The following is a 56,189-nucleotide window of genomic DNA, read 5'->3' as shown; positions in this document are numbered from 1 at the left end:
GACAGCTCGTCGGGCACTTCTTCGATATCGGGCTGGCCGTCCGGCTCGGCCTCCGCGACCCGATGCGCCTTATAGGAGGGAACCCGGTCCACCCGGAACTGCGGCCGCCAGTCCAAATCCAGGCACACTACCAACCGGCATGGCCGGTGCTGGGTGATCAGGGTGGCCACCGAGTCCACAAAGCCGCGCACCGCGTTGACCGGTCGCCCGTCCTGGGCGGTGATCGACGACGGGACGCCGAAGTAGGAGCGGAACCACATACTGGCGCCGTCGAGAAGCAGCAGGGGAGCCATGGGTGCAAGCCTATTTCCGGTTGACTCGGCGTCCACCACGCAGTCCACTCGCACTTCCGCGTGGTAGGCGCGGCGTCAACACGGCTAGCCTGGCTGTCGTGACTTCCAGCAGATTCGACACAGATGTCTATGCCCGTCGGCTCACCGCGGCGGCCGCCGCCACGGGGGATGCCGGCCTGGCCGGTCTGGTCATCACCCCCGGCTATGACCTGCGGTATCTGATCGGTTCGCGTGCGCAGACATTCGAGCGGCTCACCGCGTTGGTGTTGCCGGTGTCCGGCGCGCCGACCCTGGTGGTGCCGCGGTTGGAGCTGGCGTCCCTCACCGAATCCGCGGCCGGCGAGCTAGGGCTGACGGTGCGCGACTGGGTGGACGGCCAGGACCCCTACCGGCTGGTGGCCGAGGCGCTGGGCGGTGCGCCGGCGCGGACGGCGGTCACCGACGCGATGCCCGCGCTGCACCTGCTGCCGCTGGCCGAGGTGCTCGGCACGCTGCCGGTGCTCGCCACCGACGTGCTGCGGGAGCTGCGGATGATCAAGGATGCCAGCGAGATCGACGCGCTGCGCAAAGCCGGTGCGGCCATCGATCGCGTGCACGCCCGGGTGCCGGAGTTGTTGAAACCGGGCCGCACCGAAGCCGACGTCGCCGCCGACATCGCCGACGCGATTGTGGCCGAGGGGCATTCGGAGGTGTCGTTCATCATCGTCGGCTCCGGACCGCACGGCGCCGACCCGCATCACGAGCACTCCGATCGGGTGCTTCAGGCCGGGGACATGGTGGTCATCGACATCGGCGGCTCCTACGCGCCCGGATACCACTCGGACTGCACCCGCACCTACAGCCTCGGTGACCCCAGCCCGGAAGTGGCGCAGCAGTATTCGGTGCTGCAGCGGGCCCAGCGCGCGGCGGTCGCCGCGGTGCGGCCGGGTATGGTCGCCGAGGACGTGGACCGGGTCGCGCGCGACATTTTGGCCGAGGCCGGGCTGGCGGATGCGTTTGTGCACCGGACCGGGCACGGCATCGGGTTGTCGGTGCACGAGGAGCCCTACATCGTCGCCGGCAACCAGACGGTGCTGCGGGACGGGATGGCGTTTTCCGTCGAGCCGGGCATCTACTTTCCGGGGCGGTGGGGCGCGCGCATCGAGGACATCGTGGTCCTCACCGCCGACGGGGCGCACCCGGTCAACAGCCGGCCGCACGAGTTGATCGTGGTGCCGGTCGAATAGCCGGCGCAGCACTCACAGGGGTGAATTGCGTTCCTCCGCGGCGCCCGTAGGGTTGGGCAGCAACACGGCGTTCGGGGGAGTCAGTGGCGGAGCAGACATTGGCGGTCGTTCCGGCCGGATTGCTGGCGGCAGCACACGTCATCGCTAGCCAGGCCGCGGCGTTACGGATCCCATGTGGGCGTTCCGGGGAGGCGCCGGAGCGCTCGGCGGCGGCCGCAGCGCGGCTGTCGCGCGCGTTGGGCGGTTGTTGCGACGGTTTATCGCGTCGGCTGACGGCGGTGGCGGATGAGCTGGTAGTGGCGGCCGGTCGCTACACCGGGGCGGACGCCGAGGCCGGCGCGGTGGTGGCCACCGTGGCTCCGGCCGGGCAGCGGTAACCGTGCCGGGCGGGCCGCCGACGCGTTCTCGCATCGAAGCGTGGGAACAGACCGCCGGCGGGCTCGCGGAGTCCGCCCGGGATTGGCGGGCCAACGCCGACCTGCTGGAGCGGGTTGCCGACGTCTACGGCGCCCAGGTCGCCGCCCCGGGCGGCACCGAGTGGCGCGGCCCGGGTGCGGCCGCGGTGCTCGCCGGCGCGGAGGCGGACCGGCGGGCGGTCTACCGCGGGGTTGAGCATGCCCGCCGCCTGGCCGATGTCGCCGACCAAGGCGCCGACGGGTTGCGGTGGGGGCGCCAGCGCGCTTTGGCGGCCATTGCGGACGCCGAAGCCGATGGATTCCGGGTCGCCGAGGATCTTTCGCTGGCCGATCGACTGTGCTCGGATATGCCCGACGCCTACCGTGCCCGGCTGCACGCCGCGCGCGTCTATCGCGACCAAATCCGTTGCTGCGCGGCGCGGCTGCAGAGCGAAGACGAGCGGATCGCCACCCAACTCGATGCCGGGGTCGCTCAGCTGACCGGTGTGGCGCACACCGTTTGGGCGGCCGACGACCTGCCGGCGGCCGAACCCCCGGACATCCCGCCGCCGGACACCAGCCCCGCGGAGGTGCACCGGTGGTGGGGGCGTTCGCAACAGGCACGGTTGATCGCCGAACACCCACCGGAATTGGGCAATCTCAACGGTATTCCGGCGACCGTTCGCGACGAGGTCAACCGCGCGGTGATGAACGACGACATCGCCCGGGTCGAAGACACCATGCAAGCGTGCGGGATTGCACCGGAAGACCTGCAGAATCCGGGCCATGACGTGTTCCGCACCCCCGAGAAGTACGGGCTTTCGCGAATCGACATCACCCGGTACCGCAACGCCACGCAGACCAAGGCGGGTTTGAAATACGATCGCGGGGACGGCGTTACCGCCGACCGGCCGGCGTTGTTGTGGGCGTATGACCCGGTGGCCTTCGGCGGCCAGGGCGTTGCGGCGATCGCGATCGGAAACCCCGACGAGGCGCAGAACACCACGGTCATTGTCCCGGGCACCGGCAGCAGTGTGGCGCAGGGCTGGATGGCCGACCATGTGGACGCGGTCAATGTCTACGAGCAAAGTGTGCACGCCGACCCGACCCGTTCCACGGCGGTGATCGCCTGGATGGGATATGACGCCCCGGACGGCTTCGGCGATCGCCGGGTCACCGAGCCGGGGCTAGCGCGCCGGGGCGGCGAGCTGTTGGCCCGTGACGTCAACGGCCTGTGGGTGACCCACCGCGGTGTCGACCCACAACATGTCACCGTGATCGGGCACTCCTACGGGGCGACGACGGTCGCCGACGCGTGCGCCCGCAGCCGGCTGCACGCCAACGACGTCATCCTGTTGGGTTGCCCCGGCACCGACCTGGCGCGCAGCGCCGCCGACTTTCATCTGGACGGCGGCCAGGTGTACGTCGGCGCCGCGTCCACCGATCCGGTCAGCTGGATCGGGCAGACGGACGGCGTTCCGGGCGAGCTGCTCAAAAACGAACTCCGGCAACACGGCGTCCCGCTGCCGGCGGATGCGGGGTTGGGGCCCGATCCGGCCGGGCAAGGTTTCGGGTCGATCCGGTTCCACGCCGAGGTGCCCGGATCCGAGCAGCTCAACCGCCATGACCACGCGCACTACTACCAGCTGGGCAGCGAGGCGCTGCGCAGCATGACCGACATCGTCACCGGCCATGCCGACCGCTTGACGGCGGACGGGTTGGTCGCCGAGGGCCGGCGTCAGCCGCATGTCGGGACCCCGCCGGAGCTTCGCATTCCGGGGCTGCCGCCGATCCCTCTCCCGCACCTCGATACGCGTATCCCCGGGCTCCCGGCCTACATCGATCCGGAAGGCGACCGTCATGCCGTGCGCGACGATCACGCGTACGAGTGATCGTCGGTATCCGAAAGCCGCGCCGAGCCGCCCGATCGCATGCTTATGCTGATCCGGCAAACTCAGCTGCGCCGAGGGTCGGGAGGGGGTCCTGCGTGGACACGGCGGCGTTCGGGCGCTACCAGTTGCAGCAGCTGCTGGGTGAGGGCGGCATGGGTCAGGTCTACCGGGCCTACGACACCGAGACGCGGCGCACCGTCGCGTTGAAGGTGCTGCCCCCGCAGCTGGCCCAGGACCGCACCTTTCAGGACCGGTTTCGGCGGGAGGCGTATGCGGCGGCATCGCTGAACGATCCGCATGTGGTGCCGCTGCACACCTTCGGCGAGATCGACGGGCGATTGTATTTGGATATGCGGCTGATCGAGGGCACCGACCTGCAGACGCTGCTCAACGACGGGCCGCAGCCGATGTCCCCGGCCCAGGCGGTCAGCTACCTGGAGCAGGTGGCGTCGGCGTTGGACGCCGCCCACGCGGTGGGGCTGGTGCACCGCGACGTCAAACCGTCGAACATCCTGGTCGCCGCGCGGGACTTCGTGTACCTGATCGACTTCGGGATCGCGCGGGCGGCCGACGAAACCGGGCTGACCAGCGCGGGCAGCACCATCGGCACCTTCGCCTATATGGCGCCGGAGCGGTTCGACACCGGTCACGCCGACGCCCGCAGCGACATCTACTCGCTGACTTGCGTGTTCTACCAGTGCCTGACCGGGCAGCGGCCCTTCCCGGGACAGGGGCTCGAACAGCAGGTCGCCGGGCATCTCACCAAGCCGCCGCCGCGGCCGTCGGCGGTGGTGCCTGCGCTGCCGTCGGGCCTGGACGACGTGATCGCCAAGGGCATGGCCAAAGACCCCGCCGAGCGGTATCCGAGCGCCTCGGAGCTGGCCGCCGCCGCGCGGGCCGCGCTCTCGACGGCCACGGCGGGCCCGTTCGCGCCGCCATCCGTCGTTCCGGCATGGACCCCGCCGGTGTCGACTTGGCCTCCCACCCACCAGGCGCCCACGCCACCGCAGTACGCGCCTGTGCCGTACTACCCGATAGCCACCCCGGCAATGCGTCGCCGTGGCGGTGCCGTGGCCGCATTGATCGCGGCGGTCCTGATGCTGTTGGCGGTGGCGAGTTTCGCAGGCTGGCAAGGGATCGGCCTCGTCACCGCCGAGGCGGCCAAACGTGACGACGCCGCGCAACGCGACGACGCGGTGAAAGCCGCCAAGGAGGTCGCGGTGATGTTGACCACGGTCAATTGGCAAACGATCGACCAGGACAGCCAGCGTGTCCTCGATAACACCACCGGCGAATTCCACGATCACTACGCCAATGCGTCCGTGCCGCTCAGGCAGCTGATTGTGGACAACAAGTCAGTCTCAACGGCAACAGTTACGGCCGTGGGTGTCGAATCGATCAGCGCCGACCAGGCCACCGTGCTAGTCGCTGTGACGCAAAAGTCCAGCAGTTCGGTGAGTCCGCAACCGCGCGAGGACAAATCGCGGATGCGCATCACGCTGGAACGCCGCCCCGGCAAGTACCTGGCATCGAAGGTGGACCTGCTGTGATGACGCCGTACCCTCCATCAAGACCACCGATACCGCAGCGGAGCCCGATTCGTTGGGTCATCACGACGATCCTGGCGGTAGCAATCCTGGGCGCCGGTGTGGCCGCGGTGATGCTGACTGTCGCAAAAGACCGCCCGCAGCACCAACTCCCGGACTACGCGGCCATCGCGGGCGCGACCCGCGATGGTGTGGTCGCGATATTGGGCTACACGCCCGAAACGGTGCGCAACGACGTTGCGAAGACAAAAAACCTGCTCACCGGGGAGTTCTTGGACTACTACACCAAATTCACAGACGACACGGTGATTCCCCACGCTGAAAAAACGCGCATGTCAGCTAAGGCTGAAGTGACGGCGGCCGGGGTGACCTCCGCCGACAATTCCGCGGCGACAGTCCTGGTGTTCGTCTAACAGACCACCACAATCGGCAGCGGCAACCCCACGCTCACCAGAAGCAGCGTGCAGGTGCACCTGGTCAAGGTCGATGGTCGCTGGCTCATCGACAAGTTCGACCCGGTGTGATCAGCCCTTGCCGCGGTCCAGCAGATCCGAGGAACCCAACACCCGCTCGATCTGCACCTCGATGACCACCCGGCGCGGGTTGACCCGCGGTGTGCGGTACCGCTGCGCGTAGCGCAGCTCGGCGTCGCGGACGGCGTCGACCTCGCGGTTCACGCTGGCCCGGCCCTCCAGCGACAGCCAGCGGGCGCCGTCGACCTGGCTGAGCACCGCGACCCCGCCGCGGTCGGCGTTGACCGCCTTTTGCGAGCCGCCGGTGGTGATCACCCGGGCGAGATGGGTCTTGGGATCGAAGGTGAACCCGACGGCCACCACATGCGGGGACCCGTCGTTGCGCAGCGTGGTCAACATGGCCAGGTGGCGTTCGGTGAGAAACGCCAGCGCATCGCTGGTCAGCCGGGTAGTGGTGTTCGCCATCACCGCTCACGGTAGCGCAGGTGATAATCGCAGCCGTGAATGACACGAGCGGCAGACCAATCGTGATTTTCGGCGGCCGCAGCGAAATCGGGATCGAGCTGGCGCTGCGGTTGGCTCCGGGCGCACCGGTGGTGCTGGCGGCGCGGCGCGCCGACCAGCTCGGTGACCAGGTGGCGGCGCTGCACGCGGCCGGTGCGGCGGCCGTGCACACCGTCGAGTTCGACGCCGACGACCTGGACGGCCACGGCCCGCTGGTCGCGTCGCTGATCGCCGAGCACGGTCCGATCGGTACCGCGGTGCTGGCGTTCGGGATCCTGGGCGAGCAGGCCCGCGCCGAGGCCGACGCCGCGCACGCGGTGGCCATCGTGCACACCGACTACCTCGCCCAGGTCAGCCTGCTCACCCACCTGGCCGCGGCGATGCGGGCGGCCGGGCAGGGATCGCTGGTGGTGTTCTCCTCGATCGCCGGGGCGCGGGTGCGTCGCGCGAACTACGTCTACGGCTCGGCCAAGGCCGGCCTGGACGGTTTTGCCAGCGGGTTGGCCGACGCGCTGCACGGCACCGGGGTACGGGTGCTGATTGTGCGGCCCGGGTTCGTGATCGGACGGATGACCCTGGGGATGACGCCCGCACCGCTGTCCGTCACCCCGCCGCAGGTCGCCGCCGGCACCGCCCGCGCATTGGCCACGGGCCGGCGCAGCGTGTGGATCCCGTGGGCGTTAGGGCCGGCGTCGGCGGTGATGCGGCTGCTGCCGCAGTTCATCTGGCGCAGGATGCCGCGATGACGATCGTGGTCGTCGGCATCGGCGCCGATGGGATGGCCGGGCTCGCAGAGCTGTCCCGCAACCAATTGCGCAGCGCCACCGTGATTTATGGATCGCGTCGGCAGCTTGACCTGCTCGACGACACCGTCGGTGCGCAGCGCCGCGAATGGCCGTCGCCGCTGCTGCCCGCGTTGCGCGGCCTGCTCGACGACGCGATCGGCGACGTGCACGTGCTGGCCAGCGGCGACCCGCTGCTGCACGGCATCGGCAGCACCCTGATCCGGCTGTACGGCGCCGAGCGAGTCACCGTACTTCCGCACGTCTCCGCGGTGACCCTGGCCTGCGCGCGGCTGGGCTGGACCGTCACCGACACCGAGGTGATCAGCCTGGTCAGCGCCGACCCGCACACCGCTGTGCGGCGCGGCGGCCAGGCGATCGTGCTGTCGAGCGGGCGGTCCACTCCCAAAGAGTTGGCGGTGCTGCTCAACGCGTACGGCCGCGGCGACTCCGAGTTCACCGTGCTCGAGCAACTCGGCGGGCCCGCCGAGCGTCGTCGCAGCGGCATCGCGCGCGAGTGGGCCACCGACGCGCCGCTCGACGTCGACGACCTCAACGTGGTCGCGGTGCGCTACCTGCCTGACCAGCGCACGCTGCTGCTGCCCGATGACGCCTTCGTGCACGACGGTCAGATCACCAAGCAGACCATTCGCGCGGTGACGCTGGCAGCGTTGGCGCCGCGGCCCGGGGAGCGGCTGTGGGATGTGGGCGCCGGCTCCGGCAGCATCGCCGTCGAGTGGTGTCGCAGCGGCCGCGGCTGCAGCGCGGTGGCATTCGAACGCGACGCCGGCCGGCGCCGGATGAACATCGTCGCCAACGCGGCGGCGTTCGGCGTCAACATCGACGTGCGCGGTGCCGCACCCGACGCCTTCGACGGGGCCGCCGAACCGTCGGCGATCTTCATCGGTGGCGGCCTCACCCACCCCGGTTTGCTCGACGCGTGCCTAGCGCACCTGCCCGCCGGCGGCCGGTTAGTCGCCAACGCTGTCACTGTGGAATCCGAAGCACTGTTGGCACAACATCATTCGCGTCTGCGCGGGGAACTGCACCGGTTCCAGCACTATCACAGCGAACCGCTGGGCGGGTTCACCGGCTGGCGGCCGCAACGACCCATCACCCAATGGGTGGTGACACCGTGACCGTGTACTTCATCGGCGCCGGGCCCGGCGCCGCCGACCTGATCACCGTGCGCGGGCAACGGCTGTTGCAGCAATGCCCGGTTTGCCTGTACGCCGGCTCGATCATGCCCGACGACCTGCTGGCCCACTGCCCGCCGGACGCCCGGATCGTCGACACCGGGCCGCTGACCCTGGACCAGATCATCACCGAACTCGCCGACGCCGACGCCGCAGGCCACGACGTGGCCCGGCTGCACTCCGGCGACCCGTCGCTGTATAGCGCGCTGGCCGAGCAATGCCGGCGGCTCGACGCGCTGGGCATCGAGTACGAAATCGTGCCCGGGGTGCCGGCGTTCGCGGCGGCCGCCGCCGAACTGGGCCGGGAACTCACCGTACCCGGGGTGGCGCAGACCGTGACATTGACCCGGGTGGCCACCCTGTCCACGGCGATGCCGCCCGGAGAGGACCTGGCCAGCCTCGCCGGGGCCGGCACGTTGGTGTTGCATCTGGCGGCCGCGCAGATCGACGCGATCGTCCCGCAGCTGCTGGGCGGCGGTTACCGGCCCGAAACACCGTGCGCGGTGGTGGCGTTTGCCAGCTGGCCGCAGCAGCGGGTACTGCGCTGCACGCTGGCCGACGTCGCCGCGCAGATGCAGGCGGCCGCGATCACCAAAACCGCCGTCATCATCGTCGGCGAGGTGCTGGCCGCCGAGGGGTTCACCGACAGCTACCTATACTCGACCGGACGCACGCGGGGGAGTCGGCATTGAAGGTCCTGCTGCTGGGTGGCACCGCGGAGGCCCGGGCACTGGCGGTCGCGCTGCATCCCGATGTCGCGGTGATCAGTTCGCTGGCCGGGCGGGTCCCCGACCCCGCGCTGCCGGTGGGCGCGGTGCGGGTCGGCGGTTTCGGCGGCGTCGACGGGCTGCGCCACTGGCTGCGCGAGGAACGCGTCGACGCCGTCGTCGACGCCACCCACCCGTTCGCGGCCACCATCACCGCTCATGCCGCCGCGGCGTGCGCCGAATTGGGTGTGCCGCATCTGATCCTGGCCCGCCCGGGCTGGGAACCCGGTGACGCGCTGCGGGTGCCCTCGAACACCGAGGCCGCGAAAACCGTTGCCACCCGGGGTTTCGAGCGGGTGTTCTTGACCAGCGGACGATCCAGCGTGGCCGCCTTCGCCGACAGCGCCGCGTGGTTTTTGATCCGGGTGGTCACCGCGCCGGACCCGGACACGCTGCCGGCGCGCCATCAGGTGTTGCTGTCCCGCGGACCGTACCGCTACGACGACGAGCACGCGCTGCTGCACACCCACCGGATCGACGCACTGGTCACCAAGAACAGCGGCGGCGACATGACCCGGGCCAAGCTGGACGCCGCAGCCGCACTGGGCATCCCGGTGGTGATGGTGGAGCGGCCATCGCTGCCGACCGGGGTGGACACGGTGGCTACGGTCGAGGATGCGGTGTCCTGGGTGCACTCGACGATCAGGTCGGGTAGCGGCGCGGGGTGAACACGCGATCGTCGTACCACTGGGTCTGCGACGAGCCGACGATCAGCAGACAGCGCATGTCGACATCGGCCGGATCCAGATCGGCCAGCCGCACCACCCGAACATCCTCACCCGGCCCGGACACGTCGCGCCCGATCACCACCGGGGTGCCCGGATCACGGTGTTCGAGCAGCAGATCGCGCATCGTAGCGACCTGCCAAGTCCGCGTTTTCGACGCCGGGTTGTAGATCGCCAGCACCAGGTCGGCGGCCGCGGCCGCGGTCAACCGGGCCGCGATCACCTCCCACGGTTTGAGCCGGTCGGACAGCGAGATCACCGCGTAGTCATGGCCCAGCGGGGCCCCGACCCGGCTGGCGACGGCCTGGGCGGCGGTCATCGCCGGAACCACCCGGACCGGCACCTCCGGCCACTGCTTGGCCTCCTCCAGCACCGCGGTGGCCATCGCGAACACCCCCGGATCCCCCGAAGAGACCACCGCCACCGACCGGCCCTGCTCGGCCAGCGTGCAGGCCAGCCGGGCCCGCGCCGTCTCGTCGGTGTTGTCGCTGGGGTGGCGGTGCTGACCGTCGCGGCCCGGCACCCGATCCAGGTACGGCCCGTAGCCGATCAGGTCGGTCGCGGCGGCCAGCTCGCGGCGGGCCTGCGGCGTCATCCAGTCCATGCCGCCGGGGCCCAACCCGACCACCGCGACCGAGCCGGTCGGTGTCGGGGCGCGCCGACCGCCCGGCAGCAACGCCAACGAAAAGTACGGCACCCCGGTCTCATCGACGTCCCCGGCCGGCAGCACCCGCTGCGCGGCGGTGCTGGCCCGCTCCACGTAGAACGCGTCGTCGAGCCGCCCGGCGGCCGAAAGGGCTTCGCGCACCGCCGGATAGGAGCGGCCCAGCTTGAGCACCACCGCGGCGTCGGTGTCCGCGAGCCGCCGCGTCAGCTCGGCCACCCCCAGCGTTCCGGGCAGCACCGACAGCACCTCGTCGCCGGCCACCAGCGGTGTTGCGGTGGCGGCCGCGGCGGCGCTGATCGACGTCACCCCCGGCACGATGACCGCGTCGAACCGGCGGGTCAGCCGGGTGTGCAGGTGCATGTAGGAGCTGTAAAACAGCGGGTCGCCCTCGGCCAGCAACGCCACATTGCGCCCGGCGGCCAGGTGCGCGGCGATGCGTTCGGTGGCCTCGGTGTAGAAGTCCTCGATCGCCCCGGCGTAGCCGCCCGGATGATCGGTGGTTTCGGTGGTCACCGGGTAGACCAGATGCTCCTCGAGCTGGCCGGGCCGCAGATACGGTTCGGCGATGCCGCGGGCGATGCTGCGGCCGTGCCGGGCGCTGTGGTAGGCCACCACGTCGGCTTCGCCGATCACCCGGGCCGCCTTGACCGTCACCAACTCCGGGTCCCCGGGTCCGAGGCCCACACCGAATAAGGTGCCGCGCGCGGTCATTCGGCGCTGCTCGCGATCGCGTTGACCGCCGCCGCCGCCATGGCGCTGCCGCCGCGACGGCCCCGGACCACCAGATACGACATGCCGCGGGGGTTGTCGACCAGCTCCTGTTTGGATTGTGCGGAGCCGACGAACCCGACCGGCCCGCCCAGCACCGCGGCCGGCGCCGGGACCCCGCCGTCGACCAGCTCCAGCAGCTGGAACAGCGCGGTGGGCGCGTTGCCGATCGCCACCACCGCACCGGCCAGCCGGTCGGCCCACAGCTGGACCCCGGCCGCCGATCGGGTGGTGTGCTGCCGGGCGGCCAGCTCGGCCGCGCCGGGATCGGCGACCAGCGACACCACCGGGTTGTCGGCCGGCAGCCGGGAGCGGGTGATGCCGGCGGCCACCATCGACGAGTCGCACAGCACGGGTGCCCCAGCGGCCAGCGCCGCGTGCGCCCGGGTGACGACGTCGGCGGTGTAGGCGATGTGCTCGGCGAGGTCGACCTGGCCGCAGGTGTGGATCAGCCGCACCACCACCCGCTCGACGTCGGCGGGAAACCGGGCCAGATCCGCCTCGGCGCGGATGGTCGCAAACGACTGCCGGTAGATCTCGGTGGCGTCGCGCAGGTAGTCGAGCACCCGCTCACCCTAACGATGCGCCGGCAAAATGCGGTATGCCGGCTCGGTCAGGCCGGTCGCGACCAGCACCTGACCGGCCGGCGGGGCACCGCAGGCCCGCTCGCAGCCCACGAAGTGCCGCCGACCGGCGCCCGCGTCACCGGCCCGTGCGGCCGCGGCCGCATCGGCGCGTACGTCGGCGAGCCCATGGCGGCAGCCGGGGCTGCCGACGCACGCGCTGACGGTCAGCCACGGGGAGTCGGCGTCGAACACCAAACCCAGCGGCGCCAACACCCGCAGCGCCGCGTCGGCGACCCCCTCGTCGAGATCACACACCAGCACCGAGCGCCACGGCGTGATCACCAGCGGCGCACCGATCACCGCCAGGTACTCGGCCACGTGGGCGGTCAGCACCCCGAGCGGCACCGCCGCGCCCAACGCCACCCGGCCGTCGTCCTGCTCGATCCACCCGACCGGCGGCTGCCCGACCGGCGCGAACCGCTGGCCGTCCGGGGCGGCCTCGGGCAACAAGTCCTGTGGTCCGCTCAATTCCGTTACTCGCCACGCATTTCCGCGAATCTCCACAAACCGCGAAGCCAGCGTGACCAGCGTATCCACCACGTCGCCGGCCGCCAGGCGGACCCCGGTGTCGCGTCCGCCGATCAGCAGCGCCACCGCGTCGTCGAGAACGTGGACGCCCACGTCGGCGCCCAATCCGGAGACGTCGCCGCGGCCGTCGTCCAGGCTGAACCAGAACCGGCCCGGCAGCGTCGCCAACTGCGGGGCGCCTTGCAGCGCCGCGTCCAGGTCGGCAACCCAGCCGCGGACGTCGGTGCGGCCACCGACGCGACCGGACAGCGGTGAGGCAACGATATTGCGGGCCCGCTCATGCGTGGCCGACGGCAGCAGCCCGGCCGCGGCGACCGCCTCCGCGACGGCGCGGGTGTCGGTGATGCCCCGGATCTGCACATTGCCGCGACCTGTCAGCTCCACCGTGCCGGCCCCGTGCCGGGTCGCTGCCTGGGCCAGCGCGGCCATTTGCGCGGCGCTCAGCAGCCCGCCGGGCAGCCGCACCCGCGCCAGCGCGCCGTCGGCGGCCTGGTGCGTCTGCAGGGCGCCGGGACAGGCGTCGGTGTCGCGCGTTCTGGGCACCGCTTCACGGTAGCCGCGGCGACGCGCAGCCGTCGATCCACCGGTTCGAATCACGGCAGAATTAACCCTGGTCGTCGGTGGGTGGCGATTCCTATCGTGGCAGCGATGACCTCGGCCAGACCGCCTGCGGGCGTTTCGCTGCGCGGCGTCGGCCGAGCATTTGGCCCACGGGCTGTTTTGCAGGACCTGCACATGGAACTCGCCCCGGGCGAGCTTGTCGCCTTGCTCGGGGCTTCCGGCAGCGGCAAATCGACCGTGCTGCGTCTGGTCGCCGGTCTGGATCGCCCGAGCACCGGGCAGATCGACATCAACGGCACCGCGGTGCGGGGCATCGATTCCCGCTGTGCCGTGGTGTTCCAGGAGCCACGCCTGCTGCCCTGGCGGACACTGGCCGCCAACATCGCGTTCGGGCTCCCGGCAGGTACACCAAGATCGGAAGGCCGTGCCGCCGTGCAGCACTGGCTGGAGGTGGTCGGTCTGCGGGGGTTCGCGAACCATCGGCCACGCCAAGTCTCCGGCGGCATGGCACAACGCGCTGGCCTCGCCCGAGCTCTCGTCCGCCGCCCAGCCGTGTTGCTGCTCGACGAGCCATTGGCGGCGCTGGACGCGCTCACGCGGCTGCGCATGCAGGATCTGCTGGATCAGGTGCAGCACCAGGCGGGCACCACCACGCTGTTGGTGACCCACGACGTCGACGAAGCGTTGCTTCTCGCCGACCGCGTGCTGGTGCTGGGCGCCGGTGCAACCGGCGGCGCCACCATCGCCGCGAGCGTGGAGGTTCCGGTCGCCAAGCCGCGTGATCGCGCAGATCCGGTACTGGCCGCACTGCGCGGCCGATTGCTGGGCGAACTCGGCCTTATCGAGGGTGCCGCACCGGCACACGTTGGTCCCGATGAACAGGAGCTCTCCGTATGAAGTACCACCGCCTGACCGCGACCGTGGTGATCGGCATGCTGGCGGCCTCGGCGTGCGGTACCAATGGGGCCTCACCCACCTCCAAGCAGATCCACCTGGACTATGCGTACTACAACCCGCTCAGCCTCGTCGTGCGCGATCGGCATTTGCTGGAAAACGACGGGTACCAAGTGACCTGGGTATTGTCGGCCGGCAGCAACAAGGCCAACGAAGGGCTGCGTTCCAACGCGCTGGACTTCGGGTCCACCGCCGGCGCGGCCGCACTCGCGGCGCGCGCCAACGGCACACCCATCAAGGTCGTCCAGATCTGGGCCAAGCCCGAGTGGGCGGCGCTGGTCGTGGCCAAGGACTCACCGCTCACCTCGGTGGCCGACCTCAGGGGCAAGAAGATCGCGGTGACCAAAGGAACCGATCCCTACTATTTCCTGCTGCAAGCGCTCGCGACGGCGGGTCTTTCGCGAAAAGACGTCGAAATCGTCAACTTGCAGCACGCAGACGGCAAAACCGCGCTTGAGCGCGGCGATGTGGACGCCTGGTCCGGGTTGGACCCGTTCATCGCGCAGACGGTGCAGGAGCAGGGTTCCCGATTCCTGTACCGCAACCCCGATTTCAACACATACGGCGTTTTGAATGCTCGCGAGGAAGTCATCTCGTCGCGTCCCGACGTCGTGCAGTCGGTCACCAATGTCTATCAGGAGGCTCGCACGTGGGCGACAGCGCATCCGGACGAGTTGACGCAGCTTCTCGCGCGGGAAGCGAAGATCTCCTCGAGCGTGGCCAAGGAGGAGTTGCAGCGCACGGCGCTGGACATCGATCTCGTGCCGGGCGATCCCCTGCGCGCGGTGCTCACCAGAATTTTGCCGCTCGCCGTGACCGACAACGACATCAAGTCCGAAGACGCTGGCCGGGGCGCGCTCGCGACGCTGACCGAACCGAAATTCGCCCAGCAGTCGGCGCCGTAGCGGCCCGCGCAGCGCTGCGGCGCGCGCCAGCGCTGCTACTCGGCTCGATCGCTCCGCTGGTATTGCTCGGGGTGTGGCAACTGGTCACGGCCAACGGCGTGTTTTCCGCGAGCCAGCTGCCGCCACCTGCCGATGTCATCAGCGCGTTGACCGAATTAGCGCGCCGCGACGAGCTGTGGACGCATCTGCGGGTCAGCATCTGCCGAGCGGTCCTCGGCTACTTGTGCGGCGCGGTGGCGGCGCTCGTCCTCGGTTCACTGGTGGGTTTGTCGGTCATGGTGCGCCGGCTGTTGGCGCCGACGGTCGAAGCCTTTCGGACGGTGCCGTCCTTGGCGTGGGTTCCGCTGCTGCTCCTGTGGTTCGGCATCGGCGAAGAACCAAAGATTCTGCTGGTCGCGCTCGGAGCTTTCTTCCCCGTGTACACCACGACGGCATCGGCGCTCTCCCACGTCGACCCGCACCTGCTTGAGGTGGGACGGGCCTACGGCCGGCGCGGTGTGTCTTTGTTGCTGACCGTGCAACTGCCTGCTGCCGCGCCTGCCCTGCTGAATGGGCTCCGATTAGGCTTGGCCAATGCGTGGCTGTTCCTAGTTGCCGCCGAACTGATCGCGTCCTCGAAAGGCTTGGGGTTCCTGCTGATCGACAGCCAGAACACCGGCCGCACCGATGTGATGGTGCTCGCCATCGTCCTGTTGGCGGCGCTAGGCAAACTCAGTGACAGTGCGTTCGGTGTCGTCGAGCACCGTGTGGTGCAACGGCGCAGTTGAGCGTGGGTAAGCGCGCCGAAAACCACCTGTCTGCGTTGCGCTACCGGTGATGCCGAAAGAGAGGTAATCCGCTACTCGTGCGGCAAGGGATTCCCGGTCATAGGTTGTTGGTATCAACCCGGATTCACCCCACCCGCAGGAAGACACGACCCGAAATGTCCACCGCCGAGCGACAACCGGCACGGCCCCGCGCCCGATGATGGACGCTTTGCTGCCCGTCTTCACCGGTGTGCTGCTGACGCTCAGTGCGTTCGGCGTCTACAACCTGCAATCGTGGCTTGAGCACTGGGACCACGACCGGCATCTCGAGGACTAACTTCGCACATTTGCCCTGGACACGGGCGTAAACTGCCCCCGACACGCGCCGTCCAGCAGGCTATGGGGGTCAGGTGCACGCAGATGCCGCCTCGAGGCCCGGTTGGCCCATCGTGGCGCGCGACGCCGTGTTCCATCAGGCGTTGACCGCCCTGAACGACGGCGACGGCCGCCGCGGTGTGGCGTTGATCGGCGACAGCGGGGTCGGCAAATCGACACTGGCTCGCGCCCTCGCCCACACCCTCGAGTCGGGCGGGCGCACGGTGCGGTTTGTGCTGGGCACCGAAACGGGGTGCGCGGTGCCGTTGGGGGCTTTCTCGCGCTCGGTGACCGTCGAGGCGGCCCATGAACCTGCCACGATGCTGGCGGCCGCGCACGACAGCCTGGCTCAAGAACCCGACCTGGTTCTGGTCGTGGACGACGCCCAGTTGCTCGACCCGCTGTCGGCAATGCTGGTGCACCGGCTGGCCGCGCGCGGTAGCACCCGGTTGATCGTGGCGATCCGGTCGGCCGAGGCGGTGCCCGACCCGGTGACGGCGCTGCTGAAAGACCGGCTGTTGCTCAACCTGCACATCGCGGCGTTCACCCGGGATCAGACCGGCGAACTCGCCCGCGCCGTGCTCGGCGATGCCGTCGAGCCCCGGCTGGTCACCGAACTCTACGAGCGCACCGCGGGCAATCTGCTGCTGTTGCGGGGACTGTTGAGCGCGGGCCGGGAGAGCGGCATCTTGGTCCACACCGAGGGCGGCTGGCAACTTCGCGGACCGTTGCACGCCGACCGCGAACTCTATGACCTGCTCGAGTTTCGGCTGCGCTCGCTTGCCCCGGAGGAATTGCAGGCGGTCGAGATGCTGGCCGTCGGAGAACTGCTGGATTGGGAGATCCTGCGCGGACTCTGCGATGACCGGGCGCTGGCACGCCTGGCGCGGCGCGGCTTTATCCAGTTGGTCGCCGACGGATCCGACACGGTGGCGCGGCTGAATCACCCCGTCCTGGGCGAAGCCGCCCTCCGGCTGGCCGGCGTGGTACGGACCCGCCAGCTCAACGGCCTGCTGGCACAAGCTCTTCAGACCCACCGGCGCCGCTCCCGGTTACCCGATGTGCGCGGCCAGATCCGGCTGGCCCAGTTGATGATGCACAGCGACCTGACCCCGGACCTCGATGTCCTCATCGGTGCGGCGGCCGCCGCGGTGACCATGTCGAGCGTCGGTTACGGCGAAGAGCTCGCCCGATTCGCGTATGACCGCGGCGGCGGGGTGTCCGCCGCGCTGGTGCTGGCCGATGCCCTGAGTTGGCAGGGCCGCGGTGAGGAGGCCGAGGCGGTGCTCGGCGACGTCGCTCCCGATCCGGGCGACGAGCTGCTGAGCGTGCGATGGGGCTGTCAGCGGGCGGCGAACCTGTTTTGGGTGTGCGGCCGGGTGGACCCGGCGCGGGAGGCGTTAGCCGCCACCCAGGCGTGCGTGGTCGCCGAGCCGGTGCGTGGTCTGGTCACCGCCCTGGAGTTGTCGTTTGCGTTCTTTTCCGGGGACGTTGCCGCGGCGCTCGATGCCGGGCCGACGTTGTGTGCCTCGGATGCCCTGCCGCTGGCCACGGTGTGGGCGGCGGTCGCAACGAGCTGCGCATGCGCCCTCGCCGGGCGGTTTGACGAGGTGCAGCGCACCGCGCAGACCGGGCTGCGGGCGGCCGCGCTCAGCGATTCGGGACCGCAACGCTTCGCCATCGGGGTGGCCGAGATGCTGGCGTTCACCGCCGCGGGTGATCACCCCGCGGCCGAGCGGGTGTGCCAACGCTACGCGGCGATGGCGGCCAGTGTCCCGCAGGCGGATGCCATGGTGAACACCATGCGCGGGCTTTTGCACCTGTCCCGCGGCGCCCTGGCATCCGCGTGCGCGGCCTTTTGCGACTCGATATCGGCGCTGTCGCAAGGCTTTCCGTCGCCCTGGACCATGCTGGTGTCCGCCTGGTGGGCGCAGGCTGAAGGCGCGCGGGGCGATGGGGAGGCCGCCGGCGCGGCGCTGCGCCGTTCCGAACACGCCTCCGGGCCGCAGGTGGCCGCGTTTTTGCCCGAACTTGAGCTGGCCCGCGCCTGGGAGCGGGCGGCGGTCGGCGAGACCACGGCCGCCCGGATGCACGCGGCGCGCGCCGCGCAGATCGCGCAGCAATCGGGGATGTCGGCGGTCGAGATGCGCGCCCTGCACACCGCCGCCAGGTTCGGTGACCGCGTGCACGCGGCCCGGCTGGGGGAGCTGGCGCAGACCCTGACCACGCCGATGGCGACGACGATCGCCACCTACGCCCGTGGCCTGGCCGACCACGACGGCGACACCCTCGACGCCGCCGCCGACCGGTTCGCGGAGATGGGGGCGGGCGCCCTGGCCGCCGACGCCGCCGCGCAGGCGGCGCGCGAACACGCGCGTGCCGGCCACCGCAGCAAGGAATTGGAGTCGTCGAGTCGGGCGCACTGGCTGGCCGGGTCGGGCGAAGTCCGCACCCCGGCCGTCGTCGCCGCGGCGCAGCCGCTCCCGATCACCGACCGGGAACGCGAGATCGCGATGCTGGTCGCGGCCGGGTTATCCAACCGCCAGATCGCCGACCGGCTGACCGTTTCGGTGCGCACGGTGGACGGCCACCTCTACCGCATTTTCGCCAAGCTCGGCATCGAGCGCCGCGACCAGCTGGTGCGCCTGGTCAAGCGGGCCCAAGCCGACGCCTAAGCGGGCGGTCAGGCGCTCATTTCCCGGTCCGGGTCGATCCATCGGCGCTGGTTCGCCATCGAGATGAGCCGTCGCGCGGGCGCCCCGTTGACCGTCTCGCGTTCGCCGAGCACGGCGCGGGTGTGGACCAGCCCAGCGGTGGTCTCGGTCAGCATCACGCCGCCCGGCGGTGCCACTGACTCCACCCGCTGGGCCAGCCCGGCTTCGGCCCCGAGTGTGGTGTAACTCAGTGGGGTGCAACCGCTTCCGCCGACGATCACCCGACCCGAGTGCAGGCCCACCCGCAACTGCAGCAGCACGCCGTCGGCATCCTCCAGCTGTGCGCTCAGGCACTGCGTTTCGGTGTGAATGTCCAGGGCGGCGCAGCAGGCCCGTACGGCATGGTCCGCCAACGCGACCGGGGCGCCGAACACCGCCACGACGCCCGCCTCGGTGCACGTGTCGACGATGCCACCGTAGCGGCGGACCACCATCGCCCAGCAGTCGAATAGCGCGGCCATGACTTCGCCGAAGCGTGGTGCGCCGAGCGCCGCCGCGATGTCCGCCGATTGCACCACACCGACGAACAGCACCGTCATTTGCTTCTGCTCGATGGTGTTGCTTGGCAATGCGATCGGTGCGTCGCAACCGGCTGAGCTGAGGCTGTCGCGGGGCGTGCGCCGACGCATTCCGCGACGCAGCAGGACGGCATTCCTCAGCATGGGACCGGTTAGGCTTGCAGTTTCGCCATTTTCGCGCTGTCGGCGTGGAATTCACCGCGGACAACCTTGCCCTGGCGGTCGAACCTCAACACGTTGACGAACGGGGACTCCGCGCTGCCCTTGTCGTTGGCGAAGCGCTGGGTACCGAGCGCGACGACATAGTCGCCGCCGTCGATGTACTCGCGCGGCTCGATCGTGACGGTGCTCCAGTACTCGGGCAGCCGCGCCATCATGTCGATGATCTCGTCACGTCCGCGCACCTCCCCGCCCGGCTCAATCTCGTCGGAGGAGTACCAGACGGCGTCTGGGGCGTAGAACTCTTTCAAAGCCGCCAGATCCCCGCGGCTAAACGCCTGGTAAGCGGACCGGGCAGTATCGACGTTGGACATTTCGGATCCTCGGTTCGGTCGGGTCAGCACCTATAAGCTGATGGCCACTCGACTATGGCGCCGCCTTGCCGCAGCCGAATAGAGTAGCCGCGTACCTCAGTTTTCGGCGATACGGTACGAATGGTGGGTGCCCGATCCCACCGTGCTGCTGTTGTCGACCTCCGACACCGACCTGATCACCGCCCGCGCCAGCGGCGCGCGCTACCGGTGGGCCAATCCGGCGCGGCTGCTCGTCGAGGACCTGCCCGACCTGCTCGACGGCGCCGCCGTCGTGGTGGTCCGCATCCTGGGCGGCTACCGGGCCTGGCAAGACGGCATCGACGCGGTGCTGGCCAGCGGGGTCCCGGCCGTGATGGTCAGCGGTGAGCAAACCCCGGACGCCGAGCTGATGGACCGCTCCAACGTTCCGGCCGGTATCGCCGTGCAAGCGCACATCTATCTCGCCCAGGGCGGCGTCGCCAACCTGCGCCAACTGCACGCCTTCTTGTCCGACACCGTGCTGATGACCGGGATCGGGTTTTCGCCGCCGGTGGCCACCCCGACCTGGGGCCTGCTGGAGCGGCACGGCGCCGGTGCTGCCGACGGGCCGACCATCGCGGTGTTGTACTACCGGGCCCAGCAACTGGCCGGCAACACCGGCTACATCGAGGCGCTGTGCACCGCGATCGAGGCGGCCGGGGGTCGCGCGCTGCCGCTGTACTGCGCGTCGCTGCGCACCGCCGAACCCGAACTGCTGGACACGCTGCGGCGCGCCGACGCGATGATCGTCACCGTACTGGCCGCCGGCGGCAGCAAGCCGGCGACGGCCGCGGCCGGCGGCGACGATGACGGCTGGAACGTCGAACACCTGGCGGCGCTGGACATCCCGATCCTGCAAGGCCTGTGTTTGACCACCGACCGGGACCAGTGGTGCGCCAACGACGACGGCCTGAGCCCGCTCGACGTCGCCAGCCAGGTCGCGGTCCCCGAGTTCGACGGGCGCATCATCACGGTTCCGTTCTCGTTCAAGGAAATCGACGACGAAGGACTGATCTCGTATGTCGCCGACCCGGAGCGCTGCGCCCGCGTCGCGGGTCTGGCGGTGCGCTATGGGCGGCTGCGCGGCATCCCCGCCGCCGACAAACGGGTGGCGGTGGTGTTTTCGGCGTATCCGACCAAGCACGCCCGCATCGGCAACGCCGTCGGCCTGGACACCCCGGCCAGCGCGGTGGCGCTGCTGGCCGCGCTGCGCGACCACGGATACCGAGTGGGGGAGCTGCCCGGCCTCGACGCCCGGGACGGTGACGCGTTGATCCACGCGTTGATCGAGGCGGGCGGACAGGATCCGGACTGGCTGACCGAAGCGCAGCTGGCCGGCAACCCGACCCGGGTGTCCGCCAAGGACTATCGCGCCTGGTTCGCCACCCTGCCCGCCGAGTTCGCCGCCGCCGTGCAGCAGCACTGGGGGCCACCGCCCGGAGAGTTGTTCGTCGATCGGACCAACGACCCGGACGGTGAAATCGTCATCGCCGCACTGCGGGCCGGCAACGTGGTGCTGCTGGTGCAGCCGCCGCGCGGCTTCGGCGAGAACCCGGTGGCGATCTACCACGACCCGGACCTACCGCCCAGCCACCACTACCTGGCCGCCTACCGCTGGCTCGGTTCGGATTTTCCGAACAGCTTTGACGCCGACGCCGTGGTGCATCTGGGCAAGCACGGCAACCTGGAGTGGCTGCCCGGCAAGACCCTGGGGATGTCGGCGGGCTGCGGGCCAGACGCCGCGCTGGGTGATCTGCCGCTGATCTACCCGTTTCTGGTCAACGACCCGGGGGAGGGCACCCAGGCCAAACGCCGCGCGCACGCGGTGCTGATCGATCACCTCATCCCGCCGATGGCACGCGCCGAAAGCTACGGCGACATCGCCCGTTTGGAGCAGCTGCTCGATGAGCACGCCACCATCGCCGCGCTGGACCCCGGCAAGCTGCCCGCGATCCGCCAGCAGATCTGGACGCTGATCCGCGCCGCCAAGATGGATCACGACCTGGGGCTGGCCGAGCGTCCCGAAGACGAGCAGTTCGACGACATGCTGCTGCACGTCGACGGGTGGCTGTGCGAGATCAAGGATGTGCAGATCCGCGACGGGCTACACATTTTGGGTCAAGCCCCCGCCGGGGAACAGCAACTGGATCTGGTGTTGGCGATCCTGCGGGCGCGTCAACTGTTCGGCGGCGAACACTCGGTGCCCGGCCTGCGTCAGGCGCTCGGGCTGGCCGAGGACGGCACCGACGAGCGGGCCTGTGTCGATGAGACCGAGGCGGCGGCCCGCGGGCTGGTCGCCGCGCTGCAGGATGCCGGCTGGGATCCCGACGCCGTCGCGCGACTCACCGACAACCCCGATGTCGCCGCGGTGCTGCGGTTCGCGGCCACCGAGGTGGTGCCGCGGCTGGCCGGCACCGCCAGCGAGATCGAGCAGGTGCTGCGCGCCTTGGACGGTCGGTTCATCCCGGCCGGACCGTCGGGCTCACCGCTGCGCGGGCTAGTCAACGTGCTGCCCACCGGGCGCAACTTCTACTCGGTGGACCCCAAGGCGGTGCCGTCCCGGCTGGCGTGGGAAACCGGGGTGGCCATGGCGGATTCGCTGCTGGCCCGCTACCGCGACGACTACGGGCGCTGGCCGGCCTCGGTGGGTTTATCGGTGTGGGGCACCTCGGCGATGCGCACCGCCGGCGACGACATCGCCGAAGTGCTTGCGCTGCTGGGTGTTCGGCCGGTGTGGGACGACGCGTCGCGTCGGGTGGTGGACCTGGAGGCGATCGGGTTGGCCGAGCTGGGCCGGCCCCGCATCGACGTGACGGTGCGCATCTCCGGGTTCTTCCGGGACGCCTTCCCGCACGTGGTGACCATGCTCGACGACGCGGTGCGGCTGGTGGCCGACCTCGACGAGCCCGACGACGACAACTATGTGCGGGCCCACGCGCGGGCCGACCTGGCTGCCCACGGCGACCAGCGGCGCGCCACCACAAGGATTTTCGGCTCCAAGCCGGGCACCTACGGGGCGGGGCTGCTGCAGCTGATCGACAGCCGCAACTGGCGCGACGACGCCGACCTGGCGCAGGTGTACACCGCGTGGGGTGGTTTCGCCTACGGCCGCGACCTGGACGGCCGACCCGCCAGCGACGACATGAACCGGGCCTACCGACGCATCGCCGTGGCGGCCAAAAACACCGACACCCGCGAACACGACATCGCCGACTCCGACGACTATTTCCAGTACCACGGCGGCATGGTGGCCACCGTGCGGGCGTTGACCGGGCAGGCACCGGCGGCCTATATCGGTGACAACACCCGCCCCGACGCGGTCCGCACCCGCACCCTGTCCGAGGAGACCACCCGGGTGTTCCGGGCCCGGGTGGTCAACCCGCGCTGGATCACCGCGATGCGCAAACACGGCTACAAGGGCGCCTTCGAGATGGCGGCCACCGTCGACTACCTGTTCGGCTACGACGCCACCGCCCATGTGATGGCCGACTGGATGTACGAGCAGCTCAGCGAGCGCTACGTGTTGGACCCCGACAACCGCAAGTTCATGGCCGAGTCCAACCCCTGGGCGCTGCACGGGATGGCCGAGCGGCTGCTGGAGGCGGCCGGCCGCGGCATGTGGGCCGAGCCGCAGCAAGCCACCCTCGACGGGCTGCGTCAGGCGCTGCTGGAGACCGAAGGCGACCTCGAGGGCTAGTTTCGGCGAGCAGACGCAAAAGCCCCCGAAAACGGTCCCGTAAGGGGGCTTTTGCGTCTGCTCGCCGCTAGAGTCGAACCGTGGCTCCCACGTTCGCCGACCTCGCGAAGTCCGACTACATCCTGTTGACCACCTTCACCAAGGACGGCCGGCCCAAACCCACCCCGATCTGGGCCGCCGCCGACGGTGACCGGCTGCTGGTGATCACCGAGGGGAAGTCCTGGAAGGTCAAGCGGATCCGCAACACCCCGCGGGTGACGCTGGCGGCCTGCGATCTGCGGGGCCGGCCCAAGAGCGAGGCGATCGAGGCGACCGCCACCATCTTGGACCCATCGCACAACGGCACCGTCTACGACGCGATCGGCAAGCGCTACGGCTTGATCGGCCGGGTGTTCAACTTCTTCAGCAAACTGCGCGGCGGCATGACCAACAACCTCGGCCTGGAACTGCGCGCCGCCAACCTCCGCTAACCGCGGCGGCGAGCCGCAGCCGTCAGGGCTGTGGCGAACCGCCCAAGTGTTCGCCGAAGAACGCAAACACCCGGGCCCAGGCGTCGGCGGTGGCGGCCTCGTTGTAGCCGAACCCGGCGACGCGCAGCAGCGGTTGGGCGGGCAGTTTGTTGGCGAAGCTGTGCCCGGCGTGCGGGTAGACCTTGATATCGGCCGGAATGCCCTTGTGTTCGACGACCCGGCGCAGCCGGGTCGGGGCGCCCACCCCCAGCGGATCGCGGGCGCCGAAGCTGGCCACGATCGGGCACGCCCCGTCCAGGGTTTCGCTCAGCTGCCGCGGCAGCGGGGTGCCGTAGAACGGCGCCGACGCGGCGAACCCCTGGGGCGACATGATCAGCGCGAAACCGCCGCCCATGCAGAACCCCGCGATACCGACCGACCCGGAACACTGCGGCATGCCCAGCAGGTGGTCGCGGGCGGCCAGGATGTCATCGAGGGCGCGACCACGCTTGGTCAGCAACTCCCGCATGACCCGGGTGATGCAGCGGGCCCGGCCACCGCGGGCGTACAGGTTCGGCGTGAGCGCGATGTATCCAGCGGCGGCGATGTGTCCCGAGATCGCCGCGTTGTCGGGGCCGTAGCCCACCGCATCGTGGACCACCACCACGCCCGGCCACGGGCCGTGTCCGTCCGGAACATCCAGTAAGGCGTCGATGGGCCCGTTGGGGGTGTCGAACTCGATCGTCGTCATTCCGCCCAATCTATTACCCACGCGGCGGCGACCCAAGGAACCAAAGGCGCGCCGCGATACGTTGGCTGCACATGGGCACGCGACTGTTTCTCGGCTACGCCGTCGTCGAACTGGCGGCGCTGGTTGCGCTGACCTCCACGATCGGGTTCGGGTGGACATTGCTGGTGCTGGCGGCCACGTTCGTCGGCGGACTGGTGCTGGCGGGTGCGCAGGCCCGACGCCAGCTGCGCCGGCTGCGCTCGGGCGGCGCGTTCACCGACAGTGCGCTGGTCGCGCTGGGCACCGTGCTGGTCATCGTTCCCGGCCTGGTCAGCACCGTGGCGGGGCTGCTGCTGCTGCTGCCGGCGACGCGGGTGATCGCCCGCCCGGTGGTCACCGCGCTGGCCGTGCGCGGCATCGGCCGACACGCCCCGCTGGTCACGGTCATGACGGCCGGCGCCCCGCGCAACCCCGGGGAACGACCCGGCCACGGCGACTACATCGACGGTGAGGTCATCGACGTCACCGATGTGCCCGCACCCGCGCTGCACCGACACGCCGATTGAGCCCGCACCACAACGTGTCACCGCAACCCCGTAGTTTTACGCCGTGACGACACCGAGTCCGACCAGGCTGCTGCTGGGCGGCCGGATCCACAGCCCGACCCACCCGGACGCCACCGCGATGGCGGTGCGCGACGGCGTCGTGGCGTGGTTGGGCAGCGACGCCGTCGGCCGCGAACGGTTCCCCGACGCCGACGTCGTCGATCTGGACGGCGGCTTCGTGGCCCCGGCCTTCGTGGACAGCCACATCCACCTCACCGCGACCGGGTTGACCCTGTCGGGTCTGGACCTGCGGGCGGCGTCCTCCCGGCAGCACTGCCTGCAGCTGATCGCCGACTACGCGGCCGCGCATCCGGGCCAACCGGTGTGGGGGCACGGCTGGGATGAGACGACCTGGCCGGACAGCACCGCCCCGGCCACCGCGGAGTTGGACGCGGTGCTCGGCGAGCGGCCCGGCTACCTCGCCCGCGTCGACGCGCACTCCGCGCTGGCCTCCACCGGGCTGCGGCGCCGGATCCCGGACCTGGCCGCCGACCCGCAGCGGCCGCTGACCGGGGACGCCCATCACCGGGTGCGGGCCGCCGCGCGGGATCTGCTGACCGCCGCGCAGCGCGCCGAAGCCCGCACCGCGGCCTTGGACGCCGCGGCCGCGCACGGCATTGTCGCCGTCCACGAATGCGCCGGCCCCGACATCGGCGGTCTCGACGACTGGCGCGAACTGCGCGGCCTGCAGCACGGGGTGGAGGTGATCGGGTACTGGGGTGAGGCGGTGACCAGCGCCGCGCAGGCCCGCGAACTGCTGGAGCACACCGGGGCCCACGGGCTGGCCGGGGATCTGTTCGTGGACGGCGCCCTGGGATCGCACACCGCCTGGCTGCACGAGCCCTACACCGACGCCCCGCAGCACACCGGCACCTGCTACCTCGACACCGACACCATCACCGCGCACCTGTGGGCCTGCACCGAAGCGGGCATCACGGCCGGCTTTCACGTGATCGGGGACGCCGCGGTGGCGGCGGCGGTCACCGCGTTGGCGCGGGTCGTCGAGCATTTCGGGGTGGCCGCGGTCGCCCGGTGCGGGCACCGGCTGGAGCACGCGGAGATGGTGACCGATCAGCAGGCCGCCCAGTTGGGCGCCTGGGGCGTCCTCGCCAGCATGCAACCCAATTTTGATGCGCTGTGGGGCGGCGACACCGGCATGTACGCCCGCCGTCTCGGAGTCCAGCGCTCCAGCAAGCTCAACCCGTTTTCCCTGCTAGCATCCCATGGCGTGCCCCTCGCGTTTGGCTCCGACGCCCCGGTGACGGGGCTGGATCCCTGGGCGACGGTGCGGGCGGCGGCCAGCCACCGGACCCCCGGCAGCGCGGTGTCACCGCGGGCGGCGTTTGCTGCCGCGACCCGCGGCGGCTGGCGCGCCGGCGGGGTCCACGACGGCGTCGCCGGCACGCTGGTCCCCGGGGCGCCCGCCAGCTACGCCGTCTGGGAGACCGGGGAGCTGACCGTCAGCGCACCCCGCGACGCCGTCCAACGCTGGTCCACCGACCCGCGCTCGCAAGTCCCGCCGCTGCCGCGGCTGGACCCTACCGACCCCCTGCCGCGTTGCCGGCAAACCGTGCACCGGGGTGCGGTTCTGTATGGCTAGGGGCGGTAAGCGGTTCGACGGGACCGCGCGGCCCGACGACGACACCGAAACCATCCCGGTGGTCGGCGACGACGACCCGTTTGACGAGCCGTTCGGCGACGACGACCCCTTCGAGGATCCGTTCGACGAGCCGCACCGCTACCCCGAGGACCGGGAGATACCGGAGGCGCTGCGGCTGGCCCGCGAACTGGGGGCCGCGGCCGGGCGCCGCCTGGGCCGGCTGGGCACCGCGATCGCCGACCGGCTGCCGGGTTTCGGCGCCGCCGTGTGGGCGCGGCTGCCGCAACTGAGCGCCACCATCGTGGCCGGGCTGCTGCTGTGCGCGAGTTTCCCGCCGTTGCAGTGGTGGTGGGCCGCGGTGGTCGCGTTCGCGGTGCTGGCGGCGGTGCTCATCCACTCGGCGACCACCGTGGCCGGCGGCTTCGGCTACGGCTTCCTGTTCGGCGTGGCGTTCTACCTGCCGCTGCTGCCCTGGATCAGCACGCTGGTCGGCACGGTGCCCTGGCTGGTGCTGGCGCTGGTGTGCGCGCTGTTTCCCGGCCTGTTCGGACTGCTGGCCGTCGTGGTGCGCGCGCTGCCGGGCTGGCCGATCTGGTTTGCGGTGCTGTGGGCGGGGCAGGAGTGGGCGAAATCCACCTTCCCGTTCGGCGGGTTCCCGTGGGGCGTGGTGGGCTTCGGGCAAACCAACGGTCCGTTCCTGCCGTTGGCGGCCGTCGGCGGGGTGCCGCTGCTGTCGACGGCGATCGTGCTGGTCGGCTGCGCGGCGACGGCGTTCGCGGTCGAACTGGTGGGCTGGTTCCAACGCGACCGACTCCTGGACTCCGGCCACACCGAGCCGCCGGCGGTGCTGCTGCCGGGCGCCTGCATCTGCCTGGTGTTGTTCGCCACGGTGCTGGTGTGGCCGTCGGTGCGGCACGCCGGGGTGGGATCGGGCAACGAACCCGCCGTCACCGTGGCCGCCGTGCAAGGCAACGTGCCCCGGCTCGGGTTGGACTTCAACGCCCAACGCCGCGAAGTGCTCGACTACCACGTCCGGGAGACATTGCAGCTGGCCGCCGACGTCCACGCCGGGCGGGCCCCGCAGCCGCAGTTCGTGATCTGGCCGGAGAACTCCTCCGATATCGATCCGCTGGTCAACCCGGACGCCGGGCAGCGGATCGCCGAGGCCGCCCAGGCGATCGGCGCCCCGATCCTGGTCGGCACGGTGCGCGCCGGCCCGGGCTGGACCCCGGATGACCCGGTGGCGTTGAACTCGGTCGTGGTGTGGGATCCGCAGGCCGGCCCGGCCGAGCAGCACGATAAGCGGATCGTGCAGCCGTTCGGCGAGTACCTGCCGTGGCGGGGCTTCTTCCGCCATCTGTCCGGCTACGCCGACCGCGCCGGCTACTTCGTGCCCGGTCACGGCTCGGGGGTGGTGCACGCCGCCGGGGTGCCGGTCGGGGTCACCACCTGCTGGGAGGTCATCTTCGACCGGGCGCCGCGCGAATCGGTGCTCAACGGTGCCCAGTTGCTGGCGGTGCCCACCAACAACGCCACCTTCACCAAGACGATGAGCCGGCAGCAGCTGGCCTTCGCCAAGGCGCGCGCGGTCGAACACGACCGCTACGTCGTGGTGGCCGGCACCACCGGCGTCAGCGCGGTGATCGCCCCGGACGGCCGCGAACTGGCCAGCACGGAGTTCTTCCAACCCGCCTACCTGGACAACCAGGTGCGGCTCAAGACGTCGCTGACCCTGGCCACCCGGTGGGGGCCGCTGGTGCAATGGGTGCTGGTCGCAGCGGGTGCCGCGGTGGTTCTGGGCGCGGTGCTGCAGAATGGATGGTCCACGCGTGCGTTTCGTCGTCTGTTCCGGACCGTGAACGACCGCACCGGCGACGATGCCGAGGAGCGGCGCCGATGACCGCTCACCACCACCATCACCCCGTAGCCCGCTCCGGGCCAGAAAGAGGAGCCAGATGACCCGCGGCCATGCAGAGCGCAGTGACCAGGCTGCCGGTGACCGTCCCAGCCAGCGCACGCTGGTGGTGATCCCCACCTACAACGAGCGGGAGAACCTGCCGCTGATCCTGGGCCGGGTCCGCGAGGCCCGGCCCGAGGTGCACGTGCTGGTGGTCGACGACGGCAGCCCGGACGGCACCGGGCAGCTCGCCGACGATCTGGCGGCGGCCGCCCCGGACCGGGTGCACGTGATGCACCGCACCGCCAAGGCCGGGTTGGGTGCGGCCTACCTGGCCGGGTTCGCCTGGGGACTGGCCCGCGAGTACGCGGTGATCGTGGAGATGGACGCCGACGGCAGCCACGCCCCCGAGCAGCTGCACCGACTGCTGGACGCCGTGGACGGCGGGGCCGATGTGGCGATCGGGTCGCGCTACGTCGACGGCGGGGCGGTGCGCAACTGGCCGTGGCGGCGGCTGGCGCTGTCCAAGACCGCCAACACCTATTCGCGGCTGCTGCTGGGCGTCGGGATCCACGACATCACCGCCGGGTATCGCGCCTACCGGCGCGAGGTGCTGGAAAAGATCGACCTGGCCGCGGTGGAGTCGAAAGGGTACTGCTTCCAGATCGACCTGACCTGGCGGGCCATCAACAACGGCTTCGTCGTCGTCGAGGTGCCCATCACCTTCACCGAGCGTGAGCTCGGTGTGTCCAAGATGAGCGGCTCCAACATCCGGGAGGCGATGATCAAAGTCGCCCGGTGGGGGATCAGCGGGCGACTGAACCGGGCCCGCAGCGCGGTCGGCTAAGGCCGCCTTATGCGCCTTGTGCGCCTATGCGCCGAGATCGACGTTGGCGCGGGACCCTCTCGACGTTTTCCGCGCTAGCGTCAATCTCGGCGGGGCTCCGCTACCCGCGGCGACGCGACTTGATCAGGTCCAACCGCTCCTTGAGCAGCTCTTCGAGCTCCTCGACCGAGCGGCGCTCTAGCAGCATGTCCCAGTGGGTACGGGGCGGCTTGACCTTCTTGGGCTCGGGCAGCTCACCCTCGATCAGGGTGCCTTCCATCCCGTTGCGGCAAATCCAGGTGCCGGGGATCTCGGCGTCGTCGGCGAACGGGACGTCGAACTCTTCACCGTTCTCGGTGCGGTACCGCGCGACTTGACGCGGTGCCAGGTCATGGTTGCGGTCGGTCTCGTAGCTCACGGCTCCGAGGCGACTGCCCCTCAGGACGCGATCAGCCATCGGCCCAACCTTTCCTAGATTCCGTTAAGCAAATTCTCTACGGGGCTAACAACGCAGCAACGACGAACGGAGTTCCCGGGCTGCGACGCGACCCTCCATGATACCGGGACCGCCGGGTGCGCCCGACTAGAGTCACCAAGCGTGACCCGCCGCGGTAAACCACAACCCTGCCGCTGGTGCGGCCGTGAGGTGGCCGATACCGGGACCGGCCGCCGCCGCCAATACTGTCGGCAATCGTGCCGGCAGCGCGCCTACGAGCAGCGCGCCCAGATCAACGGCGGCAAGGTGACCCTGCCGCCGGACGCGGTGGTGCTCACCGCCGAGGAAGCCGCCGCGCTGTCCGACCGGGTGTACCAGGTGCGCTGCGCGGCCGAAGACGTGGCCACGGCGCTAGACGAGGGGGCCGCGGCCGGCGAGCTGCGGCAGCTGTGCGACACGCTGATGCGGGCGGCCCAAGCCGCCGACGGCTGGCGTTAAGCCACGGGGCCTCAGCAGCTGAATTTCTTCCCGACGCCCGGCGGGGTCGGCACCGGGTGCAGGCACCCGAACGGGGTGATCCCCGCCGCGCTGAACCGCGCCGCCGAACGGTGGGCGTAATTCACGCAAATCAGCCCGGCCGGGTCGGCCCGGCACCGGTAGTCGCCGAAGGCCAGCGCCGCCCCGTAGGGCAGCCCGGGACCGTCGCCGCGCAGGAAGGGCCCGGGGTCGGCGTGGGCGGATCCGACCTGCACGCTGGAGCCGTCGAAATCCACCCAATTGCCCTGCCACGCCCCGTAGACGTCCTGCGGGCGGGGCGGCGGATTGGTCAAGTCGACCAGGCAGGCCAGCGCGCCGGCCTCGGTCATGCAGGTCGTCTCACCGGTCGCATCCGCGGGCGTGGTGAAACCGATGTCGTCGCCGAGTTCGGTGGTGGCGCCGTCGCGGGTGGCGCTGTGGTAGCCGGCGGCGTCGACCCGCCGCCCGGCTTCCACCCAGGCGATCACCGCGGCGACCGGGGCGCCGGCATCCGGGGGCGTGGACGACACCGGCGCCGAGGTGGCGGTGGTGGTTCGCGACGACGGTGCCGGCGCGCCGGGGTGCGGGGATTCCGGGTGGCCGACCGTCGCCCGTGAACACCCGGCAACCAGCAGCAACACGGCGACCAGCACAGCGTTTCGCATCCCGTCAGGCTAACCGCCGCCGGCGAATTGGTTGGGCTTGGCGTGGCCGGGGCGGGAAATTCGCTACCGTTCGGTCATGCACCAACACCCCGTCCGCGCGACCATCGCCACCGGCATCGTCGAAGGGTTCACCCGCGGCGGGGTGCACCGGTGGCGGTCCATCCCGTACGCGCGCCCGCCGGTGGGGGCGCTGCGGTTCCGGGCGCCGCAGCCCGCCGAGCCGTGGTCGGGGGTGCGGCACTGTCACGGGTTCACCAAATGCGCGCCGCAGCAGCGTCGCTACACGATGGTCAGCCCCGGCAAGTACCAGCCGATGGGGGAGGACTGCCTGACCCTCAACGTGGTGGCCCCGCAGGTCACCGGGCCCGATCCGCTGCCGGTGATGGTGTTCATTCACGGCGGCGGATACATCCTGGGCAGTTCGGCCACCCCGCTGTACGACGGGGCCGCGCTGGCCCGCGGCGGCTGTGTGTATGTCTCGGTCAACTACCGGCTCGGTGCGTTGGGCTGCCTGGACCTGTCGTCGCTGTCCACCCCCGAGGTCACCATCGACAGCAACCTGTACCTGCGTGATTTGGTGTTGGCGTTGCGCTGGGTGCGGGACAACATCGCGGTTTTCGGCGGCGACCCGGACAACGTCACCATCTTCGGCGAAAGCGCCGGCGCGCACGTGGTCGCCACCTTGCTGGCCGTGCCCGCCGCTGAAGGCTTGTTCTCCCAGGCGATTTCGGAAAGCCCGGCGGCGGGCATGGTGCGGACCCCGGAGATGGCCGCCGACTTCGCGTCCCGGTTCGCCGCGCTGCTCGGGGCGCGTCGCGCCGACGCCGCCCACGCCGTGATGGCGGCCACCCCGGCCGAGCTGGTGGCCGCCCAAGACCGGTTGGTCGACCAGGGTGTGCAGAACATGCTGGGGGCGTTCCCGATCGGCCCGGTGGCCGGCGACGAGGTGTTGCCGGTGGATCCGGTGGAGGCGATGCGGCGCGGCAGCGCCCACCGGGTGCCGCTGATCGTGGGCACCAATGCCGAGGAGGGTCGGCTGTTCACCCGGTTTCTGCGGATGCTGCCGACCACCGAACCGATGATCGAGGCGTTGTTCGCCGAGGCCGGTCCGGACGCCCGGGAACGCATCACCGCCGCCTACCCGGACTATCCGGACCCGGCGGCCTGTGTGCAGCTCGGCGGCGATTTCGCGTTCGGGGCGGCGGCCTGGGAGATCGCCGAAGCCCACGGCGCCCACGCACCCACCTACCTGTACCGCTACGACTTCGCGCCGCGGCTGTTGCGGTGGTCCGGGCTGGGCGCCACCCACGCCACCGAGCTGTTGGCGGTGTTCGACACCTACCGGACCCGGTTCGGCGCCCTGCTGACCGTCGCCGCCGACCGCCGCGCCGCGCTGCGGGTCAGCAACCAAGTGCAGCGTCGCTGGCGGTCCTTCAGCCGCACCGGGGTGCCCGGCGACGACTGGCCGGCCTACACCGCGGCCGACCGCGCCGTGCTGGTGTTCGACCGCGAGTGCCGGGTCGAGTACGACCCGCACCCCGAACGCCGGCTGGCGTGGCAGGGCTTTTCGTTGGCGCGCTAATCCCCGCGACCAGCCGGTAACGCTGACGTCGAGATTGCGTCGAGGGTTGTGGTTTTCGAAAATGCACGACCCCAGCTGCAATCTCAACACGCTCGCAGTGCTCGCGCCGCTATGTTGATCCGGTGACCGACACCTGCATCATCGAACGCCCGACCGACCTGACCGCTGACTGGCTCACCGCGGTGCTTGCCGCGGGCACCGTCACCGGGTTTAGCACCGAACGTATCGGCACCGGGCAGATGAGCGAGTGCTACCGCGTCACACTGACCTACGCCGCGGGTGACGACGGCCCGCGGTCGGTGGTGCTCAAGGTCGCCGCGAGCGACCCGACCAGCCGCCAGACCGGCCTGACGCTGGGCCTCTACGAGCGGGAGGTCCGGTTCTACACCGACATCGCGCCGCGGCTGGCCGGCCCGGTCGCCCCCTGCTATCACGCCGGCTTCGACCCGGCCACCGGCATCTTCGATCTGCTGCTCGGTGACGCCGCGCCGGCCGTGGTCGGCGACGAGATCGGCGGCGCCACAGTCGATCAGGCCCGGCTGGCGGTCGAGGAGCTGGCCCGGCTGCACGCGCCGCTGCTGGGCGATGCCGCCCTGGCCAACGCGGCGTGGCTCAACCGCGACGCGCCGGTGAATCAGGCGCTGATCGCCCAGCTGTACGCCGGGTTCGCCGACCGGTACGGCGCGGCGCTCACCGCGCAGCAGCGCCTGGTGTGCGAACGGCTGGTCGACAGTTTCGACGGCTACCTGGCCGCCGAGGCGGCGGTCCAGCGCCCGCACGGGCTGATCCACGGCGACTACCGGCTCGACAACATGTTGTTCGGCGTCAACGGGTCCGACTGCCCGCTGACCGTGGTGGACTGGCAGACCGTCACCTGGGGGCCCGCCCTGACGGACCTGGCCTATTTCCTGGGCTGCGCGCTGCCGGTGGCGGACCGACGCACCCACTACGACGCCTTGCTGCGCGCGTATCACAGTGCGCTGGGCCCGGACTGCCCGCTCAGCATCGACGACGTCCGCAGCGGCGTGCGCCGCCAAAGCTTCTTCGGGGTGATGATGGCGATCGTGTCGTCCATGCTGGTGGAGCGCACCGAACGCGGCGACCAGATGTTCTTGACCATGCTTGAGCGACACAGCCAGCACGTGCTCGACACCGACGCGTTGGCCGAGTTGCCCGACGCCGCCGCCGTCGAACCGCTGCACCCGGCCGACACCGACGACGCGGCGCATCCGCCCGGCGACGAACCGCTGTGGAATGAGAGCTGGTACTTCGACTTCGTCGATCCCGGCCAGCAGCTCGCCGGGTGGATCCGGCTGGGCCTGTACCCGAACGAGGACACCGCCTGGGTCAACGCCCTGCTATGCGGCCCGCAGATGCCGACCGTCGCCCTCAACGACTTCGCCGCCGCGCTGCCGGCGAGCCTCGACGCAATCGGCTGCGACACCTTCGCTCTCACCCTCGAACCGAGCGCGCCGCTGCGCAGCTATCGGGTCACGGCGCGCGGGACCGGCGCGGCCTACGATGACCCGGCGGCGCTGCTGCGCGGCGAGACCGGGCGGCCCGTCGAGGTGGCGATCGACCTGCGGTGGAGCACCGACGGCACGCCCTACCAATACCGGCTCACGCCGCGCTACGAGATCCCGTGCACGGTGACGGGCATCGTCACCGTCGACGGCACCGACTACCGGCTCAGCGACGTCGCCGGTCAGCGCGACCACTCCTGGGGGGTGCGCGACTGGTGGAGCATGGACTGGGTGTGGAGCGCTTTGCACCTCGACGACGGCACTCACCTGCACGGCGTAGACATCCGCATTCCCGGCGTCGGGCCGATCGGGGTCGGCTATGTGCAGAAGACGGGGCAGCGGCTCACCGAGCTGCAGACCGTCACCGCGCGGGAGACGTTCGCCGACAATGGGTTACCGGTCAGCACCGGCCTGGTCCTGCAGCCCGGGGACATCACGGTGACCGCCGAGGTCGTCGCGCACGCACCGGTGCGGCTGGTGGCCAGCGACGGGCGGATCAGCCAGTTCCCCCGGGCGTGGGTCCGCGTGTCCACCGCCGACGGCCGCTCCGGCGTCGGCTGGATGGAATGGAACCGGAACGACATACCGCGCTAGAACAGTTGGCGCATGGCCCGTTCGGCGGCGGCCGCATCCCCGACCCGGATGGCGTGGCCGACCTGCTCGTGCAACTCGATGACCTCCGGGCTGACGTTGTTGGAGGGCGCCTCGGCCAACACCGCGTGCAGCGCCCGGAACATGTCGTTGCCGCTGGCCTCTAAAACGGTGCGATGAAACGTGTTGTGGGCCAGCCGGTAGGCGTCGAGATCGCCCGAGCGGGCGTGCACCACCATGTCCGACACCGCGGCGGCCATGACCCGGCACTGGTCGGGATCGGCGCGCCGGGCCGCCAGCGCGGCCGCCGCCGGGGCGACACCCCGCCGCAACCCGTGCAGCGACTCCAACTGCACGGCCCGGTCGCCGTCGTCGAGCCGCCAGCGAATCAGCCTGGGGTCAAAGACATTCCAGCTCGATGCGGGCTGCACGGTGATCCCGATGCGGCGACGTGCGGCGACCATACCCATCGATTCCAGCACCCGGATCGCCTCCCGGACCACGCTGCGTGACACGCCGTTGCCGGCGCTGAGCGCGTCCAAGGTGAGCACCTGACCGGCGGGGTATCGTCCGGACACGATGCCGGTGCCGATCGCGGTCAGGACGTTGCCGTGCAACTCGCTCGATGAACCGCCCTGGACCACCGATAAATAATCCCATATACCCCGTTGGGTTGTAATCATCTGATCATTGCGGCACGCTCGCTGATGTGTCGCCGATCGTGGTCATGGGGGTGTCCGGTGCGGGCAAGTCGTCGGTGGGACGGGTGCTGGCCCGGCGGCTGCGCGTGCCGTTCGCCGACGCCGACGACTTCCACAGCGACGCCAACATCGCCAAGATGGCCGCCGGTGCACCCTTGACCGACGCCGACCGGCGACCGTGGCTCGAGGTGGTCGGGCAGTGGTTGTCGGCGCACGCCGACGGCGGGGTGATCAGCTGCTCAGCGCTCAAACGCCGCTACCGCAACCAGCTCCGTCGGCACTGTCCGGCCGTCGAGTTTGTGCATCTCAGCGGCGCCCCGGACGTCATCGGCCGCCGACAGGCCCACCGGCCCGGCCATTTCATGCCGCCCGCGCTGCTGCGATCCCAGTTCGACACGCTGGAACCACTGGCGCCCGACGAACGCGGCGTCACCGTCGACGTCGGCCAGGACATCGACACGATCGTCGCCGATTACCTGGCCCGGCGGTGAGGCGGCTCAGCCCTTGACCACCTGGGTGCCGCCGGCCCACTCGTCGTGCTTGCCCTGCTTGGTCGGGCTGGCGCTAATCGTCGCCGCGATAACGATGTAGGCCACGAACGCGATCAGGCTCCCGATGTAGGGGATCACCGCCAGCAAGGTGAACGCGTTGCGGATGGCCGACTGTTTGGTGTCGGGCTTGACTGCCCCGCCGGGACCGCGAACCGTCAGGCCCAGCAGCCGCTTGCCCAAGGTTGCGCCGTGGGTGACCTCCAGCAGCACGAAATAGCCGAACATCAGCACGCCGGAGAACAGGCCGGTGGCTAATAACAAGGAATCCCGGTCCAGGGTGAACACCGAGAGCAGGAACGCCACGATGTTGACCAGGACACCGTCGATTACCCGCGCCGCGAACCGCGCGCCCAAGCCGCCGGGCGCCGCGCCGGACGCGGGCCCGTAGCCGCCGGGCTGGGGGTAGTGGGGCACGTTGGGATTGACATCACCCGGACTCATCTCGGTTCGCTCCTGACGGCAGTGGTTGCTGTGCGCCAATGTACCTGCGCGCCGAGCCGCGCGCCGGTCTACGATGGCGGCCGTCGATGTATCAGATCGTGGTGGCCCTCACCGTCTTCGCACACTTCGCCTTCATGTGTTATCTCGTGGTGGGCGGATTCCTCGCGTTGCGCTGGCGTCGCACGTTCTGGTTGCACGTGCCGACAGCGGTGTGGGGCTTCGCGATCAACACCGCCCACCTGGACTGCCCGCTGACCTGGCTGGAACGCTGGTCGCGCGCCAAGGCCGGCATGTCGCCGCTGCCGCCGGATGGCTTTGTGGCCCACTACATCACCGGGGTGCTGTACCCCACCGATTGGCTGGGCGCGGTGCAGGTGGTGGTGTTTAGCCTGGTCGCGGTGTCCTGGGGGTTATACGTCTGGCAGGGCCTGCGGCGGCGACGGTCAGCTCACTGACCGCGGTAACGCGTGGGCGAACTCGGTGCCGCGTTCGCGGGCGAGTTCGGCGAGTTCCCCACCGCGCTCGCGGGCGAGTTCGGCGAATTCGCCGCCGCGCTCCCGGGCGAGTTCGGCGAGTTCCCCGCCCCGCTCTCGGGCGAGTTCGGCCAGTTCGCCGCCGCGGCGACGCGCCGCTTCGACCAGCGGCCCGCTCTTTTCGCCGGCCGCGCTGATCAGCTCACGGCCGCGTTCGGCGCCAACCTGCAGCCCTTGACCGAGCCGTTCCCCGAGTTGGGAATCCGCCAGCGACGTGTCGGCGCCGCCCGCCGGCAACGCCGAGGTCACCGCCTCCGACACCCGGCGCGCCGCCTGTCGGCCGCGCCAGCCCAGCGACGGCTTACCCGCGGTATCGGCCGCGGCGATCATCAGCCCGCCGAGCAGGCTCACGTCGGCCAGGAAGGCACGCCGCTTCTCGGCTTTGCGCTCGGGATCGTCTTCGTCCCAAAACATGTGCGCGCCAAGGTTGCCGGGGATCACCGTAAACGCCAGCGCCGCCGAGGCCAGCCGCGGCATCCGGCCGCTGGCCAGCAGCAGACCGCCACCGATCTGCACGGCCGCGGTAAGCATGGCGACCCCTTGGGCGTCGTCGGGAATCTTGCCGGCGACCGGGGACGGCAATCGCCGCAACCCCTCCACCGTCGGTTGCGCGGCGTCGGCGGCGGCGCGCGGTGCGCGTAACGCCTCGAGGCCTTGGCCGATGAACACCGTTGACAACAGCGGACGAGCGATTCTGCGCAGCAACATAACCGCGGGGTTCCCGCGGCGGCTCGCGGCCAAACCACAGGCTGCTCAGATCAGCAGCAGGCGCGCCGCGCCCTCCAATCGGTTCGCGATCTGCTGGTAGGAGGAGTACCCCATGCCGGCCCGGACCAGCGCACCGGCATACAGCAACTCCAGGGTTTCGATGATCTCGGGCTCGTTGCGCGCGCCCAGCGCGGTGGCCAGCCGGCCCCGGATCTCCTGCCCGATGCGCAGCCGCAGATGTTCGACGTCGGGATCCTTGCCGAGCAGGGCGCTGGTCACCGCCCCAGCCAACTCCGGCTCGTCAACCACCAACAGCGCGATATGCCGCAGCACCGCAACGACGCGGGTGACCGGATCGGGGGAGTCGCTGGGCGGGGTCGGGGTAGCGGCCAGCCGACGCCAGAACACCTCGGCGACGAGGTGTTCCTTGGAGGAAAAGTAGGTGTAGGCCGTCGCGGCCCCCACCCCGGCCTCGGCGGCCACCATCCGGATGGTCAGACCCGAGAAGCCCTCGCGGCTCAGGATCTCGACGGCGGCCTTGCCGAGGCGTTCCACCGTGTCGGCCTGTTTGGCCGTCAACCGGCGCCGCGTCGCCTCCCGAGCTACCGGTTCGGACACATGTCCGGACGCTACTACAACGATTTCGCCCGAGCAAGCATGCGCGCTGGCCACCGACGGTGGGCAGACGCTAGGTTCGCAGCATGCCGACTACCGACAGCGCACTGGCTGCGCAAACTGCCCGACTGTTCGCCCTGGCCGATCGGGTGACCGGTTTCCTGCCCGCCGACGAGGGCCAGGCGCTGCACGATACGGCCGCGCGGTACTTCGACGGCGGGGTCGGCGTGGAGATCGGCACCTACTGCGGCAAGTCCACCGTGCTGCTGGGCGCGGCCGCCCTGGCCGGTGACGGTGTGCTGTACACCGTCGACCACCACCACGGCTCCGAGGAGCATCAGCCCGGGTGGGAGTACCACGACACCTCGCTGGTCGACGCGGTCAGCGGTCGCTTCGACACCCTGCCCACGTTCCGGCGCACCCTCGATGAGGCCGGGCTCGACGATCACGTGGTCGCCGTCGTCGGCAAATCCGCGGTGGTGGCCCGCGGGTGGCGCACCCCGCTGCAGCTGCTGTTCATCGACGGCGGGCACAGTGAGGCCGCCGCCCACCAGGACTTCGACGGCTGGGCGAAATGGGTCGGCCTGGGTGCGGCGTTGATCATCCACGACGTCTTCCCCAATCCCGCCGACGGCGGTCAGGCCCCCTATCAGATCTACTGCCGGGCAATGGAAAGCGGCCAGTTCAACGAGGTCACCGCCGTCGGCTCGCTGCGGGTGCTGGAGCGGGTGTCCGGGGTGGTCGGGGAACCGATCTAGCGCCGGGTCCCGGCGGCGCACTCGCAGTCGTAGTCGCCCTCCAGGCCGCGGGGCAACTCGGTGCCGCGGAACAGGCCGCTGGCCCCGGTCGCGTTCGCCAACGCGTCGGCGGCCAGGATCACCGCGGCGCCGGTCCAGGTGGTGCGCTCCACCGGCCAGCGTTTGCCGTCGGCGAAAACCAGCCCGGTCCAATAGGATCCGTCGTGTTCGCGCAGATGCTGCATCGCCGCGAACTGCTGCTGCGCGGCGTCGCGGCGGCCCATCGCGTCCAGCGCCAGCACCAACTCGCAGGTTTCGGCGCCGGTGACCCACGGCCGGTCGTCGACGCAGCGGATCCCCAGGCCGTCGACCACGAAGTCGTCCCAGCGCGCGGCCAGCCGGTCGCTGGCCGCCTGACCGCGCAGCGCCCCACCCAGCATCGGGTAGTACCAGTCCATGGAGTGGTGCGGCTTCTCGGTGAACGCCGACGGATGCGCGACGATCGCGTGGCCCAGCCGGCCCAGCGCCACCTCCCACTCCGGCTGCGGCTGGTCGAGATAGTTCGCCAACGCCAGGGCGCACCGGATGCTGTGGTAGATGCTGGCGCAGCCGGTCACCAGTGCTTCCGGCACCGGACCGGATGCTGCACGCGCCCAACAGATTTCGCCGCCGGCCAGCTGCAGTTCGAGCACGAACTCGATCGCCGCGAACACCGTCGGCCACATACTGGTCGCGAACCCGCGGTCGCCGGTGACCAGGACGTGATGCCACACCCCGGTGGCGATGTAGGCGCAGAAGTTGCTGTCGCTGTTGGCGTCTTCGACGACACCGGCGCGGGTCTGCAACGGCCAGGAACCGTCGGGCCGCTGTTCGCGTCGGCTCCACTCGAACGCCGCCCGGGCCGGCTCCCACAGCCCGGCCACCGTCAACGCCATCGCGCATTCCACGTGATCCCACGGGTCGGTGTGCCCGGTCGCCGACCACGGGATCGCGCCCGAGGACTCCTGCACCGCCGCAATCGATTGCGCGGTCTGCCGGCACTGCTGGGCGCTGAGCACTTCGGGCACGGCGGGCGGCGGTGCCGGGTCAGACCAGCGCAACGCGATCCGCCGGTTTCTCGAAGTACAGCGCGACACTCTTCCCGATCAGCGGGTTGAGCACCGCCTCGGCCCCGCGGGTGGCCCACGGCCGCGACATCATGTCCCACACCAGCAGCTTGTGGTAGGCCGACACCGCGGGGTGGTTCGGCTTGGACACGCCCACAAAGCATTTCAGCCACCAGAAGGGTGCATGCAGCGCATGCGCGTGGTGTTGGTGGGTAAACCGCAGGCCCCGTGCCCTGATCTTGGCCTGCAGCGCGCTGGCCTGGTAGATCCGCACGTGGCCGCCCTCGTTGCTGTGATACTCCTCGGACAGCAGCCAGCACACCCGCTCGGGCAGCCAGCGGGGCACCGTGACCGCCAACGTGCCACCGACTTTGAGCACCCGGACCAGCTCGGCGATGGCGGCGTCATCCTCGGGGACGTGCTCCAGGATTTCCGAGGCGATGACGCAGTCGAAACTGCCGTCCGGGTAGGGCAGGGCCAGCGCGTCGCCGACGACGGCCTGCGCGGTGGCGGTCGCCGGGGCCTCACCGGCCTCGGCCATCGCCTCGAACATGGTGGCGACATCGCTGATGTCGTCGGCGTTTTGGTCGAAGGCAACGATGTCGGCGCCGCGTCGATACGCCGCGAAACTGTGCCGACCGGCCCCGCAGCCGACGTCGATCACGGTGCTGCCCGGCCCCACCCCGAGCCGGTTGAAGTCGACGGTTAGCACGTCGCCGCCCGGGCGCCGCGGCGTTCGATCGCACGCTCGTACACCTGCACCGTTTGCGCGGCCACCGATTCCCAGCTGAACACATCGAGCGCGCGACGGCGCCCGGCCGCGCCCAGGCTGCGCAGCCGGCCGGGGGAGTCCAGCAGCTGGCCCAGCACCCGGCGCAGCTCGTCGACGTCGCCGGGGGTGACGAGTTCGGCGCAGCCGCTGTCGACGCCGAGGACCTCGGGTAACGCCCCGGCGCGGCTGGCCACGATCGGGGTGCCACTGGCCATCGCCTCCACCGCGGGCAGCGAGAAGCCTTCGTACAGCGAGGGGATGCAGGCGATCTCCGCGGACGCGAACAGGCTCGCCAGCTCCGCGTCGGACAGGCCCGCGGAGATGTGCACGATATCGGAGATGCCGAGCTCGGCGATGAGCTTCTCGGTCGGCCCGTTGGGTTCCAACTTGGCGACCAGTTGCAGTTCGACATCGCGGTCGACGCGCAGCTTCGCCACCGCCGCCAGCAGGTGCGCGATGCCTTTGAGCGGCACGTCGGCGCTGGCGATGGCGAAGATACGTCCCCGCACCCGGGGCTGCGGGGCCGGCTTGAACAAGTCGGTGTCGACGCCCAGCGGAACCACCCGCAGTTGTTCGGGGCGCACCCCGAAGTCGGCCGCGATATCGCTGGCCGAGGTGGTCGACACGGTCAACAGGTCGGGGATGTCGCGAGCCACCCGCTTTTGCATCTCAGAAAAGCCATACCAGCGATGCACCAACGGTTTCCGCCACCACCGGGCCGCGGCGAGGTCGAGCACCCGGTCCCGGGTGATGGGGTGATGCACGGTCGCCACCACCGGCAGCCCGCCGACCGCGATCTTCCGCAGCCCGGTGCCCAGGCACTGGTTGTCGTGGACGACGTCGAACTCGTCGCGGCGCTCGGCCAGCAGCCGCGCCGCCCGCAGGCTGAACGTGCGCGGCTCGGGGAACCCGGCCGTCCACATCGTCGCCAGCTCCAGCAGGTCGATCCGGTCCCGGATTTCGCTGGGGTGCGGCACCCGAAACGGGTCGGGTTCGCGGTAGAGGTCCAGGCTCGGTACCGCGCGCAGCACCACCCGCGGATCCAGCTCCTCGGGGTAGGGCTGACCGGAGAACACCTCCACGTGATGCCCGAGTTCGGCCAGCCCGCGGCTCAGGTAGCGCACGTAGACGCCCTGTCCACCGCAGTGCGGCTTGCTGCGGTAGGACAGCAAAGCGATCCGCATGGTCTACGACCGCCCTACGCCAGCGCTCGCCCCCGGCAGGGCAGCAGAAGTGGCAATAACCGTGGCGAGCTTACTGGACATGTGTCCGGACTATAATTTGACAAGCTAGCTGATGCAACGCGGTCACCGGCCACCAGCCGCAACGACCGCCTTCCCGCGTCGGGGATACGGTGGGCGTATGCGGGCGTTGATCATCGTCGACGTACAAAACGATTTCTGCGAGGGCGGCGCCGTGCCGGTCACCGGTGGCGCGGCGGTCGCCCGGGCGATCACCGACTACCTGAGCGCCGCCGACGGCTACCACCAGGTGGTCGCGACCCAGGACTACCACATCGATCCCGGTGACCATTTCTCCGATCAGCCCGACTATCAGTCGTCGTGGCCACCGCATTGCCGGGCCGGCAGCGCCGGGGCCCGCTTCCATCCCGACCTGGACACCGCGGCCATCGACGAGGTGTTCCGCAAGGGGGCCTACAGCGCCGGCTACAGCGGGTTCGAGGGCACCGACGCCACCGACAGCGCGTTGGCCGACTGGCTGCGCGGCCACGAGGTCGACCAGGTCGACGTGGCCGGGATCGCCACCGACTTCTGTGTATGCGCGACCGCCGAGGACGCCGTTCGGGCCGGCTTCGCCACTCGGGTGTTACTGGATCTGACCGCCGGGGTGGCCGCCGACTCGACCGCCGCGGCCCTCGACGAGATGCGGGCCGCCGGCGTCGACCTGGTGCGGGCCGGCTGATGGCGGCCCAGAACCCGGATCTGCTGGCCGTCGTCGAGCGGTCACCGCAGGCCGCCGCGGCCCACGATCGCGACGGCTGGGTCGGGTTGTTCACCGACGACGGCCGGGTCGAGGATCCGGTCGGGTCCCGGCCACACACCGGCCACGCCCAGATCGGCCGGTTCTTCGACACGTTCATCGGGCCGCGCGCCATCACCTTCCACCGCGACCTGGACGTCGTGCACGGATCCGTCGTGGTGCGCGACCTGGACCTCGAGGTCGCGATGGGGGCGGTCACCATGCGCATCCCGGCGTTCCTGCGCTACGACCTGCGCGAGGACGACGGCGCATGGAAACTTGCGGCGCTGCGGGCGTACTGGGAGCTGCCGGCGATGATGGGGCAATTTCTGCGCAACGGTGTGCGCGCCGCGTCGCCCGCCGTCCAACTGGGTGCCGGGCTGCTGCGCAACCAGCGGTTGGCCGGCACGGTGGGATTCGCGACCGGATTTCGCCGGGTGGGCACCCGGCACAAGCGGTTGCTGGGCGGGTTCTTGACGGCGGTCGGGCACGGCGACCGGTTCGCCGCGCGGCAGGCGTTAGTTGCCGAGGACGCAATCACGTTCGGCGACAACGAGCCGGCGCGCCTCGCCGACCTCATCGAGCACCTCGACGGGGCCAGCTGGACGAAGATGATCGGCGCCGGACTCACCGCGGCGGTCTCGATCGACGCCGACCGCGGGCGCGGGGTGCTGTTCGCCGACCTCACCCGCCGCGGGGATGCGATCACCCGGATCCGGTACTTCGCCCGCTGAGGGCGCCTCGGCAATAAGCTCAACCCCGTGCCAAGTTTTCGAATCGCCGAAGTCGCGGAGCTGCTGGGCGTCAGCGATGACACTGTGCGCCGCTGGATCGAATCCGGTCGGCTGACGGTGCTGCCCGGCAGCGGGCCGCGCCTGGTCGACGGGGCCGAGCTGGCGCGGTTCGCGCAGGAGCGCGCCGTCTCCGAGCCGCTGTCCCGCAGCCCGGTGGTCGGCCAGTCGGCCCGCAACCGGTTGGTCGGGCTGGTCACCAACGTGCTCCGCGACACGGTGATGGCGCAGGTCGATATCCAGGCCGGCCCGTTTCGGCTGGTGTCGCTGCTGAGCCGGGAGGCCGCCGACGAGCTGGAGTTGGGGCCGGGCAGCCTGGTGGTTGCCTCGGTCAAGGCCACCAACGTCGTCGTGGAGCTGCCCGGGCGGTCGACCACCGGCGGCCGCGCCGAGCCGCCGCCCGCGTTTGGGTGAGCAGCCCGGCTGCTCAGGCGACGGCTAGCGCCAGCGACGCCGCCGACAGCAGCAGGTAGCCGCCGGGGAACGCGATGTTGTAGAGCACACCGGCCCGGATGTGCGTGACGACCGCGCCGACGAAGAAGGCGACCAGCCCGGTCGCGGCGGCGACGCCGACGATCGGCAGTCCGAGCAGGCCGACGACCAACCCGACACCGCCGGCCAGCTTCAGCGTCCCCAGCATCGGCAACCAGGACCGCGGCACGCCCACCTGCGCCGAGTTGGCCAGCACAAATTTCGCCGGAACCAGATCGGCGACCCCGACGGCGGTGGTGGCGACCGCGGTGATCAGCGTGATGACGAGATATAGGCTCATGGGTGTTGGGTCTCCTCGGCTTGGTGACTGGACTCACCTCCTTGACGGCTCCGCTGCGGGAAAGGTGACCCATGACCACCGCGGAAGAACTGGCCCAGCAGTTTGACGGCGACCGACAGCACCTGCGGTCGGTGGCCTTCCACCTGCTCGGCTCGGCCGCCGACGCCGAGGACGCCGTGCAAACCGCCTGGCTCAAGGCCAGCCGCGCGGACCCGCACGCGGTGCAGAACCTGACCGGCTGGTTCACCACCATCACCGCGCGTGTCGCGGTCGACCAACTGCGGGCCCGTCAGCGTCGGGCCGAGCGGCCGCTGACCGACCTGGAGCGCGCCCCGGCGATGGCGGCCCCGGCCGCCGACGAGGACCTGTTGCGGGCCGACGCGGTCAGTCGTGCCCTGCTGGTGGTGCTGGATCGGCTGTCACCGGCGCAGCGGGTGGCGTTCGTGCTGCACGACGTGTTCGGGCTGCCGTTCGAGGCGATCGCCGCAGCGCTGGACCGCTCGACCGACAGTGCGAAAAAACTCGCCAGCCGCGCCCGCGCGCGGCTGGCGGCCGGCCCGGCCGTCGAGGCGCCGCGCACCGCCGAGCACGCCCGCATCGTGGCGGCGTTTCTGGCGGCCTCCCGCGGCGGGGATATCCCGACCCTGCTGCAGCTGTTGGCCCCCGACGTGGTGCGCCGGGTCGACCGTGTGCTGGTGCCCGACGATGTGCCTGCCGAGGTGCGCGGCGCCGTGCAGGTCGCCGAGGAGACCCGCCGGTTCACCCGGCGCGCACGCGCCGGGGTGGTGGTCCTCGTTGACGGCGCACCCGGCATCGCCATCGCCCCCGGCGGACACCTGCAGGCCGTGCTGCGCATCGGCATCGGCGACGACGACCGCATCCACCGCATCGACATCATCGGCGATCCCGACCGGCTGCGGGCCACCGCGCTGGCGCTCCCGGACTGAGGTAACCCGCGCGCCGAACGTGCGCTCACGGCGAGATTTTCGCCGAAATCCCGCCGTGGACGCACGCTCGGCGAGGGCGGCAGCGTTCTCGGCCATATTCGGCACCTCGACAACCCGGTTCGCCCGCCCGCGGTCTGCTTTGATGGGTCACGGGAACTGACGGTGGCCAAAAGGGGGACATCCGTGCCGGATCAGGAGACGGCCGAGCAGCAACCGGCACCGCCCGCGGTGACCGCCCGCGAGCTGTGCGTGACCGGTCCGTGGGGACCGGTCATCGGGCCCGTTGACCTCGACATCGAGTCCGGTGGGGTGACCGCACTGGTCGGTCCCGCCGGGTCGGCGCGCACCGCACTACTGATGACGCTGGCCGGTCGGATGAAGCCGTCGTCGGGGTCGGTGCGCGTGTTCGGGCACCACCGAGCCCGCGACATCTTTAAGGTGTCCGCGCTGGCCGGCATCGAAGAACTCGACTCGGTGTTCGAGTCGGTGACCGTCCGCGATCTGATCACCGAACAGTTGCGTTGGGATGCGCCCTGGTATCGGCTGATCCGCCGCGCCGGGGACACCGAACGCGACCAGGTGTGCGAACCGGTGTTCGGGGAGCTGTCGCCGCCGGGCCTCACCGAATACGTCGAGGAGCTCAGCGAACTCGACGGATTGCTGCTGCGGATCGCGCTGGCCAACACCGCCCGCCCCCCGCTGCTGGTGGTCGGGGGGATCGACCAGGTGGCCAGCGACACCAACCGCGAAGCCCTGGTGCGCCGCCTGGTCGAGCTGGGGAAGCAGCAAACCGTCATCACCGCCACGGTCAACGACATCCCCCCGGCGTGGGGGGTGCGGGCCCAAGTCCCTGTCGAGAACTTGGAGCGCGCCGAGCTTACGCAAACCCACGGCGAGAAAGGTGACGACTGATCATGCTCGCTGGAATGTCGCTGGGCACTGACCTCAAGCGCTACTCCCGCGGCACCATGCCGCGGCTGGCCCTGGTCACGATCATCGTGCTGCCGCTGCTGTACGGCGCGATGTATCTATGGGCGTTCTGGAATCCGTTCGCCGCCGTCGACAAGATTCCGGTCGCGCTGGTGAACGAGGATCACGGTGCCACAGTGACCGGCCGGCAATTGCACGCCGGCGACGAAGTCGCCAACGCGCTGGTGAAATCCGGTCAACTGGATCTGCACCAGATGTCGGCAAGCCAAGCGGCCAAAGGGGTTTCCGACGGCAGCTACTACTTCTCGATCACGCTGCCGGCGGACTTCAGCGCGGCCGTGGTGTCGCCGGCGGGGCCGCACCCGCAGAAGGCGCAGATCCAATTCCGGTTCAACGACGCCAACAACTACCTGGCGTCGGTGATGGGACAAAACGCCGCCCGCGAGGTTCTCAACCAGGTCAGCGCCAAGGTCGGCGAGCAGGTGATCGGCACCGCGCTGACCCAGGTGACCGACGAGGTCAAGCGGGCGGCCGACGGCGCCCGCCAGCTATCGGATGGCTCGAAAACGCTGGCGGACAACCTGGTCACCGCGCGCGACGGCTCGGCAACCCTCGCCGACGGCACCCGACAGCTGTCCACCGGGATCCAGCAGGCCACCGACCCGCTGCTGAAAACGATGGATGATCTGACCACGTTGGGCTTCGACCCGAACCAGGTCGGTGCCGCGGCAACACGGCTGTCCGGCAGCATCAAGGACGTCTCCGACCGGATCGCGGCACTCAACGTCGACTACAAGTCCGCCGCCGGGACCGTCAACCAGGTGGTGGACGCCTTGCACGCCAACCCCGATCCCGCCGTGCAGGGACTCGGCGACACGCTGGCCGGCGCCCAGCGCCTGCTCAACGCCAAGGGCATGGACCCGACCACCGACGAGGGCCTGGCCCAGCTGCGCAGCAACGCGCAACAGTTGGAAAACGACCTGGCCGACCCGAACAGCCGGCTGCGTACGTTTATCACCCACACGCTGGACGGCGGGTTGAAGTCCGACCTGGTGAAGTTGCGCACCGGCGCAGCCGACGTCGATGCCGGCGCCCACAAGCTCAACGGCGGGTTGGTGCAACTGGCCGACGGCAGCGTCCGGCTCGAGGACGGCGCGCAGCAGTTGGCCACCGGGTTGGGGCAGGCCTCCGACAAGGTCTCGTCCGTCACCGATCAGCAGCGCATCCAGGTGTCCCAGATCCTGGCCAGCCCGGTCGGGGTCGACATGGATTTCACCCACCATGCCGCCACGTTCGGCACCGGATTCGCCCCGTTCTTCCTCCCGCTGGCCCTATTCATCGGCGCCCTGATCATCTGGATGTTGTTGACGCCGCTGCAAACCCGCGCCATCGTCAACGGGCTCGGGGCGCTGCGCGTGGTGCTGGCCTCCTACTGGCCGGCGCTGCTGCTGGGGGTGTGCCAGGTGCTGCTGATGTACGCGGTGGTGCACTTCGGGGTCGGGTTGCAAGCCCGCTACGCGGCCGGCGCGGTGGCCTTCCTGCTGCTGATCGCCGCCACGTTCCTGGCATTGATCCAGGCCTTTAACGCGGTGTTCGGCGTCGCGGTCGGCCGCGTTATCACGTTGGCGTTCCTGATGTTCCAGTTGGTGTCGTCCGGCGGTGTGTATCCGGTGGAAACCACCGCCAAACCCTTCCAGATCCTGCACCCCTACGACCCGATGACCTACGCCGTGAACGGGCTGCGGCAACTCACGGTCGGCGGCATCGACGCCCGGATGTGGACCTCGGTGGGGGTGCTGGCCGGGATCCTGGTGGCGTCGCTGGTGGTCAGTGCCTTCGCGGCGCGCCGAGATCGTCAGTTCACCATGGAGCGGCTGCACCCGCCGATCGAGGTGTGACCGAACATCATGGCCGGCAAGCCGTTCGGACGGCGCACCTGGTTGCGCGGCGCCGGCGCGCTGGGTGCGGCGGCGCTGGCGCCGTGGCCGAGTGGATGCGGCCGTGACGACGACGCGCTGACGTTCTTCTTCGCGGCCAACCCGGAAGAAGCCGACGCCCGGCTGCGAATCATCGACGCGTTTCACCGCCGGCATCCCGAGATCAGCGTGCGCACGGTGCTGTCCGGCGGCAACCCGATGCAGCAGATGTCGACGTTCTGCGCGGGCGGCAAGTGCCCCGACGTGCTGATGGCGTGGGAGTTTTCCTACGCCGGGTTGGCCGACCGCGGGGTGCTGCTGGACCTGGGCACCCTGCTGGCCCGGGACCGCAGGTTCGCCGACGAGCTGCGGGCCGACAGCATCGGGTCGCTGTATGAGACCTTCGGCTACGCCGGCGGCCAGTACGCGTTTCCCGAACAGTGGTCGGGCAACTTCTTGTTCTACAACAGCAAGTTGTTCGCCGAGGCCGGGGTGACGGCGCCGTCGCGCTGGGAGCGGCCGTGGAATTTCAGCGAATTCTTGGACGCGGCCACGGCTTTGACCAAACGCGACGCGACCGGGAAGGTCACCCAGTGGGGGTTCGTGGACACCTGGGTGCCGTCGTATTCGGCCGGCCTGTTCGGCATGAACAACGGGGTGCCGTGGTCCACGCCGCGGGTGAACCCACGCCATCTCAATTTCGACGACGCCGCGTTCATCGACGGGATCCAGTTTTACGCCGACCTTGCGAACAAACACAAGGTGGCGCCCACCGCGTCCGACGCCCAGTCGATTTCGACGATGAACCTGTTTTCGCTGGGCAAGGCGGCCATGGCGTTGGGCGGGCATTGGCGGTACCAGACGTTCGCGCGGGCCGAGGGCCTCGACTTCGACATCACCGTGCTGCCCACCGGGCCGGCGGCGCCCGCAGGCCGCGCGGCCCGCACCGATATCGGCACCACCGGGCTCGCGATCGCGGCGAGCAGCCCCCGCAAGCAGCAGGCCTGGGAGTTCGTCAAGTTCGCCACCGGTCCGGTCGGGCAGGCCCTGATCGGCCGGACCGGGCTGTTCGTGCCGGTGCTGACCTCGGCGATCCAGTCGCCCGGGTTCACCGACGCCCACCGCGGGATCGACAACCTCGGCGTGCTGACCGGCGGACCCGCGAACTCGGAGGGCCTGCCCATCACCCCGGTCTGGGAGAAGGTCAACGCGCTGATGGACCGCGCGTTCGGGCCGGTGCTGCGGGGCCGTCGGCCCGCCACCTCGCTCAAGACCCGGTTGGCGCCCCACGTCGATGAGGTGTTGAGGAAGCCATGACGTCCAGCAAGGAAACCCGCGGCGGCCCGCTGCGACGACGGGCGCGCGCCGGCCGGATCTTCGTCGCCCCGAATCTGGCCGCGATCGCGGTGTTCATGCTGTTCCCGCTCGGGTTCTCGCTGTACATGAGCTTTCAGAGCTGGGACCTGTTCACCCCGCCGAAGTTCGTCGGCGGAACGAACTTCCGCGACCTATTCACCGCCGACCCGTTGTTCCTCATCGCGATCCGCAACACGGTGGTGTTCAGCGTGGGCACCGTGGTGCCGACCGTCGCCATCAGCCTGGCGGTGGCCGGTGCGCTGAACCGGACCCTCAAGGGGATCGGCGTATTTCGGACCATCGTCTTCTTACCGCTGGCGGTGTCGTCGGTGGTGATGGCGGTGGTGTGGCAGTTCGTGTTCAACACCGACAACGGGCTGCTCAACATCATGCTGGGCTGGATCGGGATCGATCCGGTGCCCTGGCTGGTCGACCCGAACTGGGCCATGGTGTCGCTGTGTTTGGTCAGTGTGTGGAAGAGCGTGCCGTTTGCGGCGGTGGTGCTGCTGGCCGCCATGCAAGGTGTCCCGGACACCCTCTACGAGGCGGCCCGCATCGACGGGGCCGGCGGACTGCGCCGCTTCTTTTTCATCACGGTTCCGATGATCCGCGGCGCGCTGTCGTTCGTGGTGGTGATCTCGGTGATCAACGCGTTTCAGGCTTTCGACCTGGTCTACGTGCTCACCGGCAGCAACGGCGGCCCGGAAACGGGCACCTACGTGCTGGGCATCATGTTGTTCCAACATGCGTTCGCGTTCCTGGACTTCGGGTACGCGTCGGCACTGGCCTGGGTCATGTTCGCCATCCTGCTGGCGCTGACCGTGCTGCAGCTGCGGCTGGCCCGGCGCAACGCGGTGGAGGAATAGATGCCCCAAGCACTCACCGCACAACGGATCAGGGTCGCCATCGTGCGCACCGTCGGCTGGTACACGGTGCTGATCGGAATCGCCTGGTGTGCGCTGTTTCCGATCCTGTGGGCGCTGTCGGGATCGCTCAAACGGCAGGCCGAGGTGACCGAACCGATCCTGTTCCCGGCGCATCCGCAGTGGTCCAACTACGTGGACGTGTTCACCCGGATGCCGTTTCTCCGCATGTTCGTCAACACCGTGCTGTACGCCGGCTGCGTCACCGCCGGGCAGGTCTTCTTCTGCTCGCTGGCAGGGTATGCCTTCGCGCGGCTGCCGTTCCAGGGCCGCGACACGTTATTCGTGCTGTATTTGGCCACCCTGATGGTGCCGTTGACGGTGACCGTGATCCCGCAGTTCATCCTGATGCGGGTGTTCGGCTGGACCGACACGGTGTGGGCGATGATCATCCCCGGGTTGTTCGGCAGCGCCTTTGGCACCTACCTGATGCGGCAGTTCTTTCGCACCCTGCCCATCGACCTGGAGGAGGCCGCCATCCTCGACGGCTGCTCGTCCTGGCAGGTGTACTGGCGGATCCTGCTGCCGCACGCGAGGCCGGCGGTGATGGTGCTGGCCGTGCTCACCTGGGTCAACGTCTGGAACGACTTTCTGTGGCCGCTGTTGATGATTCAACGCAAAAGCATCGCCACGCTTACCCTGGGCCTGGTGTGGATGCAGGGCCAATACGTCGCGGAGTGGCCGGTGTTGATGGCGGCCTCGATGCTCATCCTGGTGCCGCTGGTGATCGTGTACGCCATCGCGCAACGGGCGTTCATCAGCGGGATCGCGATGACCGGGTTCGGTGGCCGGTAATGGCGTCGGTGACCTTCGAGCAGGCCACCCGCCGCTACCCGGGCAGCGACCGCCCGGCGCTGGATCGCCTGGATCTGTCCGTCGAAGACGGCGAATTCGTCGTGCTGGTCGGCCCATCCGGGTGCGGCAAGACGACGTCGCTGCGGATGGTGGCGGGGCTGGAAGCCGTCGACACCGGACGGATCTGGATCGGTGACCGCGACGTCACCGAAATCGACCCCAAAGACCGCGACATCGCCATGGTGTTTCAGAACTACGCGCTCTACCCGCATATGACGGTGGCCCAGAACATGGGGTTCGCGTTGAAGGTGGCCAAGACCCCCAAAACCGAGATCCGCGAACGGGTGCTGGACGCGGCGCGGCTGCTGGATCTGCAGCCGTATTTGGATCGCAAACCCAAAGACCTGTCCGGCGGGCAGCGGCAGCGGGTGGCGATGGGCCGGGCGATCGTGCGGCGCCCGCAGGTGTTCCTGATGGACGAGCCGCTGTCGAACCTGGACGCCAAGTTGCGGGTGCAGACCCGCAACCAGATCGCGGGTCTGCAGCGTCGGCTGGGCACCACCACCGTTTACGTCACCCACGACCAGGTGGAGGCGATGACGATGGGGGACCGAGTGGCCGTGCTGCGTGACGGGGTGCTGCAGCAGTGCGCGACGCCCCGCGCCCTCTACCGCAACCCCGCCAACATGTTCGTGGCCGGGTTCATCGGGTCGCCGGCGATGAACCTGTTCACCCTTGCAGTCAGCGACGGCGCGGTGACGCTGGGCGACTGGGCGATTCCGGTGGCCCGCGAGATCGCCGATTCGGCCACCGAGATCGTGGTCGGGATCCGCCCCGAACACTTCGCGGTGGGTGCGGTCGGTGTCGAGGTCGAGATCGACCTGGTGGAAGAGCTCGGCGCCGACGCCTACATATATGGCCGCGTCCTCGCCACCGACACCGCGGATGGCCCCGCCGTGGTCGCCCGGGTCGACGGGCGCAATCCCGCCCAGCGCGGCAGCAGGATCCGCCTGCACCCCGAACCGGACCACCTGCATTTCTTCCGCGTCGACGGGCAACGGGTGCACTGAGCGCCAGCGGTTCGGGTAACGCGCGCGTGACGATGACCTGTCGGCATCGCGGCCTGCCGATGAACGGTTCGAGTGGCGAGACCGCCGATCCTCGGCGAAGATGACATCGTGTCGACAGCCGCTAACGGTGCAGCTCGCAAAGGCGGGGCGGTGACCTACCCGCTCCCCGGTGCCCGACCCCGCGAGCGCGACCTACCGTCGACCAGCACCGCGGCCCGTCGCCTCGGGGTGGTGCCCGACGCCGCCGCCCGCCCGGTCATCGCCGCCGATGCCGCCCAGGCAAAACTCTTTGACGAGCTGCTGCAAAGCGAGATCGCCGAATTGGAGGAGCTCGCGAGGGCGGCCGAGGCGCGCCGCAGCAGTCGCCGTGATCCCGGCGCCGCGGTACCCGCCGAACTGCGGGACCGCATCGCCGAAGCGCGGCGCCTGCAGGCGGCGCTGCGGGACCGCTTTCCGCTCAACCGCGGGTCGTAGCGACGGACCGAGCGGGGATTAAACTCGCCGAGATTCAAACTTCCGGGTCCGCCGGTCGCAGCCGCCTATGCTGGCGTTATGGACACCGCACCGGCCGATCTGGTGTGTGAGGGCGGCGGGGTGCGCGGCATCGGGCTGGTCGGGGCCATCGAGGCGCTGGCGGCGCACGGCTACCGGTTTCCCCGCATCGCGGGCTCCAGCGCGGGCGCGGTCGTCGCCTCGCTGACCGCGGCGCTGCAGCGTGCCGGCGAGCCGCTGACCCGGCTCGAGGAGATCATGCGCAGCATCGACTACCGAAAGTTCGCCGATCCCAGCGTGATCGGGCGGGTGCCGCTGGTCGGCGGGGTGCTGTCGCTGCTGGTCTCCGATGGCCTCTACCGCGGCGACTACCTGGAGAAGCTGCTGACCGGACTGCTCGGCGACCTGGGGGTGCGCACGTTCGGCGACCTGCGCACCGGTGAGCAGCCCGCCCAATACGCCTGGTCGCTGGTCGTCACGGCTAGCGACCTGTCCCGGCGGCGGCTGGTCCGGATCCCCTGGGATCTCGACAACTACGGCATCGATCCGGACGACTTCGCCGTGGCCCGCGCGGTCCGCGCCTCCTCGGCGATCCCGTTCGTGTTCGAGCCGGTGCGGGTGCGCGGGGCGACCTGGGTGGACGGTGGCCTGCTGTCGAACTTCCCGGTCCAGTTGTTCGACCGGGCGGACGCCGAGCCGCAGTGGCCCACGTTCGGCATCCGGTTATCGGCCCGTCCCGGCATCCCGCCCACGCACCCGGTGCACGGGCCATTCGGCGTCGGCTTCGCCGCCCTGGAAACGCTGGTGAGCAATCAGGACACCGCCTACCTCGATGACCCGTGCACGGTGCGGCGCACCATCTTCGTGCCCGCCGAGGAGATCAGCGCGATCGACTTCGACATCACCGCCGCACAACGCGAGGTGCTCTACCAGCGGGGAATGAAGGCAGCCCAAAAGTTCTTGTCCACCTGGCGTTTCGCCGACTATCTGGCGGCCTGCCGCGCGGCGCCCAGCCTCGACACGTAGCCCCGCCTCAGTAGGGGACCCCGATCTTGCGCCACTTGTGCCCGCCGGTGCCCGGCTCTTGGGGCTGTTTGGCCACCCGGCTGCGCACGACGATGTAGGGCCGCCACAGATACCACAGCGGATAACTCCAGGCGTGGACCAGACGGCTGAACGGCCACACGATGAAGATCGCCCACGCCGCCACCGCATGCACCTGATACATCAGCGGGGCGCCCACCATCGCCTGGACGTTGGGATGCAACGCGAACAGGCTGCGGAACCACACCCCGACGGTCTCGCGGTACTCGTAATGCGAGGTGTCCTGAATCCCCAGCGTCAGGTAGATGCCGAGAATCACGATGATGCCGAGCAGGATCAGCGCCAGGTAGTCCACGGCGCTGGTGGTGGCCCGCACCCGGGGCACCGCGGTGCGCCGAATGGTCAACAGGGCGCCGCCGATCAGCACCCCGATCGCCGCCGCCGACCCGGCGACCGCGGAAACGTCCTGATAGAAGGTCTCGTGGATACCGAGCCAGTCGGTGACGGCTTTCGGGATCAGGATGCCCATGGCGTGGCCGGCGATCGCGGCGAGCGCCGAGTAGTGAAACAGCGGGGCGCCCCATTTGAGCAGCCGTTGTTCCTGCAGCTGGGTGGACCGGCTGGTCCAGCCGAATTGGTCGTAGCGCCACCGCCAGATGTGGCCCACCACGAACACGACGATCGCGATATAGGGCAGGATCACCCACCACCACAGGTGCCAGGTGGTTATGTGGGGCATTGGTCGCCTCCGTTCCCGGCGCGGTATCCGGCCAGATATTCGGGCGGAGCGAACGGCTCCAACCCGACCTCTTCCTGCGGTGGGCCAGCTGCCCAGGCGGCGCGAACCTGATTGAGCTCATATTTGCCGAGTTTGGGCAGGCTGGCGATCACCGCGGCGACGACGTCGGCGTAGGGCGACTCGGTCTTCACCAGGCCGCGGCGCAGCAGCTCGAGGTCGGGCCGGTGCCCGGTCAGCAGCCGCTGGCCGCGCGGGCACAGGGCCGCGAAATCCAGCACCATCGGCAGGTAGTCGGGCAGTTCGTCGTCGCGCGGGACGAAGCCGGCATCTCGGTAGGCCGCCTTGATGGTCACCATCGCCATGCCCCGCTTGCGGGTGTCGCCGTAGCGGTAGTAGGTCAGATACAGCGCGCAGCGGCGGCGCAGATCGAACGTCTCGACATAGTGTTGTGCGACCTGATCCGGCGGTGTGACGTGCAACCAGCCCAGGAAGCGGCCGAACGAGTCCCGCGCGGATTTGGGGCCCGTGGTGGCCGCGTACGCGTCGAGTTCGTCCAGCCCGTCGAACAGGGCCGCGGTGGGGTACTGCAGCAGCACCGACGCCAGCTTGGCGGTCGCGGTGTTCATCGGCGCCGCTCCTCCTCATCGCTGCGCTCTGCATCGTCGCCGGCGCGGTTCATCGGCGCCGCTCCTCCTCATCGCTGCGCTCTGCATCGTCGCCGGCGCGGTTCACGCCGGACCCGCTTCCGGAAACATCCCCGGAGCCCGGTCTTTTCCGTTCCAGTTGAGCAGATTGAAGGGGCTTCGGCCGGCGGCGGGCTGGGGTGCCGTCGATGCGGTCGACGGGCCGCCCGGCCGGTAGGACCCGATGCCGTGCGGTCCGGGTGGCCCCATACCGCCCATCCCCGGGCCGCCGTCGGTGTCGAGGCTGCAGAACAGCTGCTCATGCTGGCCCATCAGCCGGCCCGCCTCCTCGGTGTGCGCCGGCGGAATAACGTAGCGCTCTTCGTATTTGGCGATGGCCAACAACCGGTACAGGTCGTCGAGGTCGTCGGCGGTGGCACCCACCGACGCGGGCAAGCCGTCGTCGATGGCCAGGCCGAGTTGGGCCGCACGCTGAATGGTGCGCACCGCGGTCAATTTGCGTAACACGGTGCGGATGACCTCGGCGTCCCCGGCGGTGAACAAATTGGCCAGGTAGTCGATGGGGATGCGCAGGGAGTCGATCGTGGCGAACACGTTGTCCGGGTTGTCCGCGTCGTAGCCGGCCGCATGGACCACATCGGCTACCGGCGAGAGCGGCGGGATGTACCAGACCATCGGCAGGGTGCGGTATTCCGGATGCAGCGGCAACGCGACCTGGTGGCGCACCGCCAGCTCGTAGACCGGGGACCGCTGCGCGGCCTCGATCCAGTCGTAGGGGATGCCCGCTCGTGCCGCA

57 protein-coding genes and 2 pseudogenes (1 of these 59 running past the window's edge) are annotated in these 56,189 nt (G+C 70.0%); 37 read left to right on the top strand and 22 right to left on the bottom strand.

Going from position 1 to position 56,189, the window contains the following annotated elements:
- Positions 1-293: the 5' portion of a 5'-3' exonuclease H3TH domain-containing protein gene (locus ACAG26_RS22145; RefSeq protein ID WP_370485223.1), read on the bottom strand. 664 nt of this gene lie to the left of the window's left edge; the window shows 293 of its 957 coding nt (coding positions 1-293); it begins with the start codon at positions 291-293; its stop codon lies beyond the left edge, outside the window.
- Between the two features lie 98 nt (positions 294-391).
- On the opposite strand from ACAG26_RS22145, the gene ACAG26_RS22140 reads away from it, so the two are divergent.
- From ACAG26_RS22140 to ACAG26_RS22120, 5 genes are all read left to right on the top strand, one after another.
- Positions 392-1,519, top strand: a complete 1,128-nt coding sequence (locus ACAG26_RS22140) for a M24 family metallopeptidase (RefSeq protein WP_370485222.1) — start codon at positions 392-394, stop codon at positions 1,517-1,519.
- A gap of 83 nt (positions 1,520-1,602) precedes the next feature.
- On the top strand, positions 1,603-1,896 hold the full coding sequence (locus tag ACAG26_RS22135) for a hypothetical protein (RefSeq protein WP_370485221.1): 294 nt from the start codon (positions 1,603-1,605) through the stop codon (positions 1,894-1,896).
- A gap of 2 nt (positions 1,897-1,898) precedes the next feature.
- Positions 1,899-3,806: an alpha/beta hydrolase gene (locus ACAG26_RS22130; RefSeq protein WP_370485220.1), complete on the top strand. Its 1,908-nt coding sequence runs from the start codon at positions 1,899-1,901 to the stop codon at positions 3,804-3,806.
- A 95-nt stretch (positions 3,807-3,901) separates the two neighbouring features.
- Positions 3,902-5,356 carry a serine/threonine-protein kinase gene (locus ACAG26_RS22125; protein WP_370485219.1) on the top strand — a complete coding sequence of 485 codons (1,455 nt, stop codon included), beginning with the start codon at positions 3,902-3,904 and terminating at the stop codon, positions 5,354-5,356.
- Positions 5,353-5,766, top strand: a complete 414-nt coding sequence (locus ACAG26_RS22120; RefSeq protein WP_370485218.1) for a hypothetical protein — start codon at positions 5,353-5,355, stop codon at positions 5,764-5,766. The genes ACAG26_RS22125 and ACAG26_RS22120 overlap by 4 nt, the downstream gene beginning before the upstream one ends.
- Positions 5,767-5,877: 111 nt before the next feature.
- Here ACAG26_RS22120 and ACAG26_RS22115 read toward each other — a convergent pair whose 3' ends face one another.
- Complete coding sequence (locus ACAG26_RS22115) at positions 5,878-6,291, bottom strand: F420-dependent biliverdin reductase (protein WP_370485217.1); 414 nt, start codon at positions 6,289-6,291, stop codon at positions 5,878-5,880.
- A 35-nt stretch (positions 6,292-6,326) separates the two neighbouring features.
- Here ACAG26_RS22115 and ACAG26_RS22110 point away from each other — a divergent pair, with 35 nt between their 5' ends.
- From ACAG26_RS22110 to ACAG26_RS22095, 4 genes are read left to right on the top strand one after another with little or no spacing between them, the layout of a single operon-like run.
- Positions 6,327-7,076: an SDR family NAD(P)-dependent oxidoreductase gene (locus ACAG26_RS22110; RefSeq protein ID WP_370485216.1), complete on the top strand. Its 750-nt coding sequence runs from the start codon at positions 6,327-6,329 to the stop codon at positions 7,074-7,076.
- Complete coding sequence (cbiE, locus tag ACAG26_RS22105; RefSeq protein WP_370485215.1) at positions 7,073-8,251, top strand: precorrin-6y C5,15-methyltransferase (decarboxylating) subunit CbiE; 1,179 nt, start codon at positions 7,073-7,075, stop codon at positions 8,249-8,251. The genes ACAG26_RS22110 and cbiE overlap by 4 nt, the downstream gene beginning before the upstream one ends.
- Entirely contained in the window at positions 8,248-9,000 is a 753-nt protein-coding gene (gene cobM, locus ACAG26_RS22100) for a precorrin-4 C(11)-methyltransferase (protein ID WP_370485214.1), read from the top strand. Before cbiE ends, cobM begins: the two co-directional genes overlap by 4 nt.
- Complete coding sequence (locus ACAG26_RS22095) at positions 8,997-9,743, top strand: cobalt-precorrin-6A reductase (protein ID WP_370485213.1); 747 nt, start codon at positions 8,997-8,999, stop codon at positions 9,741-9,743. The genes cobM and ACAG26_RS22095 overlap by 4 nt, the downstream gene beginning before the upstream one ends.
- Here ACAG26_RS22095 and ACAG26_RS22090 read toward each other — a convergent pair.
- From ACAG26_RS22090 to cobG, 3 genes are read right to left on the bottom strand one after another with little or no spacing between them, the layout of a single operon-like run.
- Positions 9,718-11,178: a precorrin-2 C(20)-methyltransferase gene (locus ACAG26_RS22090; protein ID WP_370485212.1), complete on the bottom strand. Its 1,461-nt coding sequence runs from the start codon at positions 11,176-11,178 to the stop codon at positions 9,718-9,720. The two genes, ACAG26_RS22095 and ACAG26_RS22090, sit on opposite strands and share 26 nt — an antisense overlap.
- Complete coding sequence (locus tag ACAG26_RS22085) at positions 11,175-11,801, bottom strand: precorrin-8X methylmutase (protein ID WP_370485211.1); 627 nt, start codon at positions 11,799-11,801, stop codon at positions 11,175-11,177. Before ACAG26_RS22085 ends, ACAG26_RS22090 begins: the two co-directional genes overlap by 4 nt.
- Positions 11,802-11,810: 9 nt before the next feature.
- Positions 11,811-12,932, bottom strand: a complete 1,122-nt coding sequence (gene cobG, locus ACAG26_RS22080) for a precorrin-3B synthase (RefSeq protein WP_370485210.1) — start codon at positions 12,930-12,932, stop codon at positions 11,811-11,813.
- A gap of 105 nt (positions 12,933-13,037) precedes the next feature.
- Here cobG and ACAG26_RS22075 point away from each other — a divergent pair, with 105 nt between their 5' ends.
- The 4 genes from ACAG26_RS22075 to ACAG26_RS22060 all read left to right on the top strand — a co-directional run bounded on the left by ACAG26_RS22075 (position 13,038) and on the right by ACAG26_RS22060 (position 18,605).
- A complete protein-coding gene (locus ACAG26_RS22075) occupies positions 13,038-13,847 on the top strand; it encodes an ABC transporter ATP-binding protein (RefSeq protein ID WP_370485209.1) in 810 nt (269 codons plus the stop codon).
- Positions 13,844-14,809, top strand: coding sequence for an aliphatic sulfonate ABC transporter substrate-binding protein (locus ACAG26_RS22070; protein ID WP_370485208.1), 966 nt, complete (start codon positions 13,844-13,846; stop codon positions 14,807-14,809). The genes ACAG26_RS22075 and ACAG26_RS22070 overlap by 4 nt, the downstream gene beginning before the upstream one ends.
- A gap of 71 nt (positions 14,810-14,880) precedes the next feature.
- On the top strand, positions 14,881-15,576 hold the full coding sequence (locus ACAG26_RS22065; RefSeq protein WP_370485207.1) for an ABC transporter permease: 696 nt from the start codon (positions 14,881-14,883) through the stop codon (positions 15,574-15,576).
- A gap of 428 nt (positions 15,577-16,004) precedes the next feature.
- On the top strand, positions 16,005-18,605 hold the full coding sequence (locus tag ACAG26_RS22060; protein ID WP_370485206.1) for a LuxR C-terminal-related transcriptional regulator: 2,601 nt from the start codon (positions 16,005-16,007) through the stop codon (positions 18,603-18,605).
- A gap of 8 nt (positions 18,606-18,613) precedes the next feature.
- Here the strand turns inward: ACAG26_RS22060 and ACAG26_RS22055 are convergent, their stop codons facing one another.
- Positions 18,614-19,183 carry an adenylate/guanylate cyclase domain-containing protein gene (locus tag ACAG26_RS22055; RefSeq protein ID WP_370485205.1) on the bottom strand — a complete coding sequence of 190 codons (570 nt, stop codon included), beginning with the start codon at positions 19,181-19,183 and terminating at the stop codon, positions 18,614-18,616.
- A 131-nt stretch (positions 19,184-19,314) separates the two neighbouring features.
- Positions 19,315-19,695, bottom strand: a complete 381-nt coding sequence (locus tag ACAG26_RS22050) for a nuclear transport factor 2 family protein (protein ID WP_370485204.1) — start codon at positions 19,693-19,695, stop codon at positions 19,315-19,317.
- A 127-nt stretch (positions 19,696-19,822) separates the two neighbouring features.
- On the opposite strand from ACAG26_RS22050, the gene cobN reads away from it, so the two are divergent.
- Together cobN and ACAG26_RS22040 are read left to right on the top strand one after the other, a co-directional pair.
- Positions 19,823-23,410 carry a cobaltochelatase subunit CobN gene (gene cobN / locus ACAG26_RS22045; RefSeq protein WP_370485203.1) on the top strand — a complete coding sequence of 1,196 codons (3,588 nt, stop codon included), beginning with the start codon at positions 19,823-19,825 and terminating at the stop codon, positions 23,408-23,410.
- 80 nt (positions 23,411-23,490) lie between these two features.
- Positions 23,491-23,880: a PPOX class F420-dependent oxidoreductase gene (locus tag ACAG26_RS22040; RefSeq protein ID WP_370485202.1), complete on the top strand. Its 390-nt coding sequence runs from the start codon at positions 23,491-23,493 to the stop codon at positions 23,878-23,880.
- A 22-nt stretch (positions 23,881-23,902) separates the two neighbouring features.
- Here ACAG26_RS22040 and ACAG26_RS22035 read toward each other — a convergent pair whose 3' ends face one another.
- Complete coding sequence (locus ACAG26_RS22035) at positions 23,903-24,610, bottom strand: dienelactone hydrolase family protein (RefSeq protein ID WP_370485201.1); 708 nt, start codon at positions 24,608-24,610, stop codon at positions 23,903-23,905.
- A 71-nt stretch (positions 24,611-24,681) separates the two neighbouring features.
- On the opposite strand from ACAG26_RS22035, the gene ACAG26_RS22030 reads away from it, so the two are divergent.
- From ACAG26_RS22030 to ACAG26_RS22015, 4 genes are all read left to right on the top strand, one after another.
- Positions 24,682-25,155, top strand: a complete 474-nt coding sequence (locus ACAG26_RS22030; RefSeq protein WP_370485200.1) for an FxsA family protein — start codon at positions 24,682-24,684, stop codon at positions 25,153-25,155.
- 118 nt (positions 25,156-25,273) lie between these two features.
- Positions 25,274-26,794, top strand: coding sequence for an amidohydrolase (locus tag ACAG26_RS22025; protein ID WP_370485265.1), 1,521 nt, complete (start codon positions 25,274-25,276; stop codon positions 26,792-26,794).
- Positions 26,787-28,694 (top strand): apolipoprotein N-acyltransferase, encoded by a 1,908-nt coding sequence (gene lnt / locus ACAG26_RS22020; protein ID WP_370485199.1) that lies wholly within the window; start codon positions 26,787-26,789, stop codon positions 28,692-28,694. Before ACAG26_RS22025 ends, lnt begins: the two co-directional genes overlap by 8 nt.
- A 55-nt stretch (positions 28,695-28,749) precedes the next feature.
- Entirely contained in the window at positions 28,750-29,538 is a 789-nt protein-coding gene (locus ACAG26_RS22015; protein WP_370485198.1) for a polyprenol monophosphomannose synthase, read from the top strand.
- A 100-nt stretch (positions 29,539-29,638) separates the two neighbouring features.
- On the opposite strand, the gene ACAG26_RS22010 is transcribed toward ACAG26_RS22015, so the two are convergent.
- The gene (locus ACAG26_RS22010; protein ID WP_071021938.1) at positions 29,639-29,974 is read right to left on the bottom strand and encodes an RNA polymerase-binding protein RbpA; all 336 of its coding nucleotides are present in this window, start codon (positions 29,972-29,974) and stop codon (positions 29,639-29,641) included.
- A gap of 141 nt (positions 29,975-30,115) precedes the next feature.
- Between ACAG26_RS22010 and ACAG26_RS22005 the strand changes: the two genes are divergently transcribed.
- Positions 30,116-30,451 carry a hypothetical protein gene (locus ACAG26_RS22005; protein WP_370485197.1) on the top strand — a complete coding sequence of 112 codons (336 nt, stop codon included), beginning with the start codon at positions 30,116-30,118 and terminating at the stop codon, positions 30,449-30,451.
- A gap of 11 nt (positions 30,452-30,462) precedes the next feature.
- Here the strand turns inward: ACAG26_RS22005 and ACAG26_RS22000 are convergent, their stop codons facing one another.
- Entirely contained in the window at positions 30,463-31,134 is a 672-nt protein-coding gene (locus ACAG26_RS22000) for a hypothetical protein (protein WP_370485196.1), read from the bottom strand.
- A 76-nt stretch (positions 31,135-31,210) separates the two neighbouring features.
- Between ACAG26_RS22000 and ACAG26_RS21995 the strand changes: the two genes are divergently transcribed.
- Together ACAG26_RS21995 and ACAG26_RS21990 are read left to right on the top strand one after the other, a co-directional pair.
- Positions 31,211-32,716 carry a carboxylesterase/lipase family protein gene (locus tag ACAG26_RS21995; RefSeq protein WP_370485195.1) on the top strand — a complete coding sequence of 502 codons (1,506 nt, stop codon included), beginning with the start codon at positions 31,211-31,213 and terminating at the stop codon, positions 32,714-32,716.
- 122 nt (positions 32,717-32,838) lie between these two features.
- Positions 32,839-34,833 carry a phosphotransferase gene (locus tag ACAG26_RS21990; protein ID WP_370485194.1) on the top strand — a complete coding sequence of 665 codons (1,995 nt, stop codon included), beginning with the start codon at positions 32,839-32,841 and terminating at the stop codon, positions 34,831-34,833.
- On the opposite strand, the gene ACAG26_RS21985 is transcribed toward ACAG26_RS21990, so the two are convergent.
- On the bottom strand, positions 34,830-35,513 hold the full coding sequence (locus ACAG26_RS21985) for a FadR/GntR family transcriptional regulator (protein WP_370485193.1): 684 nt from the start codon (positions 35,511-35,513) through the stop codon (positions 34,830-34,832). The genes ACAG26_RS21990 and ACAG26_RS21985 overlap by 4 nt on opposite strands.
- A gap of 44 nt (positions 35,514-35,557) precedes the next feature.
- Here ACAG26_RS21985 and ACAG26_RS21980 point away from each other — a divergent pair, with 44 nt between their 5' ends.
- The gene (locus ACAG26_RS21980) at positions 35,558-36,022 is read left to right on the top strand and encodes a gluconokinase (RefSeq protein WP_370485264.1); all 465 of its coding nucleotides are present in this window, start codon (positions 35,558-35,560) and stop codon (positions 36,020-36,022) included.
- Positions 36,023-36,028: 6 nt separating this feature from the next.
- Here ACAG26_RS21980 and ACAG26_RS21975 read toward each other — a convergent pair whose 3' ends face one another.
- Positions 36,029-36,523: an RDD family protein gene (locus ACAG26_RS21975; protein WP_370485192.1), complete on the bottom strand. Its 495-nt coding sequence runs from the start codon at positions 36,521-36,523 to the stop codon at positions 36,029-36,031.
- An 86-nt stretch (positions 36,524-36,609) separates the two neighbouring features.
- Here ACAG26_RS21975 and ACAG26_RS21970 point away from each other — a divergent pair, with 86 nt between their 5' ends.
- A complete protein-coding gene (locus ACAG26_RS21970; RefSeq protein WP_370485191.1) occupies positions 36,610-36,978 on the top strand; it encodes a DUF2784 domain-containing protein in 369 nt (122 codons plus the stop codon).
- Here the strand turns inward: ACAG26_RS21970 and ACAG26_RS21965 are convergent.
- Entirely contained in the window at positions 36,967-37,764 is a 798-nt protein-coding gene (locus ACAG26_RS21965) for a DoxX family membrane protein (protein WP_370485190.1), read from the bottom strand. The two genes, ACAG26_RS21970 and ACAG26_RS21965, sit on opposite strands and share 12 nt — an antisense overlap.
- A gap of 45 nt (positions 37,765-37,809) precedes the next feature.
- Entirely contained in the window at positions 37,810-38,382 is a 573-nt protein-coding gene (locus ACAG26_RS21960) for a TetR/AcrR family transcriptional regulator (RefSeq protein ID WP_370485189.1), read from the bottom strand.
- Between the two features lie 83 nt (positions 38,383-38,465).
- On the opposite strand from ACAG26_RS21960, the gene ACAG26_RS21955 reads away from it, so the two are divergent.
- Entirely contained in the window at positions 38,466-39,137 is a 672-nt protein-coding gene (locus ACAG26_RS21955) for a class I SAM-dependent methyltransferase (protein WP_370485188.1), read from the top strand.
- On the opposite strand, the gene ACAG26_RS21950 is transcribed toward ACAG26_RS21955, so the two are convergent.
- The 3 genes from ACAG26_RS21950 to ACAG26_RS21940 are packed head-to-tail and all read right to left on the bottom strand — an operon-like array spanning position 39,134 to position 42,178.
- Complete coding sequence (locus ACAG26_RS21950; RefSeq protein ID WP_370485187.1) at positions 39,134-40,183, bottom strand: prenyltransferase; 1,050 nt, start codon at positions 40,181-40,183, stop codon at positions 39,134-39,136. The two genes, ACAG26_RS21955 and ACAG26_RS21950, sit on opposite strands and share 4 nt — an antisense overlap.
- A gap of 19 nt (positions 40,184-40,202) precedes the next feature.
- The gene (locus tag ACAG26_RS21945; protein WP_370485186.1) at positions 40,203-40,934 is read right to left on the bottom strand and encodes a class I SAM-dependent methyltransferase; all 732 of its coding nucleotides are present in this window, start codon (positions 40,932-40,934) and stop codon (positions 40,203-40,205) included.
- Positions 40,928-42,178, bottom strand: coding sequence for a glycosyltransferase family 4 protein (locus tag ACAG26_RS21940; protein WP_370485185.1), 1,251 nt, complete (start codon positions 42,176-42,178; stop codon positions 40,928-40,930). Before ACAG26_RS21940 ends, ACAG26_RS21945 begins: the two co-directional genes overlap by 7 nt.
- A gap of 178 nt (positions 42,179-42,356) precedes the next feature.
- On the opposite strand from ACAG26_RS21940, the gene pncA reads away from it, so the two are divergent.
- The 3 genes from pncA to ACAG26_RS21925 are packed head-to-tail and all read left to right on the top strand — an operon-like array spanning position 42,357 to position 44,179.
- Positions 42,357-42,917, top strand: coding sequence for a pyrazinamidase PncA (pncA, locus tag ACAG26_RS21935; protein ID WP_370485184.1), 561 nt, complete (start codon positions 42,357-42,359; stop codon positions 42,915-42,917).
- Positions 42,917-43,708 (top strand): ketosteroid isomerase family protein, encoded by a 792-nt coding sequence (locus ACAG26_RS21930; protein ID WP_370485183.1) that lies wholly within the window; start codon positions 42,917-42,919, stop codon positions 43,706-43,708. Before pncA ends, ACAG26_RS21930 begins: the two co-directional genes overlap by 1 nt.
- 27 nt (positions 43,709-43,735) lie before the next feature.
- On the top strand, positions 43,736-44,179 hold the full coding sequence (locus ACAG26_RS21925) for a molybdopterin-binding protein (RefSeq protein WP_370485182.1): 444 nt from the start codon (positions 43,736-43,738) through the stop codon (positions 44,177-44,179).
- Between the two features lie 13 nt (positions 44,180-44,192).
- Here ACAG26_RS21925 and ACAG26_RS21920 read toward each other — a convergent pair whose 3' ends face one another.
- A complete protein-coding gene (locus ACAG26_RS21920; RefSeq protein ID WP_370485181.1) occupies positions 44,193-44,537 on the bottom strand; it encodes a DoxX family protein in 345 nt (114 codons plus the stop codon).
- A gap of 71 nt (positions 44,538-44,608) precedes the next feature.
- Between ACAG26_RS21920 and ACAG26_RS21915 the strand changes: the two genes are divergently transcribed.
- The 9 genes from ACAG26_RS21915 (at position 44,609) to ACAG26_RS21875 (ending at position 53,992) form a co-directional block, all read left to right on the top strand.
- The gene (locus ACAG26_RS21915) at positions 44,609-45,484 is read left to right on the top strand and encodes a sigma-70 family RNA polymerase sigma factor (protein ID WP_370485180.1); all 876 of its coding nucleotides are present in this window, start codon (positions 44,609-44,611) and stop codon (positions 45,482-45,484) included.
- 183 nt (positions 45,485-45,667) lie between these two features.
- Positions 45,668-46,396, top strand: coding sequence for an ATP-binding cassette domain-containing protein (locus ACAG26_RS21910; protein WP_370485179.1), 729 nt, complete (start codon positions 45,668-45,670; stop codon positions 46,394-46,396).
- 2 nt (positions 46,397-46,398) lie between these two features.
- Positions 46,399-48,312, top strand: a complete 1,914-nt coding sequence (locus tag ACAG26_RS21905) for a YhgE/Pip family protein (RefSeq protein ID WP_370485178.1) — start codon at positions 46,399-46,401, stop codon at positions 48,310-48,312.
- Between the two features lie 9 nt (positions 48,313-48,321).
- On the top strand, positions 48,322-49,647 hold the full coding sequence (locus ACAG26_RS21900; RefSeq protein ID WP_370485177.1) for a sugar ABC transporter substrate-binding protein: 1,326 nt from the start codon (positions 48,322-48,324) through the stop codon (positions 49,645-49,647).
- Entirely contained in the window at positions 49,644-50,552 is a 909-nt protein-coding gene (locus ACAG26_RS21895) for a carbohydrate ABC transporter permease (protein ID WP_370485176.1), read from the top strand. Before ACAG26_RS21900 ends, ACAG26_RS21895 begins: the two co-directional genes overlap by 4 nt.
- Complete coding sequence (locus ACAG26_RS21890; RefSeq protein ID WP_370485175.1) at positions 50,553-51,404, top strand: carbohydrate ABC transporter permease; 852 nt, start codon at positions 50,553-50,555, stop codon at positions 51,402-51,404.
- Entirely contained in the window at positions 51,404-52,474 is a 1,071-nt protein-coding gene (locus tag ACAG26_RS21885) for an ABC transporter ATP-binding protein (protein WP_370485174.1), read from the top strand. The genes ACAG26_RS21890 and ACAG26_RS21885 overlap by 1 nt, the downstream gene beginning before the upstream one ends.
- Positions 52,475-52,624: 150 nt before the next feature.
- On the top strand, positions 52,625-52,948 hold the full coding sequence (locus ACAG26_RS21880; RefSeq protein ID WP_370485173.1) for a hypothetical protein: 324 nt from the start codon (positions 52,625-52,627) through the stop codon (positions 52,946-52,948).
- 78 nt (positions 52,949-53,026) lie between these two features.
- Positions 53,027-53,992: a patatin-like phospholipase family protein gene (locus tag ACAG26_RS21875; RefSeq protein WP_370485172.1), complete on the top strand. Its 966-nt coding sequence runs from the start codon at positions 53,027-53,029 to the stop codon at positions 53,990-53,992.
- A gap of 7 nt (positions 53,993-53,999) precedes the next feature.
- Here the strand turns inward: ACAG26_RS21875 and narI are convergent, their stop codons facing one another.
- The 4 genes and pseudogenes from narI to narY all read right to left on the bottom strand — a co-directional run.
- The gene (gene narI / locus ACAG26_RS21870; RefSeq protein ID WP_370485171.1) at positions 54,000-54,749 is read right to left on the bottom strand and encodes a respiratory nitrate reductase subunit gamma; all 750 of its coding nucleotides are present in this window, start codon (positions 54,747-54,749) and stop codon (positions 54,000-54,002) included.
- Complete coding sequence (gene narJ, locus ACAG26_RS21865; RefSeq protein ID WP_370485170.1) at positions 54,737-55,375, bottom strand: nitrate reductase molybdenum cofactor assembly chaperone; 639 nt, start codon at positions 55,373-55,375, stop codon at positions 54,737-54,739. The genes narI and narJ overlap by 13 nt, the downstream gene beginning before the upstream one ends.
- A 13-nt stretch (positions 55,376-55,388) precedes the next feature.
- Positions 55,389-55,462: pseudogene (locus ACAG26_RS21860) on the bottom strand (hypothetical protein); the annotation flags it as partial.
- A gap of 15 nt (positions 55,463-55,477) precedes the next feature.
- Positions 55,478-56,189: pseudogene (narY, locus tag ACAG26_RS21855) on the bottom strand (nitrate reductase subunit beta); the annotation flags it as partial.

The organism is Mycobacterium sp. pUA109 (assembly GCF_041287095.1).
Taxonomy (GTDB): Bacteria; Actinomycetota; Actinomycetes; order Mycobacteriales; family Mycobacteriaceae; genus Mycobacterium.
Note: the sequence above shows the minus strand (reverse complement) of the source record. Positions and strands in the feature narration are given on the sequence as shown.

Coding starts and splice junctions, on each gene's coding strand:
- ACAG26_RS21905 (WP_370485178.1), top strand. CDS start 46,399: ATGCTCGCTGGAATGTCGCTGGGCACTGACCTCAAGCGCTACTCCCGC.
- ACAG26_RS21920 (WP_370485181.1), bottom strand. CDS start 44,537: ATGAGCCTATATCTCGTCATCACGCTGATCACCGCGGTCGCCACCACC.
- ACAG26_RS22030 (WP_370485200.1), top strand. CDS start 24,682: ATGGGCACGCGACTGTTTCTCGGCTACGCCGTCGTCGAACTGGCGGCG.
- ACAG26_RS22070 (WP_370485208.1), top strand. CDS start 13,844: ATGAAGTACCACCGCCTGACCGCGACCGTGGTGATCGGCATGCTGGCG.
- ACAG26_RS21930 (WP_370485183.1), top strand. CDS start 42,917: ATGGCGGCCCAGAACCCGGATCTGCTGGCCGTCGTCGAGCGGTCACCG.
- narJ (WP_370485170.1), bottom strand. CDS start 55,375: ATGAACACCGCGACCGCCAAGCTGGCGTCGGTGCTGCTGCAGTACCCC.
- ACAG26_RS21875 (WP_370485172.1), top strand. CDS start 53,027: ATGGACACCGCACCGGCCGATCTGGTGTGTGAGGGCGGCGGGGTGCGC.
- ACAG26_RS22000 (WP_370485196.1), bottom strand. CDS start 31,134: ATGCGAAACGCTGTGCTGGTCGCCGTGTTGCTGCTGGTTGCCGGGTGT.
- ACAG26_RS21885 (WP_370485174.1), top strand. CDS start 51,404: ATGGCGTCGGTGACCTTCGAGCAGGCCACCCGCCGCTACCCGGGCAGC.
- ACAG26_RS22035 (WP_370485201.1), bottom strand. CDS start 24,610: ATGACGACGATCGAGTTCGACACCCCCAACGGGCCCATCGACGCCTTA.
- ACAG26_RS22015 (WP_370485198.1), top strand. CDS start 28,750: ATGACCCGCGGCCATGCAGAGCGCAGTGACCAGGCTGCCGGTGACCGT.
- ACAG26_RS21995 (WP_370485195.1), top strand. CDS start 31,211: ATGCACCAACACCCCGTCCGCGCGACCATCGCCACCGGCATCGTCGAA.
- ACAG26_RS21895 (WP_370485176.1), top strand. CDS start 49,644: ATGACGTCCAGCAAGGAAACCCGCGGCGGCCCGCTGCGACGACGGGCG.
- ACAG26_RS21940 (WP_370485185.1), bottom strand. CDS start 42,178: ATGCGGATCGCTTTGCTGTCCTACCGCAGCAAGCCGCACTGCGGTGGA.
- ACAG26_RS21955 (WP_370485188.1), top strand. CDS start 38,466: ATGCCGACTACCGACAGCGCACTGGCTGCGCAAACTGCCCGACTGTTC.
- narI (WP_370485171.1), bottom strand. CDS start 54,749: ATGCCCCACATAACCACCTGGCACCTGTGGTGGTGGGTGATCCTGCCC.
- ACAG26_RS21975 (WP_370485192.1), bottom strand. CDS start 36,523: ATGAGTCCGGGTGATGTCAATCCCAACGTGCCCCACTACCCCCAGCCC.
- ACAG26_RS21965 (WP_370485190.1), bottom strand. CDS start 37,764: ATGTTGCTGCGCAGAATCGCTCGTCCGCTGTTGTCAACGGTGTTCATC.
- ACAG26_RS22075 (WP_370485209.1), top strand. CDS start 13,038: ATGACCTCGGCCAGACCGCCTGCGGGCGTTTCGCTGCGCGGCGTCGGC.
- ACAG26_RS22090 (WP_370485212.1), bottom strand. CDS start 11,178: ATGACCGCGCGCGGCACCTTATTCGGTGTGGGCCTCGGACCCGGGGAC.
- ACAG26_RS21980 (WP_370485264.1), top strand. CDS start 35,558: ATGGGGGTGTCCGGTGCGGGCAAGTCGTCGGTGGGACGGGTGCTGGCC.
- ACAG26_RS21915 (WP_370485180.1), top strand. CDS start 44,609: ATGACCACCGCGGAAGAACTGGCCCAGCAGTTTGACGGCGACCGACAG.
- pncA (WP_370485184.1), top strand. CDS start 42,357: ATGCGGGCGTTGATCATCGTCGACGTACAAAACGATTTCTGCGAGGGC.
- ACAG26_RS22010 (WP_071021938.1), bottom strand. CDS start 29,974: ATGGCTGATCGCGTCCTGAGGGGCAGTCGCCTCGGAGCCGTGAGCTAC.
- ACAG26_RS22055 (WP_370485205.1), bottom strand. CDS start 19,183: ATGACGGTGCTGTTCGTCGGTGTGGTGCAATCGGCGGACATCGCGGCG.
- ACAG26_RS22115 (WP_370485217.1), bottom strand. CDS start 6,291: ATGGCGAACACCACTACCCGGCTGACCAGCGATGCGCTGGCGTTTCTC.
- ACAG26_RS22025 (WP_370485265.1), top strand. CDS start 25,274: ATGGCGGTGCGCGACGGCGTCGTGGCGTGGTTGGGCAGCGACGCCGTC.
- ACAG26_RS21890 (WP_370485175.1), top strand. CDS start 50,553: ATGCCCCAAGCACTCACCGCACAACGGATCAGGGTCGCCATCGTGCGC.
- cbiE (WP_370485215.1), top strand. CDS start 7,073: ATGACGATCGTGGTCGTCGGCATCGGCGCCGATGGGATGGCCGGGCTC.
- ACAG26_RS21970 (WP_370485191.1), top strand. CDS start 36,610: ATGTATCAGATCGTGGTGGCCCTCACCGTCTTCGCACACTTCGCCTTC.
- lnt (WP_370485199.1), top strand. CDS start 26,787: ATGGCTAGGGGCGGTAAGCGGTTCGACGGGACCGCGCGGCCCGACGAC.
- ACAG26_RS22050 (WP_370485204.1), bottom strand. CDS start 19,695: ATGTCCAACGTCGATACTGCCCGGTCCGCTTACCAGGCGTTTAGCCGC.
- ACAG26_RS21900 (WP_370485177.1), top strand. CDS start 48,322: ATGGCCGGCAAGCCGTTCGGACGGCGCACCTGGTTGCGCGGCGCCGGC.
- ACAG26_RS21985 (WP_370485193.1), bottom strand. CDS start 35,513: ATGATTACAACCCAACGGGGTATATGGGATTATTTATCGGTGGTCCAG.